The organism is Pseudomonas sp. P7548, assembly GCF_013386585.1.
In the GTDB taxonomy this organism is placed as follows: domain Bacteria; phylum Pseudomonadota; class Gammaproteobacteria; order Pseudomonadales; family Pseudomonadaceae; genus Aquipseudomonas.
In genome coordinates, this window is record NZ_JACARO010000011.1 from 173,015 (window position 1) to 230,685 (window position 57,671).

At 58.1% G+C, this 57,671-nt stretch carries 48 protein-coding genes, 2 tRNA genes and 1 other RNA gene (2 of these 51 running past the window's edge); 32 read left to right on the forward strand and 19 right to left on the reverse strand.

Features of this window, described 5'->3' with window-relative positions:
* From hsdR to HX803_RS05550, 4 genes are all read right to left on the reverse strand, one after another.
* A protein-coding gene (gene hsdR / locus HX803_RS05535) for an EcoAI/FtnUII family type I restriction enzme subunit R (RefSeq protein WP_178919530.1) crosses the window boundary here: on the reverse strand, positions 1–819 show its beginning. 1,548 nt of this gene lie to the left of the window's left edge; only the first 819 of its 2,367 coding nucleotides appear in the window; the start codon lies at positions 817–819; its stop codon lies off the left edge, out of view.
* 489 nt (positions 820–1,308) lie between these two features.
* Positions 1,309–2,247, reverse strand: coding sequence for a hypothetical protein (locus HX803_RS05540; protein WP_256732819.1), 939 nt, complete (start codon positions 2,245–2,247; stop codon positions 1,309–1,311).
* A gap of 317 nt (positions 2,248–2,564) precedes the next feature.
* Entirely contained in the window at positions 2,565–3,398 is an 834-nt protein-coding gene (locus tag HX803_RS05545) for an ATP F0F1 synthase synthase (RefSeq protein ID WP_178919531.1), read from the reverse strand.
* A 4-nt stretch (positions 3,399–3,402) separates the two neighbouring features.
* Positions 3,403–3,996, reverse strand: a complete 594-nt coding sequence (locus HX803_RS05550) for a hypothetical protein (RefSeq protein ID WP_256732820.1) — start codon at positions 3,994–3,996, stop codon at positions 3,403–3,405.
* Positions 3,997–5,223: 1,227 nt separating this feature from the next.
* Here HX803_RS05550 and HX803_RS05555 point away from each other — a divergent pair.
* Genes HX803_RS05555 through HX803_RS05570 form a run of 4 tightly spaced genes read left to right on the forward strand, consistent with a single transcriptional unit; the run spans position 5,224 to position 8,200 of the window.
* Positions 5,224–6,630 carry a YfjI family protein gene (locus HX803_RS05555; protein ID WP_178919532.1) on the forward strand — a complete coding sequence of 469 codons (1,407 nt, stop codon included), beginning with the start codon at positions 5,224–5,226 and terminating at the stop codon, positions 6,628–6,630.
* On the forward strand, positions 6,617–6,970 hold the full coding sequence (locus HX803_RS05560) for a hypothetical protein (RefSeq protein ID WP_178919533.1): 354 nt from the start codon (positions 6,617–6,619) through the stop codon (positions 6,968–6,970). Before HX803_RS05555 ends, HX803_RS05560 begins: the two co-directional genes overlap by 14 nt.
* The gene (locus tag HX803_RS05565) at positions 6,954–7,931 is read left to right on the forward strand and encodes an integrase domain-containing protein (RefSeq protein WP_178919581.1); all 978 of its coding nucleotides are present in this window, start codon (positions 6,954–6,956) and stop codon (positions 7,929–7,931) included. The genes HX803_RS05560 and HX803_RS05565 overlap by 17 nt, the downstream gene beginning before the upstream one ends.
* A complete protein-coding gene (locus HX803_RS05570; RefSeq protein WP_178919534.1) occupies positions 7,931–8,200 on the forward strand; it encodes a hypothetical protein in 270 nt (89 codons plus the stop codon). The genes HX803_RS05565 and HX803_RS05570 overlap by 1 nt, the downstream gene beginning before the upstream one ends.
* A gap of 161 nt (positions 8,201–8,361) precedes the next feature.
* Here HX803_RS05570 and HX803_RS05575 read toward each other — a convergent pair whose 3' ends face one another.
* The 5 genes from HX803_RS05575 to HX803_RS05595 form a co-directional block, all read right to left on the reverse strand.
* On the reverse strand, positions 8,362–9,618 hold the full coding sequence (locus HX803_RS05575) for an integrase domain-containing protein (RefSeq protein ID WP_086945978.1): 1,257 nt from the start codon (positions 9,616–9,618) through the stop codon (positions 8,362–8,364).
* Between the two features lie 187 nt (positions 9,619–9,805).
* Positions 9,806–10,202, reverse strand: a transfer-messenger RNA (tmRNA) gene (gene ssrA / locus HX803_RS05580).
* Positions 10,203–10,303: 101 nt separating this feature from the next.
* A complete protein-coding gene (locus HX803_RS05585) occupies positions 10,304–10,585 on the reverse strand; it encodes a hypothetical protein (protein ID WP_178919535.1) in 282 nt (93 codons plus the stop codon).
* A gap of 136 nt (positions 10,586–10,721) precedes the next feature.
* The gene (locus tag HX803_RS05590; RefSeq protein WP_178919536.1) at positions 10,722–13,532 is read right to left on the reverse strand and encodes an FAD-binding and (Fe-S)-binding domain-containing protein; all 2,811 of its coding nucleotides are present in this window, start codon (positions 13,530–13,532) and stop codon (positions 10,722–10,724) included.
* Between the two features lie 70 nt (positions 13,533–13,602).
* Entirely contained in the window at positions 13,603–15,297 is a 1,695-nt protein-coding gene (locus HX803_RS05595) for a lactate permease LctP family transporter (RefSeq protein ID WP_178919537.1), read from the reverse strand.
* Between the two features lie 250 nt (positions 15,298–15,547).
* On the opposite strand from HX803_RS05595, the gene HX803_RS05600 reads away from it, so the two are divergent.
* Positions 15,548–16,315: a GntR family transcriptional regulator gene (locus HX803_RS05600; protein WP_176998436.1), complete on the forward strand. Its 768-nt coding sequence runs from the start codon at positions 15,548–15,550 to the stop codon at positions 16,313–16,315.
* A 36-nt stretch (positions 16,316–16,351) separates the two neighbouring features.
* On the opposite strand, the gene smpB is transcribed toward HX803_RS05600, so the two are convergent.
* Positions 16,352–16,834, reverse strand: a complete 483-nt coding sequence (gene smpB, locus HX803_RS05605) for an SsrA-binding protein SmpB (RefSeq protein WP_176998554.1) — start codon at positions 16,832–16,834, stop codon at positions 16,352–16,354.
* 166 nt (positions 16,835–17,000) lie between these two features.
* On the opposite strand from smpB, the gene HX803_RS05610 reads away from it, so the two are divergent.
* Positions 17,001–17,435 carry a type II toxin-antitoxin system RatA family toxin gene (locus HX803_RS05610; protein WP_016973780.1) on the forward strand — a complete coding sequence of 145 codons (435 nt, stop codon included), beginning with the start codon at positions 17,001–17,003 and terminating at the stop codon, positions 17,433–17,435.
* Complete coding sequence (locus HX803_RS05615) at positions 17,428–17,730, forward strand: RnfH family protein (protein ID WP_178919538.1); 303 nt, start codon at positions 17,428–17,430, stop codon at positions 17,728–17,730. The genes HX803_RS05610 and HX803_RS05615 overlap by 8 nt, the downstream gene beginning before the upstream one ends.
* A gap of 63 nt (positions 17,731–17,793) precedes the next feature.
* On the opposite strand, the gene HX803_RS05620 is transcribed toward HX803_RS05615, so the two are convergent.
* Positions 17,794–18,321, reverse strand: coding sequence for an outer membrane protein assembly factor BamE (locus HX803_RS05620; RefSeq protein WP_178919539.1), 528 nt, complete (start codon positions 18,319–18,321; stop codon positions 17,794–17,796).
* Positions 18,322–18,419: 98 nt separating this feature from the next.
* Here HX803_RS05620 and fur point away from each other — a divergent pair, with 98 nt between their 5' ends.
* The gene (gene fur / locus HX803_RS05625) at positions 18,420–18,824 is read left to right on the forward strand and encodes a ferric iron uptake transcriptional regulator (protein WP_083360362.1); all 405 of its coding nucleotides are present in this window, start codon (positions 18,420–18,422) and stop codon (positions 18,822–18,824) included.
* 84 nt (positions 18,825–18,908) lie between these two features.
* Here fur and recN read toward each other — a convergent pair whose 3' ends face one another.
* Complete coding sequence (recN, locus tag HX803_RS05630) at positions 18,909–20,582, reverse strand: DNA repair protein RecN (protein WP_178919540.1); 1,674 nt, start codon at positions 20,580–20,582, stop codon at positions 18,909–18,911.
* A 254-nt stretch (positions 20,583–20,836) separates the two neighbouring features.
* Here recN and grpE point away from each other — a divergent pair, with 254 nt between their 5' ends.
* The 8 genes from grpE (at position 20,837) to HX803_RS05670 (ending at position 31,305) form a co-directional block, all read left to right on the forward strand.
* The gene (gene grpE, locus HX803_RS05635; RefSeq protein ID WP_016976812.1) at positions 20,837–21,397 is read left to right on the forward strand and encodes a nucleotide exchange factor GrpE; all 561 of its coding nucleotides are present in this window, start codon (positions 20,837–20,839) and stop codon (positions 21,395–21,397) included.
* A 102-nt stretch (positions 21,398–21,499) separates the two neighbouring features.
* On the forward strand, positions 21,500–23,416 hold the full coding sequence (gene dnaK, locus HX803_RS05640) for a molecular chaperone DnaK (protein ID WP_178919541.1): 1,917 nt from the start codon (positions 21,500–21,502) through the stop codon (positions 23,414–23,416).
* Positions 23,417–23,734: 318 nt separating this feature from the next.
* Positions 23,735–24,859, forward strand: a complete 1,125-nt coding sequence (gene dnaJ, locus HX803_RS05645) for a molecular chaperone DnaJ (RefSeq protein WP_178919542.1) — start codon at positions 23,735–23,737, stop codon at positions 24,857–24,859.
* Between the two features lie 10 nt (positions 24,860–24,869).
* Positions 24,870–25,676, forward strand: a complete 807-nt coding sequence (dapB, locus tag HX803_RS05650) for a 4-hydroxy-tetrahydrodipicolinate reductase (protein ID WP_122486192.1) — start codon at positions 24,870–24,872, stop codon at positions 25,674–25,676.
* A gap of 259 nt (positions 25,677–25,935) precedes the next feature.
* Positions 25,936–27,072 (forward strand): glutamine-hydrolyzing carbamoyl-phosphate synthase small subunit, encoded by a 1,137-nt coding sequence (gene carA, locus HX803_RS05655; protein ID WP_038843802.1) that lies wholly within the window; start codon positions 25,936–25,938, stop codon positions 27,070–27,072.
* Positions 27,073–27,177: 105 nt separating this feature from the next.
* Positions 27,178–30,399, forward strand: coding sequence for a carbamoyl-phosphate synthase large subunit (carB, locus tag HX803_RS05660; protein ID WP_176998429.1), 3,222 nt, complete (start codon positions 27,178–27,180; stop codon positions 30,397–30,399).
* On the forward strand, positions 30,396–30,872 hold the full coding sequence (gene greA, locus HX803_RS05665; protein WP_017139258.1) for a transcription elongation factor GreA: 477 nt from the start codon (positions 30,396–30,398) through the stop codon (positions 30,870–30,872). Before carB ends, greA begins: the two co-directional genes overlap by 4 nt.
* Before the next feature lie 28 nt (positions 30,873–30,900).
* Positions 30,901–31,305, forward strand: a complete 405-nt coding sequence (locus HX803_RS05670; protein ID WP_178919543.1) for an MFS transporter — start codon at positions 30,901–30,903, stop codon at positions 31,303–31,305.
* A 9-nt stretch (positions 31,306–31,314) separates the two neighbouring features.
* Here HX803_RS05670 and HX803_RS05675 read toward each other — a convergent pair whose 3' ends face one another.
* Positions 31,315–31,623: a YhbY family RNA-binding protein gene (locus tag HX803_RS05675; RefSeq protein WP_178919544.1), complete on the reverse strand. Its 309-nt coding sequence runs from the start codon at positions 31,621–31,623 to the stop codon at positions 31,315–31,317.
* 105 nt (positions 31,624–31,728) lie between these two features.
* On the opposite strand from HX803_RS05675, the gene rlmE reads away from it, so the two are divergent.
* The 16 genes from rlmE to HX803_RS05755 all read left to right on the forward strand — a co-directional run bounded on the left by rlmE (position 31,729) and on the right by HX803_RS05755 (position 47,955).
* Entirely contained in the window at positions 31,729–32,379 is a 651-nt protein-coding gene (gene rlmE / locus HX803_RS05680; RefSeq protein ID WP_010206606.1) for a 23S rRNA (uridine(2552)-2'-O)-methyltransferase RlmE, read from the forward strand.
* A gap of 200 nt (positions 32,380–32,579) precedes the next feature.
* The gene (gene ftsH, locus HX803_RS05685; RefSeq protein ID WP_178919545.1) at positions 32,580–34,490 is read left to right on the forward strand and encodes an ATP-dependent zinc metalloprotease FtsH; all 1,911 of its coding nucleotides are present in this window, start codon (positions 32,580–32,582) and stop codon (positions 34,488–34,490) included.
* An 8-nt stretch (positions 34,491–34,498) separates the two neighbouring features.
* Positions 34,499–35,350, forward strand: a complete 852-nt coding sequence (gene folP, locus HX803_RS05690; protein WP_178919546.1) for a dihydropteroate synthase — start codon at positions 34,499–34,501, stop codon at positions 35,348–35,350.
* 16 nt (positions 35,351–35,366) lie between these two features.
* Positions 35,367–36,704 (forward strand): phosphoglucosamine mutase, encoded by a 1,338-nt coding sequence (gene glmM / locus HX803_RS05695; protein WP_178919547.1) that lies wholly within the window; start codon positions 35,367–35,369, stop codon positions 36,702–36,704.
* Positions 36,705–36,770: 66 nt separating this feature from the next.
* Entirely contained in the window at positions 36,771–37,526 is a 756-nt protein-coding gene (gene tpiA, locus HX803_RS05700; protein ID WP_016973764.1) for a triose-phosphate isomerase, read from the forward strand.
* Positions 37,527–37,530: 4 nt separating this feature from the next.
* Positions 37,531–37,914, forward strand: a complete 384-nt coding sequence (gene secG, locus HX803_RS05705) for a preprotein translocase subunit SecG (RefSeq protein WP_010206600.1) — start codon at positions 37,531–37,533, stop codon at positions 37,912–37,914.
* A gap of 22 nt (positions 37,915–37,936) precedes the next feature.
* Positions 37,937–38,022, forward strand: a tRNA-Leu gene (locus HX803_RS05710).
* A 96-nt stretch (positions 38,023–38,118) separates the two neighbouring features.
* Positions 38,119–38,195, forward strand: a tRNA-Met gene (locus HX803_RS05715).
* Between the two features lie 140 nt (positions 38,196–38,335).
* Positions 38,336–38,794 carry a ribosome maturation factor RimP gene (gene rimP, locus HX803_RS05720; protein ID WP_176998424.1) on the forward strand — a complete coding sequence of 153 codons (459 nt, stop codon included), beginning with the start codon at positions 38,336–38,338 and terminating at the stop codon, positions 38,792–38,794.
* Positions 38,795–38,841: 47 nt separating this feature from the next.
* Positions 38,842–40,323 (forward strand): transcription termination factor NusA, encoded by a 1,482-nt coding sequence (gene nusA, locus HX803_RS05725; RefSeq protein ID WP_178919548.1) that lies wholly within the window; start codon positions 38,842–38,844, stop codon positions 40,321–40,323.
* Between the two features lie 27 nt (positions 40,324–40,350).
* On the forward strand, positions 40,351–42,876 hold the full coding sequence (gene infB / locus HX803_RS05730; RefSeq protein ID WP_178919549.1) for a translation initiation factor IF-2: 2,526 nt from the start codon (positions 40,351–40,353) through the stop codon (positions 42,874–42,876).
* Positions 42,877–43,035: 159 nt separating this feature from the next.
* On the forward strand, positions 43,036–43,431 hold the full coding sequence (gene rbfA / locus HX803_RS05735) for a 30S ribosome-binding factor RbfA (protein ID WP_016973761.1): 396 nt from the start codon (positions 43,036–43,038) through the stop codon (positions 43,429–43,431).
* A 3-nt stretch (positions 43,432–43,434) separates the two neighbouring features.
* Positions 43,435–44,352, forward strand: a complete 918-nt coding sequence (gene truB / locus HX803_RS05740) for a tRNA pseudouridine(55) synthase TruB (RefSeq protein WP_176998421.1) — start codon at positions 43,435–43,437, stop codon at positions 44,350–44,352.
* Positions 44,353–44,467: 115 nt separating this feature from the next.
* Positions 44,468–44,737, forward strand: a complete 270-nt coding sequence (gene rpsO / locus HX803_RS05745; RefSeq protein WP_003177875.1) for a 30S ribosomal protein S15 — start codon at positions 44,468–44,470, stop codon at positions 44,735–44,737.
* Between the two features lie 196 nt (positions 44,738–44,933).
* Positions 44,934–47,039, forward strand: a complete 2,106-nt coding sequence (gene pnp / locus HX803_RS05750; RefSeq protein ID WP_178919550.1) for a polyribonucleotide nucleotidyltransferase — start codon at positions 44,934–44,936, stop codon at positions 47,037–47,039.
* 295 nt (positions 47,040–47,334) lie between these two features.
* Positions 47,335–47,955 carry a BON domain-containing protein gene (locus HX803_RS05755; protein WP_178919551.1) on the forward strand — a complete coding sequence of 207 codons (621 nt, stop codon included), beginning with the start codon at positions 47,335–47,337 and terminating at the stop codon, positions 47,953–47,955.
* Between the two features lie 295 nt (positions 47,956–48,250).
* Here HX803_RS05755 and HX803_RS05760 read toward each other — a convergent pair whose 3' ends face one another.
* From HX803_RS05760 to panC, 6 genes are all read right to left on the reverse strand, one after another.
* Positions 48,251–51,166 carry a DUF748 domain-containing protein gene (locus HX803_RS05760; protein ID WP_178919552.1) on the reverse strand — a complete coding sequence of 972 codons (2,916 nt, stop codon included), beginning with the start codon at positions 51,164–51,166 and terminating at the stop codon, positions 48,251–48,253.
* Positions 51,167–51,253: 87 nt separating this feature from the next.
* The gene (locus HX803_RS05765) at positions 51,254–52,270 is read right to left on the reverse strand and encodes a class I SAM-dependent rRNA methyltransferase (RefSeq protein ID WP_178919553.1); all 1,017 of its coding nucleotides are present in this window, start codon (positions 52,268–52,270) and stop codon (positions 51,254–51,256) included.
* 56 nt (positions 52,271–52,326) lie between these two features.
* Positions 52,327–53,196, reverse strand: coding sequence for an oxygenase MpaB family protein (locus tag HX803_RS05770; RefSeq protein WP_178919554.1), 870 nt, complete (start codon positions 53,194–53,196; stop codon positions 52,327–52,329).
* 16 nt (positions 53,197–53,212) lie between these two features.
* Positions 53,213–55,150 carry an acetate--CoA ligase gene (gene acs / locus HX803_RS05775; protein WP_178919555.1) on the reverse strand — a complete coding sequence of 646 codons (1,938 nt, stop codon included), beginning with the start codon at positions 55,148–55,150 and terminating at the stop codon, positions 53,213–53,215.
* Positions 55,151–55,273: 123 nt separating this feature from the next.
* Entirely contained in the window at positions 55,274–56,938 is a 1,665-nt protein-coding gene (pgi, locus tag HX803_RS05780; RefSeq protein WP_176998415.1) for a glucose-6-phosphate isomerase, read from the reverse strand.
* 241 nt (positions 56,939–57,179) lie between these two features.
* Positions 57,180–57,671: the 3' portion of a pantoate--beta-alanine ligase gene (panC, locus tag HX803_RS05785; protein WP_178919556.1), read on the reverse strand. 360 nt of this gene lie beyond the right edge of the window; the window shows 492 of its 852 coding nt (coding positions 361–852); its start codon lies beyond the right edge, outside the window; the stop codon is at positions 57,180–57,182.

A 57,671-nucleotide genomic window follows, 5' to 3' on the forward strand; every position in this document is an offset into this window, starting at 1 on the left:
GTTCATCTCTTCATCAGTGCCGGTGACGGCCTGATAGAGCGACAGGTAGATCTCGTAGGAGGTATCGATCTGGCGTTTGGCGATTTTGGTCATCGCCTGGCCGAAGGGCTTGAAGTCGTTGTTCTTGGTCTGGTCAACCAGGATGTTGCGGTCGGCCAGAAACAGGATGCGTTTCTTCTGTTTCGATTTCCACAGCCGCCAGATGATTTGGAAAGCTGTGTAGGTCTTGCCGGTGCCCGTGGCCATAACCAGTAGGATACGGTCCTGGTCACGCGCTACCGCCTCAACAGTGCGGTTGATGGCATTCATCTGGTAATAGCGTGGCATGCGCCCGGAGCCGTCGTCGTAGTAGGGCGCTTCGATCTTGTGCTGGGCTGTAGTATCCAGCCCCTTCCACTGGCAGTAGCGGTGCCAGAGTTCGGCAGGGCTAGGGAATTGATCAAGGGTGAGTTCGGTTTCTACCTGGCTGCCTGTGCCACTGCGGTCGTGAAACAAGAAGCCATCTCCATTGCTGGAGAACACGAACGGTACGTCCAGCGCCTCTGCATAACCTAGGGCTTGTTGCATGCCGGAGCCAACGGAGTGCTTGTTGTCCTTTGCCTCGATCACAGCGATAGGCAGGTTGGCCTGGTGGTAGAGGATGAAGTCTGCGCGGCGTGCTTCGCCACGGCTGTGAAGTTTGCCTCGGACGATAATGCGGCCTTTGGTAAAGCTGACTTCCTCGCGCACCTGCTTGTGCATGTCCCATCCAGCTTGCTGAACGGCTGGGGCGATGTACTTGCTGCAGATGTCGCGCTCGGAAAGTGATTTCTTGTCCATGGCTGGCTATGTCCCTATGGCGTGCCGTGGACTTTACCAGATCGGGCTGGAGGCATGCTGCCAGTATTGGCACGCTGGGCTGACACGCAGCGTAGTACGCCCGGAAAGAGTACGCTTCTAATCCCTAGGTGCGTCGGTTTGCTCCATCCGCGTAATTGCCGCGCGCAGAAACGGTGCCTGTCAGGTATATGGGAATTGACGTAGACGATGCCCTTGAGATGGCAGAGCAGACCGATATCTGGCTTGGATAAGCGACGGTTGAGGCTAGGTCGTCGCTATCCGCCCCATACCGGCGTCTATTTAACAGGCGGTGAAAGCAGGCACTCAGGAGTCGGCCACAAGTCTGGCTCAGCGTGTGGCCTGTCTTATGAGCTAGCACCGGTATGCCACCCATCACTAAACATGGGGGTATGAACGAATGCGCTGGGAGCTAGTGTTTCAGCCAGAAGCGAACATCTTCAATAGGGCTATTGTTAAGGAAAAGAGGGACTACCTCGAATTTTTTGCGCTTAGCATATGCACATATTGGAAACCCGCTTGCTCCCAATCTCGCCAGTCTGGTGTCGTGTTAGGGCGCCAGGGAACATCGATAATTTCAACTAGCTTTTTTGTATCTTGTTCGTAAAACCCTGCCTGAACGCCTTCAGGAAGTTCTACAGCTAGCGGATAGGTATTTTTGTAGGCGCTATGATCAAGCTTCCATCCGGGTTCTATCTGTTCCAAAATTTCGGTCAGCCGATTTTTCTGAACTTCGGCAATTTTCTCGATGAGTTCATCAAATGTGCAGATAAGAGGTTCGCCCTCTGAAAAGTCGGAGAATCGTGCACTAGGCCGGTCCCCCACACTCTTGTCCAGCTCGCGGCCAGTCCGGATATAGAAGTTTAGTGCTCCCAAATCGAGCACATCACCTCTCAGTTCTGCTTCACTCTCAAGCACTGCCAAAATATAAATCTGTGCCGGAAAGCCATAAGTCCAGCAGTTTGCATCTTTCAGAGGGTTCCAATAAGTTGTCTTACTTATGCTCCATGTTTTGGGCGCTCTAGTGGTTTTAAATTCACACGTTGTGCCCCAAGTTAGCTGAAGGTCAAACACATCACCGTGAGGTTGGCTCTCATAGTGCTCGCGAATGCTTTGTTCGAGATCACCTTTGCGCGGATGCCAGGTGGTTAAGGTTCGCACCGTTTCGCCAACGATTTGATCAATGTTTTCAATGAAGTGTTGAACTAGGATGTACTCGATCAATACTCCACGCAGCATAGGCACAGACATGTTCGAAAAAGCCCAACCCCAAAAGCCGGAAGCTTTGTAGGGGGTTGAGAGATCACCGAGTGAAAACTTAGTTGCCTCACTGATTAGAGGGTTTTTCAAAATAGTTCCTTGAATATGGTTTGTTGTGTAGGTAAAAGATTGTTGTAGGAACAATTCCATGCGGCGCCATGTGAGAACTCTGTAGTAATTTTTGCGCTAAGTTTTCTGAAAGTTCACAAACTGCATATGTCGAGGCCAGAAGCAGTCTCATTATTAACTTGTCGTGGAAGATTTTTTACTACTGCTGGCCTATACTTGGAGTGCGAACTGACTACCGAGGGAGTCAGTGAGGCACTCCCCAGAAGCAGAAAGGCAGTGAATCACCAACGCCGTGCGCAGGCCTAGACTCTGAAACTAACGCGATCAACTTACTCAAGCAACCAGAGCTCAAATGGATATGTCAAACTGCACGCGCCATTCGAGATTCCGGTAAGGTACTATCCCAATGCTTGGACAGAGTTTGCCAAACGTTTTTCCTGTCCAAATTGGGTGGTGTAGAACCGCTGCTCTATCCCATAGATGAGCATTTTTAGATCGTTGTCCGTAGAAATGTCAAACATTCCCGAGTCTTTGTTAAATTTCAAGTTCTCGCCGCAATAGCCATCAATATAGGAGAGCATACCTTCTTTGTCCTGCTCGGGTAACGCTGCCAACGTAGCCATAGCCAGTGCAATTCGTTTTCGGTTTGGCTTTGATACTTTGTCGGCATCAAATTCATTGCGGAGGGTAATAAATGGCTCGTCGAGGAATTGTTTAACCTCTTCTTGGGTTGCCTCTTTGTAAAGCTCATCGATGCCCGGGAAAATACTGGAAATTGTCGCCAGATTTTTGAAAATTAGCACGTCAAGTGCGGAAAAATATACCGCATCCGGTTGAGCATTGATTACCAACCTCAGTCGATCATCTTCAACCTCTGCCACCTCACCAAAGACAAAGGTCTTTCGGCGCAGAAACAGAGAAGGCGTGACTTTCTGAAAGTAGAAATCATCGCCCTGAAGCGCACAGATGTGGGAAATATCCGGAAATTTATCCTTAGGTAGGTCGTCGTAGTCTTTTGCATCGAAGTCCGATGTGAGAATTTCAGAGCAGTAGGCTTGCTCTGAAAACTGTTCGACCTTAAACCAGCACTCCTCGTCCAAATTATGATCGGGGTTGTAAGGAATGCACGCGGCGAGATCAATCTCCAATTTTGGGAATAGTGTGTAATCGGAAATTAACTTGAAGATTGGCTTTTTGCGCAGTTTTTTTACTTTTACTAGTACATGGTCCATATGTTCACTCTCGCTCAATAAATGTGTAGTTATTTATTCTGAAGGCTTTGGCAATGGCGATATCACTGGGAACCTTGTATCTCTCGCGGCTAATGAGGAATATGGAGGCCTTGGATGTCGTGGTTATATTGTAGAACTCATATCCATACAGCAAAAATAAGGGATTGAAATATAATGCCTGTGACCTGAACGTAAAAATGAACAGGACCCCATATACAAAGAATAGTGTTTCCCAGTTGCTCACGCTGAGCGCCACGAAGAAATACCCCAGGTAGCTGGGTAAAAAGCTATTGTTCGCGTGCTCGATACTATCCACCTGCCCTTGCTTGAACTCGTCCTTTCCTAACAAAGAACTGAGGCGAAGACTCACTCCAGTGAGAAGGATCGGAACCAAAAGGTATAAAGCATAGGACACAGCATTCGGTGTTTTGTCTAACCAGGGAAGGCCAGGAAAGAAATGTGCCAGAGTAAGACCTTTTTGAACGAGATAAATGATGACCAGAAGCGACGTAGCATTGAAGGTCAGCAATATCCTGAATATAAAGTTAAGATCAAATCGTAACCTGTCCATAGGTTCCTTAGCGTAAAGATTAGGCATCGAAATTTCAGCACCTTAGACCGGGACGATATCAAATTGCCATATTTTCGTCTAGCGTATGCTGGTTTCGTCAGGTTGATCTGATATACGCGCTGGGCGAGATAGGCTTGCTGGGATTCGTGAAGCCGCCGCATCCCGACCAACAAGTTTCGATGCTTGTGGCTGCAATTGACGTTTGAAACTTTGCCTTTCCCGCTAAACCCTCCGATCCAGCGATCTTTGATCGCGCCGATCGGAGGGTTCACTTTTTTTCTCGAAGCTACCGCGCTCCACTTTCTCCTTTCAGATTTGATTAGCGCGGCGCCTTCCTTTGCCCCTTAGAAATTGCCCGCGATCTCTATCGAGCGTTGCGCCGTTTCAGTGTCAGAGCGGATCTTTCGTGGGGGTATAAATATAGGTGTGGCGACACCGGCGACAGCGGCGACAGCCCATGCGGAATGTGGCCTGGAGCGTGGCGACAAAAGTGGCGACAGTCGCCAATTTTGTTGCACTTTGGCCGTGACGCTTGACCGTCTTTTCGAGCGGGTATAAAAATTGGCGCACGGATCGCTGTCGTTGACAGCACCTGCCCAGATAGCCAGAACCTTCAAGGCTACGCCACTTGCGTGGTGGTTCTCCCGAAGTGCGATTAGCGTCCGGAGGCTCGCACGGTCACTCCCCAAGGGTGATGGATGCCTACTCGACTTATCTGCCCACTGCTGCAGACGATGGACCTTCCTCGCTGCGCTGCAGCAACCTCACCTTTCGGCACACTTCGCTGCGCCAGACTGCGCCCGTCTCTTTCTCCCGGAAAGAGACGGGCGCTCCTACCACTGCTGCAATCCAAATCGTACGAGGCATTGCCGCAACTCTCCTCGTGACAATCGGCCTGACAAATCCGATTCGTCGCCATCCGCAATGACGCTAGCACCGGTGCCGCAGCCCATGTAAGTGCTGCACCTGACTGACAGTCAGGCATGCCTCAGGTGTCTAGGTCTTTGCCTTCTCCCACCCAGGATATCTAGGTGCCGAACTCGTCAGTCGGCGCAGCCTCCACCCGCCCGCATCTTCGGATGCGTCTAAGGAGGCCAGATTCATGGGTTCATGCCCTTGCTCCCGGTCGTAAGGAGCCGTTCGTTCCGCGTCAGTGAACACCTCACAGGCCGCAGGGGCCTTGATCCCTGATAACACTCAACAGCCGTGGCGGGACTACGTGAGGACAACTAGCAATGAACGAGGAGAGGGCCCATGCAGCAGTTAGATCCGAAGCTTGAACTACCACGGTCCCCTCGACCGCTGATTGAGTCGAATCCCGTGGCCCAGCCTTATCCGGTGCAGGCACTGGGTGGGATTCTTTGGCCTGCGGTGGAGCGCATGGCCGAGGTCATCGGCGTGCCCCAGGCGCTGGCAGCGCAATCGGTGTTGGCGGCCTCAGCGCTGGCCACCCAAGGCCATGCGGGCTTACATCTCGACGGACGCAGTTATCCGCTGTCGCTGTACCTGATCACCGTCGCCGCGTCAGGGGATCGCAAGACGGCGACAGATCGATTTGCCTTGCTGCCAGCACGGCAATGGGAGCGTGAGCAGTGGCAGCGTTACCGCGAACAGCTTGTACGGCACCGTGCCGCACAGCGGCAGGCGCAGCGTATCAAGCCTGGCGATCCTGAGTCCGCGAACGGAATGTCGCTCGAAGCGGAGCCTTCAGCCCCGAGGCTGATCACCACGGACCCGACTATCGAGGCCCTGGTCAAGGGGCTCTGTCATGACCTACCTAGCATGGGTTTGTTCTGTGATGAGGGTGGACAATTCCTCGGCAGCAGCACCATGAGTCGGGATAACCGTTTGAAAGCGGTTACGACCTTGTCGTCACTCTGGGATGGCAGCCCGATAGATCGCGCGCGCTCCATGGTTGGTGAAAGCTTGCGAGCTTATGACCGACGCTTGAGCCTGCACCTGATGCTGCAACCGTATTTAGCCATGCAGTTACTCGGTGATCCGTTGCTGCAGGGGCAAGGCATTCTCGGTCGCTGTCTGATGACCTGGCCCTCCAGTCTGGCCGGACAGCGCAGTTATCAGGCTGTCGACTTGTCGAAAGATGGCGCCCTAAAGCGCTATCACCATCGCCTCTCTGCCCTGTTTCATCAGCCTTGGTCACTGTCTCCTGATGGTGCTTTGCAGTTATCACCGCTAACCCTCTGTCCGTTAGCCCGCCGTCGCTGGATTGATTTGCATGATGCCATCGAAGCTCAGCTGGGTGAGTTTGGTGAGCTGGCCAGCGTACGGCCCAGCGGATCGAAGGCCGCCGATAACCTGCTGCGCGTCGCCGGCATTCTGGCCGTCGTGGAGGAGAGCAGCGTCGTGGAGGTCGACCATATCCAACGGGCCTCGGCCTTAGTTGGCTACTACCTCACCGAGATCCAGCCACTGACTGAGCAGGAACCAGTGTGTCGAATTAAGGAGGAGGCGGACCGGCTGCTGCGCTGGCTCCAGGTCAAAGATTGGAAGCGCTTCAGTATTCGAGACCTGAACCGCAACGGTCCCCGGTTTGCCCGTAAGAGCAGTCGTCATGCCGCCAAGCTGTTGGTCGAGTTGATTGATCATCAGTGGCTGATCACCGACGGCCACACCTTCGAGGTGCGCCATGTTCAATCTTGACGAAGCGTTGCGTAACCATCTGGCTCTGCGCCAAAAGGAGCCAAAAGCGCGATTTGTCGCCGCGTCTGTCGCCACTTTGTCGCCACGCTCAAAGCCAGGCAGGACAAGGGGTGTCGCCGCTGTCGCCGGTGTCGCCACCACCCGTAAAACTATCACCTCGACGACAGCCATTATTCAGTGGTTGAAAGAGGAGGGCGCGCATCTCTACGTCACTGACAACACGCTGTGTTTTCGCCCGACTGATTGGGCTCAGTTCGCCATCGTGAGTGCGAACTGGCGAGCCCTTTTGCATGATCTCGCTGCAGTCGATCAGGAACAGAAAAATGGCTCGGGTCGGTAAGCGAGCGGGGCGTAATTTTGGCTTCGGTCGCCAGCTCAGCTATGCCGGACCGCAAGCCCTGAAAGATCTGTTTGGCGACGGCCATTTTGCTACCGTCAAAGCCCATAGCGATCGCTGGCAGGCCTTCGTGCGTTGGTGTCGATCTGAGGAAGGGCCGAGGCTGAATGACGCGCGACAGATCGACCGTGACACCCTCATGCGGTACGCCATTTATGTGAGGGAGCAAGTTAATCAGGGCAACGTCGGCATTGCCACCGCGCAGAATCGACTGTCCAGCGTGAACCGAACCATGGCCGCGCTGCGCGGTGATCAGTACGTCAAAATCCCCAGTCCGAGTAAGGCGCTAGGCCTGCAGCGCTCAAGCGTGCGTAGTGAGGCACCGCAAGGCCAAGACCGCCCGCAGGTCGAGCTGATCGCACGGGCGCTGTCAGAGCGAGGTCAGCAACGAGTCAGCGCAATTGTGCAACTGGCCCGAGAGACGGGCATGCGCCTGCGTGAAGCGATCTTGGCGGACCTTCCACGGTTGCAACGGGAGGCTCAACGCCTGGGGAAGATCAACATCCAGGACGGTACCAAAGGCGGTCGGTCAGGCGCATCTGCACCGCGTTGGATTACGGTCACGGATCAAGTCCGTGGCGCCCTAGATAGAGCCAGTGAGTTATCACCCACGGGCAGCAGGAACCTGTTAGCACCCGACGAAAGCTACAGAGACTTCATACAGACAGTCGTGCGACCGGCACGGGACCTCCTGCATGAGCATGGATTGAAAGGCTTTCATGAGCTGCGAGCGGCTTACGCCTGTGAGCGCTATGAGCAACTGACCGGCTTCTCTGCACCCGTCAATGGCGGTCGTGGCCATCGAGAAGATCGAGAGCTTGATCAGCGTGCACGACAGCAGATCAGCCATGAGTTGGGACATAACCGCATCGATGTGGTGAGTGCCTACATCGGAGGTCGGTGATGAAGTTTGAATTCGACATGGCGCTGTTTCTGAGTCCCGTGCTCAAAGGTGCGCATGCCACGCGGCAGCGGCACATTAGACAAGCAGAAAGGATGCACGAGGTGATTCGTGAGCGCTGGGGTTGCGCGACTCCCTGGTCCTGGAGAGAAAAGCACGTGAGATGGTTTCTGGAGCACTACCTGCGATGCTCAGCTCCAGCTACCGTCTACTACTACGAATTAACAGCAGGGGTGATCCGCCGGAGAAAAGCGAAATTCGGGGTTGTCTGATAGATCTTTTAAGCGTGAGCCCCTGAGTATGGGAATGCGGAGCCTTCCCATACTCAGGGGCTTGGCTGAAGATGCGCAGCCATGCGAGAGATTTATCGACCGTCGTCATTTCTGTCGCCATGCTCCTCGACACGGATGACATGGATTGTTGCCGGTTAAGCTCAGCGTATCGGCACCACGTTACGGTCCCTGGTTTGATTGATCGCAGATGCCGATAGGCTACCGGTGGCCGCCTTCTGAATATGATCACTCCACCAGGCCATCATCGGACGCCGGCGTTCGATGTAATCCGTCCGGTTGTAGGCGCTACGAACTTCGTCCTTGTCGACATGCGCCAGCGCGACCTCGATCAGCTCCGGATCCCAGCCATGCTCATTCAGGATGGTGCTCGCCATCGAGCGCAAGCCGTGGCTGACTAGGCGGTCCTGAAAGCCCATGCGCTTCAACGCCATGTTGGCGGTCTGGCTATTGGCATGGGTGCGGGGGTTTCTATCTGAAGGGAACACGTACTCTCTGTTACCGCTGAGTTGCTTGAGCGTCTCCAGTAACGAAAGTGCCTGATCGGTAAGAGGGATTGTGTGCGGCCGACGCTTTTTCATGCGCTCTGGCGGAATGGTCCAAATGCGCTTGTCGAAGTCGATATCTGCCCATCGTGTGGTAGCTGCTTCGGCAGGGCGGGTCATTGTGTGCAACTGCCATTCGATCAGGCAGCGGGTCGTGCGCTTGATGCTGGCGTTCGCGATTTCCATCATGAGCTCGGGAAGCTCCTCAGGTGGTAGCGCAGCCATGTTCTCTTTCTTGGGTTTCTTGAACACCGCCCGAATTCCATTGAGGGGGTTCGCAAATATCAGTCCCGAGTTGACCCCGTAGGTCATGATCTCGTTGAGTCGTTGGCTCAATCTTTTCACGGTTTCGAGGCTCCCTTTGGCCTCGATTGGGCGAAGGATTTTGATAACCATCGGAGCAGTGATTTGAGAGAGCGGCGTTGTTTTCATGCTAGGGAAAACATGAAGCGTCAGCGATCTCCAAATGTCTTCGGCGTAGGCTTTGGTTACGGAGTCTTTCTTCAGCTCGAACCAGGCAGTGGCCACCTTCTCGAAAGTGTGTTCAGTCTCAGCAAGTTTGGCTTGCCTTACCTCATCACGCTGGGTTTTGGGATCAGTGCCTAAAGCGAGCAACTCACGCGCCTCTGCGGCTTTCTTCCGGGCGTTGGCTAGCGAGAGGTCGGGGTATGGACCAAGCGCCATGTTGATACGGCTTCTGGTCAACGGCTCGCGGTAATTAAAATTCCACATCATCGAGCCGCTCGCGCGTACTCGAAGCTGCAAGCCATCGCCGTCGCTGAGGACGAAGTCTTTACCAGTTGCCTTGACTGCCTTGAGCTGGCGATCGGAGAGGCGGGTTGCGTTAGTAGGCATGGGGGCTACCTCCAGCACCGTTTTGGTATCCTGAAAATAGCATTTGGTAGTCCGGGATACCACCTGGGATACCAATGCGCCTGGAACTCAGAAATCCTCCAAAGCCCCAAAAAGAGCTGAAACCCCCTGTATTTACTGGATTTCAGGCACAAAAAAAGACGTCCGTGGACGTCTTTAGATGTTGAAGTGGTGGAGCCGGGGGGATTTGAACCCCCGTCCGCCAGTACTCCGCTGTCGGTACTACATGCGTAGCCGTTTCTATTAAGTTAACCCTCAGCGACCCGAAGGGCAGGGTGCTTTGGGCGAGTTGTGTAAGTTTTAGCCGCTTCGTCCACAACGTACTGCACGGCGATTCTGTTCTATATGACAATCACTTTGGGTTTACAGACATCCCCTGGTGATTGCTGGACCCGAAGGTACCAGAAGCTCAGGGCTAAGGCTGCTTACGCAGCGAGAGCGAATTCCTGGCCGTAGTTATCGTCATTGGCAACTATAAGAAGTTGCAACAGTGGATTTACGAGTTCTGTTACCAACTCGGCATGCACCTAAAGTTTCGCAACCGGCGTCGAATCCTAAACGGCCCCGTGCTTGTAACTCGTTGTTTCTTAGTGAGTGACAAGCTCATGCAGTGTACGCCAAACGGTCACAGAAGGCCAACCCGAAGGTTAGCCTTGAGCATCCGTGATTACTGATTGCCGCCTTTGTCGCCGTTCTGCAGGTCTTGCAGGGCTTTGGAGGTGATCTCGATGCACTTCTTGTCATCGCCGGCCGCATGGGCTGCCTTGGCCTGGGAGACGGCGGTGTCGATTTCTCCCTTTTTGCCACTGGTGTCGGTGGCGAGCAGAGCTTGGCCGTTATTGATTTTGTCCAGGTTGATTTTGCACAGGTCGGTTTCACCGGCCGCGAAAACAGGGGAGGCCAGCATCGCAGCGGTAATGAACAAGCCAGCAAGAGCGGAACGCTTCATAGGGTATCTCCTTGCGCAAAAGGGCTCGACGCTGCTGGCGTTCAACGGCTGCCAGCGACATCACGGATGGGCCTCGTTCGTCGAGGCCTATGCAGATGACTGCGCCGGCGCGCAAGGGTTCTGTTTTTTTGCAGGATCAGTGGGCGCGGGCCTGGGTGACCCGGTCCACGAGGTACACCAGCCCGTGGTAATCGATGCCGCCGTGCTGGCTCAGGCCGATCTCGCAGGTGCGGCTGGTGGAGATGCCTTCAGTGCAATATTGCACGGCGTCCTTGAGCGATCGCAGTGAGTGGGCGTTGAGTTCCGGTGTGGTAAAGCCTTTGTCGCCGGCAAAGCCGCAGCAATGAATGCCTTCCGGGACCACCACGGTTTTGGCGCAGTGCCGCGCCAGGTCAATCAAGGCCTGGCTTTCGCCCAGGTGCTGGGTGCTGCAGGTGACGTGTACGGCGATGGGGGCTTCCTGTGGGGTGAAGTCCAGGCGATCCATCAAATGGGTGCGGATAAAACGCACCGGGTCGTACAGGTCCAGCCGCGTTTCGCCGAGGTCCTGCACCAGTCGCAGGGTGCAGGGGCTAGTGTCGCAGTAGATCGGGTCGAGGCCGCCACGGCTGGCATGGAGCAGGGCGCCGATCAGTTCCTGGCGTTTGTGCTCGGCCTGTTCGGCGTAGCCTTTGGACGCGAAGGGCTGGCCGCAGCAGAGGCTGTCCTGGTTATCCGGCAACACCACTTGGTAACCGGCTTTTTCCAGCAGGCCACGGGTTTTGTCGTACAGCGACATCTGTTCCTTGTCGTCGGCGGAAGGGCCCATCGCCCGTGAGACGCAGGCCGCCAGGTACACCACGCGCGGTCGTTCGTCGGCGACGGCGGGGCTGAAGCGAATGGCTTTTTCCGGTTGCGGCATGGCGTTGGTCCACTGCGGGATCTGCCCTTTGGACAACTGGGTGATTTTCGCTGACAGCTTCGCCAGGCGCGGCGCCCCCAGCAGCATGCGGGCGCCATTGGCGACGTGCAGGGTAAAGCGCGCGCCTTGCAGGGCGGTCGAGAAATGGCTGGCGAGCCATTCGGCGGTTTTCGGACGATCCGCCTCCTGGGCGCGCAGCTTTTTCACCAGGTCGCCGGTGTTGATGCCCACAGGGCAGCGCTGGGCGCACAGGCCGGTGGCGGCGCAAGTGTCGATGCCTTGATAGTGGTAGGCCGCTTCCAGCTCGGTGGTGTCGATGCCTGCACGTTTTTTAGCCTGAATATCGCGCCAGATCACGATGCGCTGGCGTGGGCTCAAGGTCAGGCCTTTGGAGGGGCACACTGGCTCGCAGAAGCCGCACTCGATGCACTTGTCCACAAGCTCGTCGGCGGCCGGCAAGGGCTTGAGGTGCTTGAGGTGGATCTGCGGGTCTTCGCTGAGCACCACGTCGGGGTTGAGAATGCCGTTGGGGTCGAGCAGGCGTTTGAGTTGCCACATCAGTTGATAGGCTTCGCTGCCCCATTCCAGCTCGACAAAAGGCGCCATGTTGCGGCCGGTGCCGTGCTCGGCTTTCAGCGAGCCGCCAAACTCCACGGCCACCAACTGTGCAACGTCGTCCATGAACGCTTGGTAGCGTGTGACTTCTTCGCTGCTGTTGAAGCCTTGGGTGAACACAAAGTGCAGATTGCCTTCCAGGGCGTGTCCGAAAAGGATGGCTTCGTCGTAGTGATGTTTGTCGAACAACTCGATCAAGCGGTTCACGCCAATGGCCAGTTGCTCGACCGGAAAGGTCACGTCTTCGATGATCACCGTTGTGCCGGTTTTGCGCACGGCGCCGACGGCGGGAAAGGTGTCTTTGCGGATGGCCCACAGGCGGGCGTTTTCCACGGGGTCTTCGGTGAAGTCGACCTGTTTTTCCACAGGGAAAGCGACCAGGGACGCCATGATCAGGGCCAGTTGTTCCTGCAGCAATGAGGGCGACGCGGCGCGGGATTCGATCAACAGCGCGCAGGCATTTTCCGACAGGTGCTGTACGAAGGCGGGCATGCCTGGTTTGTTCTGCACCGAGCGCAGGCTGCGTCGGTCCAGCAGTTCGACAGCCGAGACCGGTTGGGTCTTCAGCACGGTCACTGCGTTGCAGCACGTCTCGACATCCGGGAACACAATCAGCGCCGACGCTTTGTTCGGGTGGTCGATCACGGTGTTGTAGGTCACCGCGCTGATGAACCCCAGCGTGCCCTCGGAACCCACTAGCAGGTGGCTCAGGATGTCCAGCGGCTCATCGAAATCCACCAAGGCGTTGAGTGACAGGCCGGTGGTGTTTTTCAAGCGATATTTGTGGCGGATTCTTGCAGCCAGTTCAGTGTTGGCCCGCGTCTCGCGCCCGAGTGCGGCGAGGCGTTCCAGCAAGGGGCCGTGCTGCTTTCTAAACGCGATAACGCTGGCCGCATCTTCGGTATCCAGGCGGCTGCCATCGGCCAATACCAGGCGGATGCCCGCCAGGGTGTGGTAGGTATTCTGCCCGGTGCCGCAGCACATGCCGCTGGCGTTGTTGGCCACGATGCCGCCGATCTTGCAGGCGTTGATCGAGGCCGGGTCGGGCCCGATCTTGCGGCCGAACGGCGCCAGCCACGCGTTGGCCTGGGCGCCGATCACACCGGGTTGCAGGCGGATCTGGGTGCCTTGCCCGCGAATCTCGCGACCGTTCCAGTTGTCGCCGAGTACCAGCAGGACCGAATCGCTGATGGCTTGGCCGGACAAGCTGGTGCCAGCCGCGCGGAAGGTTACCGGCACGCGATCGCGCTGGGCCAGTTGCAACAGCGCTACCACTTCGTCTTCCGACTCCACGCGGATAACCAGCTGTGGGATCAGTCGGTAAAAGCTCGCGTCGGTGCCGAAGGCGAGGGTGGAAAGGGGATCGTCGAAGCGTCGATCTTTCGGGATCAGTTGTGCGACGTCGCTCAGAAAAGCAGCAGGCAGGCTCATCGGTCCTCCAGAAATAGCAGACGCCGGACGCAGTGTCCGGCGTCGATTCTTACCTTGTGACGTGCAGGTCTCAGTGCACCAGCATACCGGTGAACCAGTAGGCCTGGGCCAGGGTGATCAGCCCGACGATGGTGGCGAAAAACAGGCTGTGCTTGAGGGTGAAGCGGAACAGGTCGGATTCCTTGCCCACCAGCCCGGTTGCTGCACACGCCACGGCGATCGATTGCGGCGAGATCATCTTGCCGGTCACGCCACCGCTGGTGTTCGCCGCGACCAGCAGGGTGTCGTTGACACCGATCTGGTGTGCGGTGGTGGCTTGCAACGAACTGAACAGGGCGTTGGATGACGTATCGGAACCTGTCAGGAAAACCCCCAACCAGCCGAGGAATGGCGAGAAGAACGGGAAGGCTGCACCCGTCGCCGCCAAGACCAGTGCCATGGTTGATGACATGCCGGAGTAGTTGGTGACGAACGCGAACGCCAGCACCATGCCAATGGACAGGATTGGCCAGCGCAGTTCGTAGAAAGTCTCTTTTAAAGTGGTAAGACCAGTTTTGACGTCGATCTTGAGCACCAGCATCGAGACCAGTGCGGAGAAGAAAATCGCAGTGCCAGTCGCAGAGATCGGGTCCAGCTTGAACACCGCAGGAATAGCGGTCGGGTTGGTCACGATTGGGGCAACTTTGATCACCAACTGATCAAGGTGCGGGATTGCGAAGTTGAACACCCAGCCGTACATCGAGCCGCCAGCGGCGAACATCGCCTTGAAGGGCTTGAGGGTCCAGATAGTGACCAGCACCGTGAGGATCAGGAACGGCGACCAGGCTTTGAAAATCTGCCCCAGGCTGTAGGGCGATGCAGTTGTGCTGCGCGGCTGGCCGAAGCCTCCAACGCTGGCGGTAATCGCGGCGCTGGAGGTGGCGCCTGCGATTTGCGCACCGGCCGTGCGCTTGGGTTGCCAGACTTTCAGGAACAGGGTCAGGGCAATCAGGCTGGCCAGGGCGGATGTGATGTCCGGCAGTTCCGGGCCGATGAAATTGGACGTGAAGTATTGAGTGACGGCAAAGCTCAAACCCGCGACCAATGCGGCCGGCCAGGTTTCGCGAACACCGCGCAGGCCGTCCATCATGAACACCAGCCAGAACGGCACGAACAGCGACAGCAGGGGCAGTTGGCGGCCGGTCATGGCGCCGATCTTGAACGCGTCAATGCCAGTGACTTGGCCAGCAACGATGATCGGGATTCCCAGGGCGCCGAAGGCTACCGGCGCGGTGTTGGCGATCAGGCACAGGCCTGCAGCGTACAACGGGTTGAAACCCAGGCCGACCAGCAGCGCGGCAGTGATCGCCACCGGCGCGCCGAAACCGGCAGCCCCTTCCAGGAACGCGCCGAAGCAGAAACCGATCAGCAATACCTGCAGGCGTTGGTCGTCAGTGATCGACAGGACTGAGCTGCGGATGATTTCGAATTGGCCGCTCTTGACGGTGAGTTTGTACAAGAAGACTGCTGCGACGATGATCCACGCAATCGGCCAAAGGCCGTAGGCAAAGCCGTAGCCCGCGGCGGCCAGCGCCATGTCCACCGGCATCTGGAAGGCGAAGATCGCCACCAGGATCGACAGCGCCAATGTGATGCTGCCGGCCACATGGCCTTTGAGGCGGAACACGGCCAGCGCCAGGAAGAAGAACACGATCGGAATAACGGCGGCCAATGCGGACAGGCCGAGGCTGCCGAGTGGGCTGTAGAGCTGTTGCCAGGTTTGCATAGGGGATGGCCCTGATTGTTGTTGTTTGGTCAGCTTGGATAATTGGTAATACCAATTTACAGTTGCTGTCGGCTAGAGTAAAAGCCTTGCCAGGGGTGTGTCAATTTGCCGCCCGCGAAACTTTGGTCGTAGGTGCGTGGGGGTGGGGTTCTGATCGGGTCAATCGAAGGCGTTCTGATAGGTGCTGCGAGCGCGGCGATAGGCCAGAATAGAGGCCCTGGCGAGTGGTCGGGGTTGTGGAGAATGAGTGATGGGGTTTGATCAGGTGCGTTCGCGCCGTTTGTCTGACGATATTGTCGAGCAGCTTGAGGGCATGATCCTTGAGGGCACGCTGAAGTCGGGCGAGCGCTTGCCCGCTGAGCGCGCATTGGCGGAGCAGTTTGGCGTGTCTCGCCCGTCGTTGCGGGAGGCGATTCAGAAACTGGCGGCCAAGGGGTTGCTGGTCAGTCGGCAGGGCGGCGGTAACTATGTGGCCGAGTCCCTGGGCTCAACCTTCAGTGACCCGCTGCTGCACCTGCTGGAAAACAACCCCGAGGCGCAGCGTGACCTGCTGGAATTTCGCCAGACGCTTGAGGCGTCTTGTGCCTATTACGCGGCGTTGCGTGCTACCGAAGTTGATCGTGAGCGACTGACCACTGCATTCGAAGCCTTGCAGGATTGTTACACGCGCGCCGATGAGGTGAGCCGGGCGGAGGAAGGGGCGGCCGACGCAAGGTTTCACCTGGCGATTGCCGAGGCCAGCCACAACGCGGTGTTGCTGCACACCATTCGCGGCTTGTTCGATCTGCTCAAGCGAAACGTGGTGACCAACATCGGTGGCATGTACCAGCAGCGTACGGAAACCCGCGACATGCTGATCAATCAGCATCGGGATTTGTACCTGGCGATTATCGAAGGGCGGGCGGAGCAGGCGCGGGAAGTCTCAACACGTCACCTGCTGTACGTGCAGGAAGTGTTGGAAGAAGTGCGTCAGGAAGTGCAGCGCGTAGCGCGAGCGGAGCGTCGCAAGGGCCTGTAGCCTGGGATGTGTCCCAAGGCTACGGCGTTGCAGGAATTACTCTTCCTTGCCCTTGTTGCGCACAGCGCGATGCAATTCACGGTTGGAATCGCGCTCGCGCTCGGTGTCGCGCTTGTCGTACTCCTTCTTGCCCTTGCCCAGAGCGATCTCGCATTTGACGAGATGCTTGCTCCAGTACCAGGACAGGCAGACGCACGCGTAGCCTTTTTGCTGCACGGACGCGGCGAGCTTTTCCAGTTCGCGGGCATTGAGCAGCAGCTTGCGCGTACGCACCGGGTCGGCAATCACGTGGGTGCTCGCGGTGGTCAGCGGGGTGATATGACTGCCGAGCAGCCACGCCTCGCCATCCTTGAGCAGCACATAGCTGTCGACCAGCTGCAGCTTGTTGGCACGCAGACTCTTTACTTCCCAGCCGGCCAGGACCAGACCAGCCTCGAAACGATGTTCGATGAAGTAATCGTGTCGCGCTTTTTTATTTTGCGCGATGGTCCCTGTGGGGTGTTTCTTTTGTTTAGCCATAGGGGCGGCATTATAGGGAGTTGCGAGCGTGTCGGCTACGGTCAACCTGCGTGCTTGAGCGTGTTGGACGAATCCCGGACAATGCGGGCAATTCTTTGGTTTTTTTCTCTCGCGGATCGGGCTGTTTTTTCGCGATGTTTGCCTCAGCAGTGGAAATAACGCTCACATGACGACGCACATTCAACGCTCGGCCTTGCTGCCTTATCCGGCGCAGGCGCTCTATGACCTGGTCAACGACGTGGCGCGTTACCCGGAATTCTTGCCGTGGTGCTCTGCCGCCGAGGTGCTGGAAAGCAGCGATGAGCATATGGTTGCCAGTGTCGGGGTGGCGAAGGGCGGTCTTAGCCAGCATTTTGTTACGCGCAATGTGCTGGTGCCGGGCAAGTCCATCGAAATGAACCTGCAGGAAGGGCCGTTCACCCAGTTGCATGGGGTGTGGGTGTTCAAGGCACTGACGGACAAAGCCTGCAAGATCAGCCTGGACCTGTCCTTTGATTACGCAGGCCCTATCGTGCGGGCGACGTTGGGGCCTTTGTTCAATCAAGCGGCCAATACGTTGGTGGATGCGTTCTGTCAGCGGGCCAAGCAACTGCATGGTTGAGATTGAGGTGGTGTATGCCGCCGAAGACCGTCAGGTGCTGGTCGCGGTTGCGGTTGCGTCGGGTACCAGCTTGAGGGCAGCAGTGTTGGCGTCGGATATTGCTCGGGCGTTTCCTGGCCTGGAACTCGCGGATTGTCCGCTGGGGATTTTCGGTAAGGTGGTAGTCGACCCGGATACGCAAGCAGTGAAGGCCGGCGATCGCATCGAGATTTACCGGCCGCTACTGGCTGATCCTAAAGAAGTGCGGCGGCTGCGCGCGGTCAAGGCGGCATTGGCCAAGCAGCAGAATACTTAGGCGAGCCAAACGACAGGCAACAAAAAGCCCGGCATGCCGGGCTTTTTGTTGAGCGCCGCGTTATTACTGCGGGCTGGCGTCCAGAGGTTCTGGCGTCGGGACTGGAACGGTTTTCACGCCGTCGACGTCCTTCTGGATCTGGTCGAGCAAGGAGCCTGGCTTGGCCGGTACTTCGGATTTCGGCTTTTCCGCGTCCTGCGCAGGGGCCGTCACATTGGTACCGTTGTCCTTGCCAAGCAGGGCTTCATCACGGCTTACGCCGGGCATGAAGTCACCGGACAGGCTGACAAGCTGGTCATTGCCATTAAAGATGACGCTGACACGCTCTTGTTGGCGTTCACCGCCACCCGGTTGAATGCTGTAGAGATAATCCCAGCGATCGGCATGGAAAGTGTCGGTCAGCAGGGGGTTACCCATGATAAACCGTACTTGCCGTCGGGTCATTCCCGGGCGCAACTGGTCTATCATATCCTGCGTGACGACATTGCCCTGCTGGATGTCGATTTTGTAAACCCCGGGGAATGAACAACCGGCGAGTGCGAGCAGTCCCACAAAGGTGAAACTGGTTAGCAAGAGCTTGGTGTTTTGCATCGGTGGGCGACTTCCACTATCTTGGCTGGGACAACGTAAACGCCGATCATACCCGTATTAAGAGAAGCTGCGAAGCAGCATCCGCGAGAAAGCTAACCATGGTTGAAAATAGCGAACTACGCAAAGCCGGTCTCAAAGTGACTCTGCCGCGAGTCAAGATTCTACAAATGCTCGATTCTGCTGAGCAGCGTCATATGAGTGCCGAGGATGTTTACAAGGCGCTGATGGAGTCTAACGAGGACGTTGGCCTGGCCACGGTCTACCGTGTGCTGACCCAGTTTGAAGCCGCAGGACTGGTGGTTCGTCATAATTTCGACGGCGGTCATGCAGTGTTCGAACTGGCTGACGGTGGTCATCACGACCACATGGTTGACCTGGATACCAATGAGGTTATCGAGTTCACCAGCCCGGAAATCGAGAAGCTCCAGCACCAAATTGCTGAGGAGCATGGATTCGATTTGGTGGACCACAACCTAGTGCTGTACATCCGTAAGAAAAAGTAAAAAAGCTGCAGATTTGCTCTGCGCAATGATCGAAGGCGACCCAGAGGTCGCCTTCGTGCTTTCTATAGAGAGGAAAATGCCAGTTTAAGCCTTGGCGGCCACGACCATTTTCTTCGCGTGGGCCAGGGACTCCTTGGTCAGGTCGATACCCCCAAGCATTCGTGCCACTTCTTCCACGCGTTCCGACTTGTTCAGCTTCGACACGGCGGTGTGCGTCGCGTCGCTTCCCCGCACTTTATGCACAAACAAATGTTGATGCCCTTGGGCGGCCACTTGCGGCAAGTGCGTTACCGTGAGCACCTGCCCGCGATCGCCCAGGCGACGTAACAACTGGCCAACAATCTCCGCCGTCGGGCCGCCAATACCCACGTCCACTTCGTCGAACACAAGGGTGGGTACGCGTGAGGTCTGGGCGGTGATCACCTGAATCGCCAAGCTGATTCGCGACAGCTCGCCACCAGAGGCGACTTTTGCCAATGCCTTGAGCGGTTGCCCGGGGTTGGCGCTGACCAGTAGCTCGACTTGCTCCAGGCCATGAGGTTGCAATTCGTTGCTGGCGTTGGCGCGCAGTTCAATGGTGAATCGACCGCCAGGCATGCCCAGTCGCTGAATTTCCTGCTCCACCGCGCTGGCCAGGCTGGTGGCTGCCTGCTGGCGCAGGTCGCTCAGTTCACGCGCTTTCTCCTGATAGTGACGTGCAAATGAGGCGAGTTCCTCGCCCAATCGCTCGATGGATTCGTCGTTGGCATTCAGGGTTTCGATCTCATCCAGCAGTTTCTGCTGCAGGGTTGCAACTTCAGTAGGCTGGATTCGGTGTTTGCGCGCCAGTGTGTAGATGGTATCCAGGCGCTCTTCTATTTCTTGCAGGCGTGCCGGGTCGGCATCGAAGTGATCCAGGAAACGGTTGAGTTCACCCACCGCTTCTTCGACCTGAATCTGCGCGCTGGTCAGTAAGGTGGTGGCTTCGCCCAAGGCGCCAGACCCGCTGTTCACGCTGGACAGGCGATTGAGGCTCGCGGTCAGCGCATTGAGCACGTTGCCGGAATCACTCTCGCTGCATTGCTCCACGACCTGGCGGCAAATACCCAGCAGGGTTTCTGCATTGGTCAGGTTTTTGTGTTCCTGCTCCAACTGCTCCAGTTCGGTCTCGCCAAGCCCCAGGCTTTCGAGCTCTTCAAGCTGATAGCTCAGTAGTTGGTGGCGGGCGCGTTGTTCGTCGCCGGAATTGGAGAGGCGCTCCAGTTCCTGGCGAGTCTGGCGCCAGCGTTGGGCAGCAAGTTGTACTTGTCGGGCAAGGTCCGTTGCGCCTGCGTATTCGTCGAGCAGGCGGCGGTGGGTGTCGGTTTTCAGCAGGGACTGGTGTTCATGCTGGCTGTGGATATCAATCAGCAGTTCGCCCAGTGCTTTCAAGTCTCCCAGGGGGCAGGGCGTGCCATTGATGTAGCCGCGGGAGCGCCCTTCGGCGGTGATGACCCGGCGCAGGATGCAGGGGCCTTCAATATTCAGGTCGCGTTCTGCCAGCCAGGCTTCTGCCTCGGGAATGTCCGCCAGGTCAAACGTGGCCAGGATATCGGCTTTGTCGGCGCCAGGGCGCACAACGCCGCTGTCGGCGCGGTCGCCAAGGGTAAGGCCCAGGGCGTCGAGCATGATCGACTTGCCGGCGCCGGTCTCGCCTGTGATTACGCTCATCCCGCGATCCAGTTCGAGATCCAGATGTTCAACGATGGCGTAGTTATGTACGGACAGGTGCACGAGCATGAAGACCGCTCCCAGGTGTTAGGTCTGGTTATTTATACAGTGTTTTGTTCAGGGCTGACAATCCTGATGCTTAGCTCGATTTGCTTGAATGGCCTGCTTTTTAAGTGCGACGAGGAATGACAGTGCGGGAATTGATCCTGAGCACCTGAAAGACTTTTGGTAACGCCTGCACCCTTGAACCTGGAAATTGTGGCCCCATATACCGGAACAGAAGCGCGAGTCGAGTTCGCGCATGATTTTGAAAGGAGAAAACTATGGCTGACGAACAGACGCAGGATACGCAAACTCCAGACGCCAATTCGGCTGTCGGCGATGAGCTGGCAACCCGCGTGCAAGTGCTTGAAGAGCAATTGGCCGCTGCGCAGGATCAGTCTTTGCGTGTTGCCGCTGATCTGCAGAACGTCCGCCGCCGTGCCGAGCAGGATGTAGAAAAGGCTCACAAGTTCGCGCTGGAAAAATTCGCCAATGACTTGCTGCCGATCATCGACAGCCTGGAGCGTGGCCTTGAATTGTCCAACCCGGACGACGAAAACATCCGCCCGATGCGCGAAGGGATCGAACTGACCCTGAAAATGTTCCAGGACACCCTGAAGCGTTATCAGCTGGAAGCGATCGATCCACAAGGCGGCGAGCCGTTCAACGCTGAGCATCACCAGGCCATGGCCATGCAGGAAAGCCATGACCTGGAGCCGAACAGCGTGCTCAAAACATTCCAGAAGGGTTACCTGCTCAATGGTCGCTTGCTGCGCCCGGCGATGGTTGTGGTGAGCAAGGCGCCTGCACCGGTTTCGCCTTCTATTGATGAGCAGGCTTGAAATACGCCGCAAGGCCCCCATCTATAAGTCAAGCGTTTAAGTGCTACCGCAGTTAGCCACCACTGCTGCGGCAACCAAATTCAAGTTTCGGGAGAGTAAATCATGGGCAAAATTATCGGTATCGACCTGGGGACCACCAACTCCTGCGTCTCCGTCATGGAAAACGGCAAAGCCAAAGTTATCGAAAACGCCGAAGGCGCGCGTACCACGCCGTCGATCATTGCTTACGCAAATGACGGCGAGATCCTGGTTGGTCAGTCGGCCAAACGCCAGGCTGTGACCAACCCGCACAACACCCTGTACGCGGTAAAACGTCTGATCGGCCGTAAGTTCGACGAAGAAGTCGTACAGAAAGACATCAAGATGGTGCCTTACAAAATCGCCAAGGCTGACAACGGTGACGCCTGGGTTGAAGTCAATGGCAACAAGATGTCTGCTCCGCAGATCTCGGCTGAAGTCTTGAAAAAGATGAAGAAGACGGCTGAAGACTACCTCGGTGAAACAGTGACCGAAGCGGTGATCACCGTTCCGGCCTACTTCAACGACAGCCAGCGTCAGGCGACCAAAGACGCCGGCCGCATCGCGGGCCTGGACGTAAAACGTATCATCAACGAACCCACCGCAGCTGCTCTGGCTTACGGTATGGACAAGGCCAAGGGCGACCACACTGTGATCGTTTATGACCTGGGTGGCGGTACGTTCGACGTGTCGGTCATCGAGATCGCTGAAGTTGACGGCGAGCACCAGTTCGAAGTGTTGGCCACCAACGGCGACACCTTCCTGGGTGGTGAAGACTTTGACATCCGTCTGATCGACTACCTCGTTGACGAGTTCAAGAAGGAAAGCGGCATCAACCTCAAAGGTGATCCGCTGGCGATGCAGCGTCTGAAAGAAGCTGCTGAAAAAGCCAAGATCGAATTGTCTTCGAGCAATTCGACCGACGTGAACCTGCCGTACATCACTGCAGACGCCACCGGTCCTAAGCACTTGAACGTGAAGATCTCTCGCGCCAAGTTGGAAGCACTTGTCGAAGACCTGGTTCAACGCACCATCGAGCCTTGCCGCATCGCTCTGAAAGACGCCGGTATCGACGTTGGTTCCATCAACGACGTGATCCTGGTGGGCGGTCAGACCCGTATGCCACTGGTACAGCAGAAAGTGACTGAGTTCTTCGGCAAGGAAGCACGTAAAGACGTGAACCCGGACGAAGCGGTTGCCATGGGTGCTGCTATCCAGGGCGCGGTATTGGCCGGTGACGTGAAAGACGTACTGCTGCTGGACGTGAGCCCACTGACCCTGGGTATCGAAACCATGGGTGGCGTGATGACTGCGCTGATCGAGAAAAACACCACGATTCCTACCAAGAAATCGCAAGTGTTCTCGACTGCCGACGACAACCAGGGCGCTGTGACCATTCACGTGCTGCAAGGTGAGCGTAAGCAGGCTGCTCAGAACAAGTCCCTGGGCAAGTTCGACCTGGCCGAGATTCCACCTGCTCCACGTGGCGTGCCACAAATCGAAGTAACCTTCGACATCGACGCCAACGGCATCCTGCACGTAGGTGCCAAGGACAAGGCCACTGGCAAAGAGCAGAAGATCACCATCAAGGCCAACTCCGGCCTGTCTGATGAAGAAATTCAACAGATGATCCGTGATGCTGAAGCCAACGCCGATGCAGACGCCAAGTTTGCTGAATTGGCCGGTGCACGTAACCAAGGTGATGCCCTGGTTCACTCGACGCGCAAAATGGTTGCTGATGCTGGCGACAAAGTGACTGCCGAAGAGAAGACCGCGATCGAAGCTGCCGTGGTTGCCCTGGAAGCCGCTATCAAAGGCGACGACAAGGCTGCCATCGAAGCCAAGGTTGAGGAACTGTCGAAAGTCTCCGCGCCAGTCGCCCAGAAAATGTACGCCGAGCAAGGCCAGCCGGCAGAAGGCGCTGCACAGCACGCAGAGCCTGAAGCCAAGCACGACGACGTTGTCGATGCCGAGTTCGAAGAAGTCAAAGACCAGAAGTAAGTTGGTCGCCCGGTTAACCGCTATCAAGCGGTGACTGGTAGGATGTCGCCGCGCGGGAGCTTGCTCCCGCGTTGGCGTGTCTGGGGTATGCGAATTTTTACAGCATGCGACAACGTGCGGATGCTGGCGGTGTGATCGGGAATGCTCCTGCTTTCCGAGCAGTAAATACCGCACTTTTGGCCGGGTACCTGGCTAAAAAGTAGTAATGACCAGGATCGTTGAATTGACGTGAGTTGGGTCCGGGCCTGTATTGGGGCTCAACGAGTTTGGCAAGGCTCAGGAGGGTCTGGCTGAACGTCCTTAAGAGTGCAAAGACTTATGGCAAAGCGTGACTATTACGAAGTGTTGGGTGTGGAGCGCGGCTCCAGCGAGGCGGACCTGAAGAAGGCTTACCGTCGCCTGGCGATGAAGCACCACCCGGACCGTAATCCGGATAGCAAAGAATCCGAAGAAATGTTCAAAGAGGCCAATGAGGCCTACGAATGCCTGTCTGATCCCAATAAGCGTGCGGCCTACGACCAGTATGGCCACGCCGGCGTCGACCCGAGCATGGGTGGCGGCGGTGCCGGTTTTGGTGGTCAGAACTTCTCCGATATTTTCGGCGACGTATTCAGCGACTTTTTCGGTGGTGGCCGGGGTGGTCAGCGTGGCGGTGCCCAGCGTGGCAGCGACTTGCGCTACACCTTGGAACTCAATCTTGAAGAAGCCGTGCGCGGCACCAGCGTCAATATCCGTGTGCCGACGCTGGTCAACTGCAAACCGTGTGACGGTTCGGGTGCCAAGAAGGGCTCCTCGCCGATCACCTGCCCTACGTGTGGCGGTATCGGCCAGGTGCGCATGCAGCAGGGCTTCTTCTCGGTGCAGCAGACCTGCCCGCGCTGCCATGGCCAGGGCAAGATCATTTCCGACCCGTGCGATTCCTGCCACGGCGAAGGCCGCGTAGAAGAGTACAAGACGCTGTCGGTGAAAGTGCCTGCGGGCGTGGACACCGGTGACCGCATTCGCCTGTCGGGTGAAGGCGAGGCGGGGACTCAGGGTGGCCCGACGGGCGACCTGTATGTGGTGATCAATGTGCGCGAGCACTCGATCTTCCAGCGTGACGGCAAGCACCTGTTCTGCGAAGTGCCGATCAGCTTTGTCGATGCGGCCCTGGGTGGCGAGCTGGAGATTCCGACCCTGGATGGTCGGGTCAAGCTCAAGATCCCGGAAGGCACCCAGACCGGCAAGCAGTTCCGCATTCGTGGTAAAGGCGTTGCGCCAGTGCGTGGCGGCGGTGCTGGCGACCTGATGTGTCGCGTGGCGGTAGAAACGCCGGTCAACCTGAACCGTCGTCAGCGCGAACTGCTTGAAGAGTTCCGTGGTTCGATGGAGGGGGATGACTCCCACTCGCCGAAAACCGCGGGCTTTTTCGATGGTGTGAAGCGCTTCTTCGGCGACCTGTAAGGAATTGAGTATGCGACGTATAGCCGTGATGGGCGCTGCAGGGCGCATGGGCAAGACGCTGGTCGAAGCGGTGCAGCAGCGCTCGCCGGCCTCCGGGCTGACAGCGGCGATCGTTCGCCCTGGCAGTACGTTGATCGGCGCGGACGCGGGTGAATTGGCCTCGCTGGGTCGCATCGGTGTTTCGCTGTCGGGCAACCTGGAGCAGGTGGCCGATGAGTTTGACGTGCTGATCGACTTTACTCTGCCGGAGGTGATGCTGAAAAACCTGGCGTTTTGCCGCAAGGCGGGCAAGGCCATGGTGATCGGCACAACCGGTTTGACGGCTGAGCAGAAGCAATTGCTGGTGGAGGCGGGCAAGGATATTCCTGTCGTCTTCGCGGCCAACTTCAGTGTGGGTGTGAACCTGTCGCTCAAGTTGCTGGATCTGGCAGCTCGCGTGCTGGGTGATGAGGCGGATATCGAAATCATCGAGACCCATCACCGTCACAAGATCGATGCGCCGTCGGGCACTGCGCTGCGCATGGGTGAGGCGATTGCCGATGCGTTGGGGCGTGATCTGTCTAAAGTGGCTGTGTATGGCCGTGAAGGTCATACCGGCGCGCGTGCGCGTGACACCATTGGTTTTGCAACCGTGCGCGGTGGCGATGTGGTGGGTGATCACACTGTGTTGTTCGCCACCGAAGGCGAGCGCCTGGAGATCACGCACAAGGCTTCCAGTCGCATGACCTTTGCCAAGGGGGCGGTCCGCGCTGCGCTTTGGCTGGAGGGTCGCGAGCCTGGCCTGTACGACATGCGCGACGTGCTGGATCTGCACTAATCAGTAGCTAAAACGGGGCCTCAAGCTTATGCTTAGGCCCCGTTTTTACCCGCTAAGCGACGTCCTGTCGCATTCCCCTGCCTTTAAGGCTCATTAGCGGTGGACCAAAAAAGCCTTTTTCTGTAAGCTACAGCTTTAGTGTGTCCACTAAAAGCGCGCAGAATAATTCAGTGAACAAGCGGGGTGACGTGTCCATACGTCACTCCGCTTTTTTACAACCTGCGATCGCCCTTTCAGGCTTTATTTACGGGAGGTCTTCTTGACTAAGCCAGCCATACTCGCCCTTGCTGATGGCAGCATTTTTCGCGGCGAAGCCATTGGAGCCGACGGTCAAACCGTTGGAGAGGTAGTGTTTAACACTGCCATGACCGGCTATCAGGAAATCCTTACCGATCCTTCCTACGCCCAACAGATCGTTACCCTGACCTATCCGCACATCGGCAACACCGGTACTACACCGGAAGACGTCGAGTCTGATCGTGTCTGGTCGGCCGGTCTGGTGATTCGTGACCTGCCACTGGTCGCGAGCAACTGGCGTAACACGATGTCGCTGTCCGATTACCTGAAAGCCAACAATGTTGTGGCGATCGCCGGTATCGATACGCGCCGCCTCACGCGTATCCTGCGTGAAAAAGGTTCGCAGAACGGCTGCATCATGGTCGGTGACAATATCTCCGAAGAGGCGGCGATCGCCGCAGCGCAAGGTTTCCCTGGCCTGAAAGGCATGGACCTGGCGAAAGTTGTCAGCGTTAAAGAGAAGTACGAGTGGCGCTCCACTGTCTGGGACTTGAAAACCGACAGTCACGCGACCATCGAAGCCGCTGACCTGCCTTACCACGTGGTGGCCTACGACTACGGCGTCAAATACAACATCCTGCGCATGCTGGTCGAGCGCGGTTGCCGCGTGACCGTAGTGCCGGCGCAGACCCCGGCCAGCGACGTGCTCGCCCTGCAGCCAGACGGTGTGTTCCTGTCCAACGGCCCGGGCGATCCTGAGCCATGCGACTACGCCATCCAGGCTATCAAGGACGTACTGGAAACCGAGATTCCGGTATTCGGCATCTGTCTCGGTCACCAACTGCTGGCCCTGGCTTCCGGCGCCAAGACCCTGAAAATGGGCCACGGCCACCACGGTGCCAACCACCCTGTGCAGGACCTGGATACCGGCGTTGTGATGATCACCAGCCAGAACCACGGTTTTGCGGTAGATGAAGCCACCTTGCCGAGCAACGTCCGTGCGATTCACAAGTCGCTGTTCGACGGCTCCCTGCAAGGTATCGAGCGCACCGACAAGAGCGCGTTCAGCTTCCAGGGCCACCCTGAAGCGAGCCCGGGCCCGAATGACGTAGCGCCGCTGTTCGACCGTTTCATCAATGAGATGGCCAAGCGACGCTGAGTGAGTGGTCTGCGGGTGGCCCCGAGCACCGGTGGCCCCCGCAGGCTCTTCAAAGATTGTTCAAGACGGCTTGCCGACTGACCTGCGGATTTGAGTGACAAACCCATGCCAAAACGTACAGACATAAAAAGCATCCTGATTCTCGGCGCTGGCCCGATCGTGATCGGCCAGGCCTGCGAATTCGACTACTCCGGCGCCCAGGCCTGTAAAGCCCTGCGCGAAGAGGGCTATCGCGTCATCCTGGTGAACTCCAACCCGGCCACCATCATGACCGACCCGGCCATGGCCGACGCCACCTACATCGAGCCGATCAAGTGGCAGACCGTTGCCAAGATCATCGAAAAAGAGCGTCCGGACGCACTGCTGCCAACCATGGGTGGCCAGACTGCACTGAACTGCGCCCTGGACCTGGAGCGCGAAGGCGTCCTGGAAAAATTCGGCGTAGAGATGATCGGTGCCAACGCCGACACCATCGACAAGGCTGAAGACCGTTCGCGTTTCGACAAGGCCATGAAATCCATCGGCCTGGCGTGCCCGCGTTCCGGTATCGCCCACAGCATGGAAGAAGCCAATGCGGTCCTCGAGACCCTGGGCTTCCCGTGCATTATCCGTCCGTCCTTCACCATGGGCGGCACCGGTGGCGGTATCGCTTACAACCGTGAAGAGTTCGAAGAAATCTGCGCCCGTGGCCTGGACCTGTCGCCGACCAAAGAGCTGCTGATCGACGAATCCCTGATCGGCTGGAAAGAATATGAGATGGAGGTTGTCCGCGATAAGAAGGACAACTGCATCATCGTCTGCTCCATCGAAAACTTTGACCCGATGGGCGTGCACACCGGTGACTCCATCACCGTGGCTCCAGCGCAGACCCTGACTGACAAGGAATACCAGATCCTGCGTAACGCCTCCCTGGCGGTACTGCGCGAGATCGGCGTGGAAACCGGCGGTTCCAACGTTCAGTTCGGCATCTGCCCGAACACCGGCCGCATGGTCGTGATCGAGATGAACCCACGGGTTTCCCGTTCGTCGGCCCTGGCTTCGAAAGCCACCGGCTTCCCGATCGCCAAGGTCGCGGCCAAGCTGGCGGTGGGTTACACCCTGGATGAGCTGTCGAACGACATCACCGGTGGCAAGACCCCGGCGTCCTTCGAACCGTCCATCGACTACGTCGTCACCAAGCTGCCACGTTTTGCCTTCGAGAAATTCGCCAAGGCCGACGCCCGCCTGACCACCCAAATGAAGTCGGTGGGTGAAGTCATGGCCATCGGCCGTACCTTCCAGGAATCCCTGCAGAAAGCCCTGCGTGGCCTGGAAGTGGGCGTTTGCGGCCTGGACGAGAAGCTCGACCTGGCCAACCCGGAAAGCATGAGTGTGCTCAAGCGTGAGCTGACCGTGCCGGGCGCCGAGCGTATCTGGTACGTCGCAGATGCCTTCCGTGCGGGCATGACCGTCGAAGATATCTTTGGCATGAACATGATTGACCCGTGGTTCCTGGTGCAGATCGAAGATCTGATCAAGGAAGAAGAGAAGGTCAAGACCCTGGGGCTGGCCAGCATCGACCGCGACATGATGTTCCGTCTCAAGCGCAAGGGCTTCTCCGACCAGCGTCTGGCCAAGCTGCTGGGTGTGACCGAGAAGAACCTGCGTACCCATCGCCACAAGCTGGAGATCTTCCCGGTCTACAAGCGCGTTGACACCTGCGCCGCCGAGTTCTCCACCGACACCGCCTACCTGTACTCCACCTACGAGGAAGAGTGCGAAGCAGCGCCGTCGGGTCGCGACAAGATCATGATCCTGGGCGGCGGTCCTAACCGTATCGGCCAGGGTATCGAGTTTGACTACTGCTGCGTACACGCCGCCCTCGCCCTGCGCGAAGACGGGTACGAGACCATCATGGTCAACTGCAACCCGGAAACCGTTTCCACCGACTACGACACTTCCGATCGCCTTTACTTCGAGCCAGTGACCCTGGAAGACGTACTGGAAATCGTGCGCGTCGAGAAGCCAAAGGGTGTGATCGTCCAGTACGGCGGCCAAACCCCGCTGAAATTGGCTCGCGCCCTGGAAGCGGCCGGCGTGCCGATCATCGGCACCAGCCCTGACGCCATCGACCGTGCCGAAGACCGTGAGCGCTTCCAGCAGATGGTTGAGCGCCTGAACCTGCGTCAGCCGCCAAACGCCACCGTGCGCAGCGAAGACGAAGCCATCCGTGCAGCCAGCAAGATCGGCTATCCGCTGGTGGTGCGTCCGTCCTACGTACTGGGCGGCCGTGCGATGGAAATCGTCTACGAAGAAGAAGAGCTCAAGCGCTACCTGCGTGACGCGGTGAAAGTCTCCAACGACAGCCCAGTGCTGCTGGACCACTTCCTCAACTGCGCCATCGAGATGGACGTGGACGCTGTTTGCGACGGCACCGACGTGGTGATCGGCGCGATCATGCAGCACATCGAACAGGCGGGCGTTCACTCCGGTGACTCGGCTTGCTCGCTGCCACCGTACTCGCTGCCGGCGCACATCCAGGACGTGATGCGCGACCAGGTCAAGAAAATGGCCTTGGAATTGGGCGTGGTCGGCCTGATGAACGTACAGTTGGCGCTGCAAGGCGAAGACATCTACGTCATCGAAGTCAACCCGCGTGCTTCCCGTACCGTGCCGTTTGTTTCCAAGTGCATCGGTGTGTCCCTGGCCATGATCGCTGCGCGCGTGATGGCTGGTAAGACCCTGAAGGAAATCGGCTTCACCAAGGAAATCATTCCTAACTTCTACAGCGTGAAAGAGGCGGTGTTCCCATTCGCCAAATTCCCGGGTGTGGACCCGATCCTGGGCCCAGAGATGAAGTCCACCGGTGAAGTGATGGGTGTGGGTGACACCTTCGGTGAAGCGTTCGCCAAGGCCCAGATGGGCGCCAGCGAAGTGCTGCCGACCGGCGGTACAGCCTTCATCAGCGTGCGTGACGACGACAAGCCTCTGGTTGCGGGTGTGGCCCGTGATCTGATCAACTTGGGCTTCGAAGTCGTGGCCACCGCCGGGACCGCCAAGCTGATCGAAGCGGCCGGCCTGAAAGTGCGTCGCGTGAACAAGGTGACGGAAGGCCGTCCGCACGTGGTCGACATGATCAAGAATGACGAAGTCACCTTGATCATCAACACCACTGAAGGTCGCCAGTCGATCGCGGACTCTTACTCCATCCGTCGTAACGCCTTGCAGCACAAGATCTACTGCACCACTACCATTGCTGCTGGCGAAGCCATCTGCGAAGCGCTCAAGTTCGGTCCGGAAAAAACCGTGCGTCGCTTGCAGGATCTACACGCAGGATTGAAGGCATGACCAAATACCCAATGACCGTCCAGGGCTTCAAGGCCCTGGAAGAGGAGCACGCCCATCTGACCAAGGTCGTACGTCCAAAACTGAGCCAGGACATCGGTACGGCCCGCGAGCTGGGTGACCTCAAGGAAAACGCCGAATACCACGCTGCTCGCGAGCAGCAGGGTATGGTCGAGGCGCGTATCCGTGACATCGAAGGCCGCCTGCAGAACTCGGTGGTCATCGATGTGACGACTATTCCGAAGACCGGCAAGGTGATTTTCGGTACGACCGTGGAAATCGCCAACGTTGAAACTGACGAAAGCGTGGTTTACCACATCGTGGGCGAAGACGAGGCTGACTTTAAACTCGGCAAAATCTCCGTTGGCTCGCCACTGGCCCGCGCCTTGATTGCCAAGGAAGAGGGTGATGTGGTGACCGTCAAGACGCCTGGCGGCGTGACCGAGTACGAGATTGTTGAAGTTCGTCACGTCTGAAAGACGGCGCCCGCTTCGTGCGGGCGCTATGCTGTGGCAGCTCGCCCAGATGCTTTGGGTGGGCGGCCTATGGCTGTTGCATATTGGTGTTTTGCCGGCGTTGGGCCTGATTGGCCTGGCGCCGTTGCTGATCGATGAGATCGACGGATTACTGAGTGCGCTGCTGGTGGGTTTTGCGGCGGCGTGCGTAATTCTCCAGGCGCTGGTGCTGATCAAGGCTGAAGGTCTGGGGAGTTTGTGGCGGGATATTCGCGGCCAACTGCTGTTGATGGCGCTGTATGCGTGCGCAATGTTTTGCGCGGTGCATGTCTGGCTGCCGGAAGCGTTGCGCTGGCAGCTATTCAGCTATCTTGTGCTAGGGTTTTCCGGCCTGGTGCTGGTTATACAGCCGGCGCCCGGGTGGAGTGGCGGGGCGCGCGAAGCACGCCCGTGACCCTTTGAATCATTTGAAGCGATGAACGTTCGACAGTTGCTTGTTGACGCTGAAGTTCTTGCGATGCAGCAGCGCCATCTTGCCGATGACCTGGACCAGGTCCGCTTTGCCAACCTTGCACAGTTCTGCAATGGCAGCCAGGCGCGCCTCGCGGTCGAGGATGTTGACCTTGATCTTGATCAATTCGTGATCGTTCAGCGCGCGCTCGAATTCGGCTAACACACCTTCAGTCAAACCGTTGTCTGCCACAATCAGAACTGGTTTCAGATGGTGGCCAATGGATTTGTACTGTTTCTTCTGCTCTTGAGTGAGCGGCATAATCTGACCCCTGCGTCTGATCTTGTAAAAAGCGGCGGCCAGTTTACCCGAGGGAGTCCGGGACCGCCCAGTTAATCACGACCCGTTTTATTTTCGAGGTGGCCCGTGGCCCGTTCCAAAACTAGCCTTAAGTGGCTGCAAGAGCATTTCAACGATCCTTACGTCAAAAAGGCGCAGAAGGACGGTTACCGTTCCCGGGCCAGCTACAAGCTGCTGGAGCTCCAGGACAAGGACAAATTGTTTCGCCCCGGCATGAGCGTCATCGACCTGGGTGCCGCCCCGGGTGGCTGGTCCCAGGTGGCCAGTCGTCTGATTGGTGGGCAAGGCCGGTTGATCGCATCCGACATCCTTGAGATGGACAGCATCCCGGACGTGACCTTCGTTCATGGCGACTTCACCCAGGACGCCGTACTCGCCGAGATTCTGGAGGCCGTGGGAAATTCGCAGGTAGACCTTGTGATTTCCGACATGGCCCCCAATATGAGTGGATTACCGGCTGTTGATATGCCGCGAGCCATGTTCCTGTGCGAGTTGGCGCTGGATCTGGCGGGGCGGGTATTGCGTCCGGGTGGTGATTTTCTGGTCAAGGTCTTCCAGGGTGAAGGCTTCGACGAGTACCACAAGAACATCCGCAAGCTGTTCGACAAGGTGCAAATGCGCAAACCGGACTCTTCCCGGGACCGGTCTCGCGAGCAATACCTGTTGGCGCGGGGGTTCCGTGGCATCGAAGGCGCCGCCAGCGATGAGCGTCTTTAAAGGTTTGAAGGGAGTCGATAGGTTTTTTTATATCGCTTTCGTCACGAAGCTTTACGAATATTGTGTAGTCAAAGTTTCACAAAGGGTTACAGACGGCGCCTGCCAGAGTTGTAGGTAATGTAGTAAGTTAGGCCGGTGAATATCATGCGAAGCGCGCGCCAGTAGCGGAGCTTGCTTCAGAGGGTAGTTAATTGAACGATATGGCAAAGAATCTGATCCTGTGGTTGATCATCGCGGCTGTCCTGGTGACGGTGATGAACAACTTCTCCAGCCCTAACGAGCCGCAGACCCTCAACTATTCCGACTTCATCCAGCAAGTTAAGGATGGCAAGGTCGAGCGCGTAGCGGTTGATGGCTACGTGATCACCGGCAAACGCAACGATGGCGATAGCTTCAAGACCATTCGTCCGGCCATTCAGGACAACGGTCTGATCGGTGACTTGGTGGATAATCACGTGGTTGTCGAAGGCAAGCAGCCTGAGCAGCAAAGCATCTGGACCCAATTGCTGGTCGCCAGCTTCCCGATCCTGGTGATCATCGCCGTGTTCATGTTCTTCATGCGCCAGATGCAAGGTGGTGCGGGGGGCAAGGGCGGACCGATGAGTTTCGGTAAGAGCAAGGCGCGCCTGCTGTCCGAAGATCAGGTGAAGACCACCCTGGCTGACGTCGCAGGTTGCGATGAAGCCAAGGAAGAAGTGGGCGAGCTGGTGGAATTCCTCCGGGATCCGGGCAAGTTCCAGCGTCTGGGCGGTCGCATTCCTCGCGGCGTGCTGATGGTGGGGCCTCCGGGTACCGGTAAAACCCTGCTGGCCAAGGCTATTGCGGGCGAAGCCAAGGTGCCTTTCTTCACCATTTCCGGTTCTGACTTCGTCGAGATGTTCGTGGGTGTCGGTGCCAGCCGTGTTCGCGACATGTTCGAGCAGGCGAAGAAGCACGCACCGTGCATCATCTTCATCGATGAAATCGACGCCGTTGGTCGCCATCGTGGCGCCGGCATGGGCGGCGGTCATGACGAGCGTGAGCAGACCCTCAACCAGTTGCTGGTTGAGATGGACGGCTTTGAAATGAATGACGGCATCATCGTCATCGCTGCAACCAACCGTCCGGATGTATTGGACCCTGCGTTGCTGCGTCCAGGCCGCTTCGACCGCCAGGTTGTGGTGGGCTTGCCGGATATCCGTGGCCGCGAACAGATCCTGAAAGTACACATGCGCAAAGTGCCAATGGGCGACGACGTGGCTCCGGCCGTGATCGCTCGGGGTACTCCGGGCTTCTCCGGCGCCGACCTGGCCAACCTGGTCAACGAGGCCTCGCTGTTTGCTGCTCGTACCGGCAAGCGCATCGTTGAAATGAAAGAATTCGAGTTGGCAAAAGACAAGATCATGATGGGCGCCGAGCGCAAGTCCATGGTCATGTCCGAGAAAGAAAAACAGAACACGGCTTATCACGAAGCCGGTCACGCCATTGTCGGTCGCGTCGTGCCTGAGCATGACCCGGTCTACAAAGTGTCGATCATTCCTCGTGGTCGGGCACTGGGTGTCACCATGTTCCTGCCGGAAGAGGATCGCTACAGCCTCTCCAAGCGTGCGCTGATCAGCCAGATATGCTCGCTGTACGGTGGTCGTATTGCCGAAGAGATGACTTTGGGCTTCGACGGTGTCACTACCGGCGCTTCCAACGACATCATGCGTGCGAGCCAGATTGCCAGGAATATGGTCACCAAGTGGGGCTTGTCGGAGAAGCTCGGTCCGTTGATGTACGCCGAAGAAGAGGGCGAAGTGTTCCTGGGTCGTGGTGGTGGCGGTCAAAATGCCAGTTTCTCCGGTGAGACAGCCAAGCTGATCGACTCCGAAGTGCGCAGCATCATTGACCAGTGCTACGGCACGGCCAAGCAGATCCTGACCGACAACCGCGACAAGCTGGATGCCATGGCTGACGCGCTGATGAAGTATGAGACCATTGATGCCGATCAGATCGACGACATCATGGCGGGGCGCGCACCTCGTGAGCCTCGCGATTGGGAGGGCGGTTCGGGCACCTCTGGCACCCCGCCAGTGGTTCAGAATGAACGCCCTGAAGCCCCGATCGGCGGGCCGGCAGCTGACCACTAAGGCTTGAAATGACTTCTGTGTTGTCCTCCACCCGGTTGCCTTGCGGCAATCGGGTTCTTGATTTGGCCCATACGCACGTCATGGGCATTCTCAATGTAACCCCCGATTCCTTTTCCGATGGCGGCCGTTTCAGCCAGCTTGATGCAGCTTTGCGTCATGCCGAGGCGATGGTGACGGCTGGCGCGACCTTGATCGATGTCGGTGGTGAGTCGACTCGTCCCGGCGCCCGCGTGGTCTCTCCTTTGGAGGAGTTGGAGCGGGTGGCGCCTATCGTCGAGCGGATTGCTCGAGAGTTGGACGTGATCATTTCAGTTGATACCTCAACGCCAGCTGTAATGCGTGAAACTGCGCGCCTGGGTGCTGGGTTGATCAACGATGTGCGCTCCCTCCAGCGCGAGGGTGCCTTGGATGCTGCTGCAGCGACCGGGTTGCCGGTATGCCTGATGCACATGCTGGGCGAGCCCGGAAATATGCAAGACAGCCCGCACTATGACGATCTTGTGGGTGAGGTCAGTGGCTTCCTGGCTGAGCGGGTCGTGCAGTGCGCTGCGGTCGGGATTCCTGCGGAAAAGATCATCCTTGATCCGGGATTTGGTTTCGCCAAGACCCTGCAACACAATTTAAGCCTGTTCAAGCACATGGAGTCCTTGCATGCCCTTGGTCGGCCCTTGTTGGTCGGCGTTTCGCGCAAGAGCATGATAGGGCTGGCTTTGAACCGTCCGGTGGGTGAGCGACTGTATGGCGGCCTTGCGCTGGCGGCGCTGGCGGTAACCAAGGGCGCGCGTATCTTGCGTGTGCATGATGTCGCCGAGACTGTGGACGTGGTGCGTATGATTGCCGCTGTAGAATCAGCCGAATAAGAATGATGGAGCACTTATGACTAAAAAATACTTTGGCACCGACGGTATCCGTGGTCGGGTCGGCGAGTTTCCTATTACTCCTGATTTCATGCTCAAGCTCGGTTGGGCGGCAGGTATGGCGTTCCGCAGCATGGGCGCATGCCGCATCCTGGTGGGCAAGGACACCCGTATTTCGGGTTACATGTTTGAATCTGCACTGGAGGCCGGTTTGTCCGCTGCCGGTGCTGACGTAATGCTGCTGGGCCCTATGCCGACGCCGGCGATCGCTTACCTGACGCGTACCTTTCACGCTGAAGCCGGTATCGTGATCAGTGCCTCGCACAACCCTCATGATGACAATGGCATCAAGTTCTTCTCGGGCCAAGGCACCAAGCTGCCAGACGAGATCGAGTTGATGATTGAAGAGCTGCTGGATGCGCCGATGACGGTGGTGGATTCCAGCAAGCTGGGCAAGGTGTCGCGCATCAATGACGCTTCCGGCCGCTATATCGAGTTCTGCAAGAGCAGCGTGCCGACCAGCACCAATTTTGCCGGTCTGAAAATTGTTGTCGACTGTGCTCACGGCGCTACCTACAAGGTCGCGCCGAGTGTGTTCAAGGAGCTGGGCGCCGATGTGACGGTGCTGTCGGCTCAGCCAAATGGTTTGAACATCAACGAAAACTGTGGCTCCACCCATACAGAGCAACTGCAGGCGGCCGTACTGGCTGAGCATGCGGATCTCGGTATCGCCTTCGATGGTGATGGCGATCGCGTGCTGATGGTTGATCACACCGGCGCTGTGGTGGACGGTGATGAGTTATTGTTCATCATTGCTCGCGACCTGCATGAGCGGGGCAAGCTGCAAGGCGGCGTCGTGGGTACGCTGATGAGCAACCTTGGGCTGGAACTGGCCCTGGCAGATTTAGGTATTCCTTTCGTTCGTGCGAATGTGGGCGACCGTTATGTGATCGCAGAACTGTTGGAGCGCAACTGGCAGGTGGGGGGTGAAAACTCCGGGCACGTTGTGTGCTTCCATCACACCACGACGGGCGATGCCATTATTGCCGCGCTGCAGGTTTTGCTGTCCTTGCGTCGTCGTGAAGAAAGCCTTGCCCAGGCCCGCCAGGCGCTGCGCAAGTGCCCTCAAGTGTTGCTCAATGTGCGCTTCTCGGGCGGTGAAAACCCGATCGAGCATCCGGCTGTCAAAGAGGCCTGCGAGCGTGTGACCCTGGCAATGGCGGGGCGTGGGCGGGTGCTGCTGCGCAAGTCCGGCACAGAGCCTTTGGTGCGTGTCATGGTCGAAGGCGACGACGAAACACAGGTTCGCGGCCATGCCGAAGACCTGGCAAAACTGGTAACTGAAGTTTGCGCCTGAATTCGGCTTGCCAGTGGTGATGTGGTTGGGTAACATCTGCGCCCACTTTGACCGACGAGGTACAGCATGCGTCGCACTATGGTAGCTGGTAACTGGAAGATGCACGGTACCCGCGCCAGTGTCGCCGAGCTGATCAACGGCCTTCGTCACTTGGCCTTGCCAAGCGGTGTCGATGTCGCGGTTTTCCCACCTTGCTTGCATATCAACCAAGTGGTTGATGGCTTGAAAGGCAAGTCGATCCAGGTCGGCGCGCAGAACTCTGCGGTGGAGCCGATGCAAGGTGCGTTGACCGGTGAGATTTCGCCGAGTCAGCTGGTTGATGCGGGTTGTTCCTATGTGCTCGTCGGGCACTCCGAGCGCCGTCAGATGATGGGCGAGCGTGATGGGACACTCAATCGCAAGTTCGCAGCGGCACAGGCTTGTGGCTTGATTCCAGTGTTGTGCGTAGGGGAGACCCTTGCAGAGCGCGAATCGGGCAAGACTCTTGAAGTTGTCTCGCGTCAGCTGGGCAGCATCATCGAGGAGCTGGGTGTTGGTGCGTTTGCAAAGGCAGTAATTGCTTACGAGCCGGTCTGGGCCATTGGTACCGGGCTGACTGCTACACCGCAACAGGCGCAGGATGTGCACGCAGCCATCCGCGCACAGTTGGCGGCAGAGAATTCTGAGGTCGCGCAAGGTGTGCGGCTTCTATACGGCGGCAGCGTGAAGGCGGCCAATGCGGTCGAACTGTTCGGCATGCCGGATATCGATGGGGGGCTCATTGGTGGAGCTTCCCTGAATGCAGATGAGTTCGGTGCGATCTGTCGCGCCGCGGGAAACTGAAAAAATGCTGGAAACAGTCGTAGTCGTTTTTCATCTGTTGGCTGCCCTGGGCGTAGTTGCCCTGGTTTTGTTGCAACAGGGTAAAGGTGCGGATGCTGGTGCGTCTTTCGGTGCAGGTGCTTCAAATACTGTGTTCGGAAGCCAAGGTTCCTCTACCTTTCTTAGTAAGTTTACTGCTATACTTGCCGCAGGTTTCTTCATAACCAGCTTAGGGTTAGGTTACTTTGCTAAAGAGAAAGCTCATGTGCTGACTCAAGTAGGTTTGCCAAACCCAGCGGTGTTGGAAGTACCAAAAGCAAAACCGGCTTCTGATGATGTCCCGGTGCTTCAAGAGCAAAAGTCGGCTACTCCAGCGACTGACGTACCTCCAGCTCAAGAGCAAAAGTAAGAAGGGTTGTAAGCGCTGTATTGCCGAGGTGGTGGAATTGGTAGACACGCAACCTTGAGGTGGTTGTGCCCATAGGGTGTAGGGGTTCGAGTCCCCTTCTCGGTACCAATTATCAGGAGAGCCCGCTGTTGCGGGCTTTCTTGTAGGTGGAAGGTTACATTGACCCTGTAAGGGATCGGTCGTATACTTCCGCCCCAGCTTTGTCGCGGGGTGGAGCAGTCTGGTAGCTCGTCGGGCTCATAACCCGAAGGTCGTCGGTTCAAATCCGGCCCCCGCAACCAGTTTTAGCGGAGCCCCTTTTAAGGGGCTTTTTGTTAGCTGGACACTTTCAACGCCGCTGTTCGACGGCGTTTCAAGGATGGGCGTTTCGCCCATTTTTTTATTTTGCACAGCATGCACATACATGCACGAGGGGGTTCAGGTGTCGAGCAAGCTAGAAGAGTTGCAGGCCTTGTTGGCCCCGGTGGTCGTGGCCCTAGGCTATGAATGCTGGGGTATTGAGTTTTCGGCTCAAGGTCGCCACTCAATGTTGCGCGTTTATATCGATAAAGAGGGCGGCGTGCTGGTGGACGATTGTGCCATTGTCAGCCGTCAGATCAGCGGTGTCCTGGATGTTGAAGATCCAATTTCCGTTGAATATACCCTCGAAGTTTCCTCGCCAGGCATGGAACGCCCACTGTTCACTATTGATCAGTTTGCAAAATTTGCCGGTGAACAAGTGAAGATCAGGCTGCGATCTCCCTTTGAAGGGCGACGCAACTTTCAGGGCCTTCTGCGCGGTGTAGAAGAACAGGATGTCGTGGTGCAGGTAGACGACCATGAGTTCCTGTTGCCGATCGATATGATCGACAAGGCCAACATTATTCCCAGTTTTGACTGAGACGCGGATCCCGCGGATCCAATGGCTTGCGAAAGGCGAGGCGTACGATGAGCAAAGAAGTACTGCTGGTTGTTGAGTCGGTATCCAATGAAAAGGGCGTACCGGCAAACGTGATTTTTGAAGCGCTGGAGCTGGCTCTGGCCACTGCTACCAAAAAGCGTTTTGAAGACGAAGTTGATCTGCGTGTGGAAATCAACCGCCACACCGGTGCCTATGAGACTTTCCGTCGCTGGACGGTCGTCGAAGAGGCCGATCTTGATGATCCGGCCATCGAAACCTGGCCGAGCAAGGTTGCGCAAACGCATCCTGGCGCCAAGGTCGGTGATGTCGTCGAAGAAAAGATCGAATCGATCGAATTCGGCCGTATTGCTGCACAGACCGCCAAGCAGGTCATCGTGCAGAAGGTTCGCGAAGCCGAGCGCGCTCAAGTCGTTGACGCCTATCGCGAGCGCCTGGGTGAAATCATCTCCGGCACCGTGAAAAAAGTGACCCGCGACAACGTGATCGTCGACTTGGGCAACAACGCCGAAGCGTTGCTGGCCCGCGAAGACATCATCTCCCGCGAAACCTTCCGTGTTGGCGTGCGTCTGCGTGCGCTGCTCAAGGAAATCCGTACCGAAAACCGCGGCCCTCAGTTGATCCTGTCGCGTACCGCGCCGGAAATGCTGATCGAGCTGTTCCGTATCGAAGTACCGGAAATCGCCGAAGGCCTGATCGAAGTCATGGCTGCATCCCGCGACCCGGGTTCGCGCGCCAAGATCGCGGTCCGCTCCAAGGACAAACGCATTGACCCGCAAGGCGCCTGCATCGGTATGCGCGGTTCGCGCGTGCAAGCAGTGTCGGGCGAGCTCGGTGGTGAGCGTGTGGACATCGTCCTGTGGGACGACAACCCGGCGCAGTTCGTGATCAACGCCATGTCGCCGGCTGAAGTGGCGGCAATTATCGTTGACGAAGATGCCCATGCGATGGACATCGCCGTTGGCGCAGACAATCTGGCTCAGGCCATTGGTCGTGGTGGTCAGAACGTGCGTCTGGCCAGCCAACTGACCGGCTGGACCCTGAACGTGATGACCGAATCGGACATCCAGGCTAAGCAGCAAGCTGAAACCGGTGACATCCTGCGCAACTTCATTGACGAGCTGGAAGTCGACGAAGAGCTGGCACAGGTGCTGGTAGATGAAGGCTTCACCAGCCTGGAAGAGATTGCCTACGTACCGTTGGAAGAAATGCTCAACATCGACGGCTTTGACGAGGAAATCGTCAACGAGCTTCGCGCTCGGGCCAAGGATCGTTTGTTGACTAAAGCCATCGCTACTGAGGAAAAGCTGGCAGACGCCCATCCGGCCGAAGACCTGCTCTCGCTTGAGGGTATGGACAAGGATTTGGCGATGGAACTGGCGGTGCGCGGCGTAATTACCCGCGAAGACCTGGCCGAGCAGTCTATTGACGATCTGCTCGACATCGACGGCATTGACGATGATCGTGCCGGCAAGTTGATCATGGCCGCCCGAGCCCATTGGTTCGAGTAACTAGGCGCGGCCTGAGGAGAGAAGTGCATGACGCAAGTCACGGTGAAACAACTGGCCGATGAGGTCAAAACACCGGTAGAGCGCCTGTTGCAGCAGATGCGTGAGGCAGGTCTGCCGCACACCGCCGCCGATGAAGGTGTGAGCGACAGTGAGAAGCAGTCTTTGCTGACTCACTTGAAGAGCAGCCACAAGGCGAAAGTGGAAGAACCGCGCAAGATTACATTGCAGCGCAAAACCACCAGCACCCTGCGTGTTGCGGGTAGCAAGAGCATCAGCGTTGAAGTACGCAAGAAGAAAGTCTTCGTACAGCGCAGCCCGGAAGAAATCGAAGCCGAGCGCAAACGCGAACTGGAAGAACGTCGCGCAGTAGAAAATGCTGCTCGTCAGAAGGCTGAAGAAGAAGCCAAGCGTCGCGCCGAAGAAGAAGCGCGTCGCCAGCCTGCTGCTGCGCAACCTGCTGTTACTGAAGCGGTCGCTGCGCCTAGCGCGCCAGTAGAAGCTGTACGTGAGGCCGCTCCGGTTGCCCCTGCGCCAGCACCTGCTGCAGACACTCGCAAGCGTGACGAACCGCGTCGTCCGGACAAACCACGTGCTGACGATAACAATCGTCGCGGTGGTGGTGGCGATGGCGAGCGCAAAAACGCTCCGCATCGTGCTTCGGTCAAAGAGAAAGCGCCTGCTCCACGCGTTGCCCCACGTACCACCGACGAAGAAAGCGATGGCTTCCGTCGTGGTGGTCGCGGCAAGGCCAAGCTGAAAAAGCGCAACGCCCACGGTTTCCAGAGCCCAACCGGCCCTGTCGTGCGTGAAGTGAAAATCGGCGAGACCATCACTGTTGGCGACCTCGCCCAGCAGATGTCGGTCAAGGCTGCTGAAATCATCAAGTTCATGTTCAAGCTGGGCACTCCGGCCACTATCAACCAGGTACTGGATCAGGAAACTGCCCAACTGGTTGCTGAAGAGCTGGGCCACAAAGTGACCCTGGTCAGCGACACCGCCCTGGAAGATTCCCTGGCCGAGTCCCTGAAGTTTGAAGGTGAAGCGGTTTCCCGTGCACCAGTCGTGACCGTAATGGGCCACGTTGACCACGGTAAGACCTCCCTGCTCGACTACATCCGTCGTGCCAAGGTTGCTGCTGGCGAAGCCGGTGGTATCACCCAGCACATCGGTGCATACCACGTTGAAACCGACCGTGGCATGGTGACGTTCCTCGATACCCCGGGTCACGCCGCGTTTACCGCAATGCGTGCCCGTGGTGCCAAGGCGACCGACATCGTGATCCTGGTGGTTGCGGCGGACGACGGCGTGATGCCACAAACCATCGAGGCTGTTCAGCACGCTCAGGCGGCTGGCGTTCCTCTGGTGGTTGCAGTGAACAAAATCGACAAGCCGGGCGCCGATCTCGATCGCATCCGTAGCGAACTGTCGGTTCACGGCGTGACCTCCGAAGAGTGGGGTGGCGACACTCCATTCGTACCGGTCTCCGCGAAAATGGGTACCGGTGTTGACGAACTGCTCGAAGCCGTTCTGTTGCAAGCCGAAGTGCTGGAACTGACTGCTACGCCATCGGCCCCTGGTCGTGGTGTCGTGGTTGAATCCCGCCTCGACAAGGGCCGTGGCCCGGTTGCGACCGTCCTGGTTCAAGACGGTACCCTGCGCCAAGGCGACATGGTCCTGGTCGGTTCGAACTACGGCCGTGTACGTGCCATGCTCGACGAGAACGGCAAGCCAATCAAGGAAGCAGGTCCTGCTATCCCGGTCGAGATCCTCGGCCTGGACGGTACTCCGGACGCTGGTGACGAGATGAGCGTGGTTGCCGACGAGAAGAAAGCCCGCGAAGTGGCTCTGTTCCGTCAAGGCAAGTTCCGCGAAGTCAAACTGGCCCGTGCTCACGCCGGCAAGCTGGAAAACATCTTCGAGAACATGGGCCAGGAAGAGAAGAAGACGCTCAACATCGTCCTCAAATCTGACGTACGTGGTTCCCTCGAAGCGTTGAACGGCGCCTTGAACGGCCTGGGTAACGACGAAGTGCAAGTGCGCGTTGTCGGTGGCGGTGTCGGTGGTATCACCGAGTCCGACGCCAACCTGGCACTGGCTTCCAACGCTGTACTGTTCGGCTTCAACGTGCGTGCCGATGCCGGCGCTCGCAAGATCGTCGAGCAGGAAGGCCTGGACATGCGTTACTACAACGTCATCTACGACATCATCGAAGACGTCAAGAAAGCCCTCACCGGCATGCTTGGCAGCGACGTCCGGGAGAACATCCTGGGTATCGCCGAAGTGCGTGACGTGTTCCGCTCGCCGAAATTCGGCGCGATCGCCGGCTGCATGGTGGTTGAAGGCACCGTGTACCGTAACCGCCCAATCCGTGTACTGCGTGAAGACATCGTTATCTTCGAAGGCGAGCTGGAATCCCTGCGCCGCTTCAAGGATGACGCTTCCGAAGTACGTGCCGGCATGGAATGCGGTATCGGCGTCAAGAGCTACAACGACGTCAAGGTTGGCGACAAGATCGAAGTCTTCGAGAAGGTCCAGGTTGCTCGCAGCCTCTAACTCGCGCACTTCCGGAGCCACGCGGCGTGTGGGCATGCAAATGCCCCGCGCAGCGTACGGACTCTAAACGCAACGCCCGGTCTGGCTTTTGTCAGGCCGGGCGTTTGCCGCTTTCAGACCCCACGGGTTTCACCGTGTGGCAGTAACAGGTAACAAGACATGGCAAAAGAATACAGCCGTACCCAGCGTATCGGCGATCAGATGCAGCGTGAGCTGGCCCAACTGATCCGTCGCGAAGTCAAAGATCCCCGTGTTGGCCTGGTCACCATCACCGCCGTAGAAGTGAGCCGTGACGTGGGTCACGCCAAGATCTTCATCACCGTGATGGGCCAGGACAGCAGCGAAGAAATCGCGCAAAGCATCAAGGTGCTCAACTCTGCCGCAGGTTTCCTGCGCATGCAGTTGGCCCGCGAAATGAAGCTGCGCAGTGTTCCCCAGTTGCACTTCCACTACGACGAAAGCGTCGTGCGTGGTGCGCACCTGTCGGCACTGATCGAGCGCGCCGTGGCTGAAGACAGCCAGCACCCGTCCACACCTGAAGACGCCAAGGAGTAAGCGGTGGCTCAGGTCAAACGTATCCGTCGCAACGTCAGCGGCATCATTCTGCTCGACAAGCCCATTGGCTTCACCTCCAATGCCGCGTTGCAGAAGGTTCGCTGGCTGCTCAATGCCGAAAAGGCCGGGCACACCGGCAGCCTCGACCCACTGGCCACCGGCGTATTGCCGTTGTGCTTTGGCGAGGCCACCAAGTTCTCGCAATACCTGCTCGATTCCGACAAGGGTTACGAAACCCTGATGCAACTGGGCAAGACCACCACCACGGCTGATGCCGAGGGTGATGTCCTGCAGGTTCGCGACGTGACCGTTGGTCGCTCTGATATCGAGGCTGCGTTACCCGGTTTTCGTGGGCAAATCAGTCAGATACCGCCGATGTACTCGGCTCTCAAGCGTGATGGGCAACCCCTTTACAAGCTGGCACGTGCGGGCGAAGTAGTGGAGCGCGAAGCGCGTTCTGTTACTATTGCGCGCTTGGAATTGCTCGCCTGTGAAGGCGACACCGCGCGTCTGGCCGTGGACTGCAGCAAAGGCACCTATATCCGTACCCTGGTGGAAGATATTGGTGAACATCTTGGTTGCGGTGCGTACGTTGCAGAGTTGCGACGCACACAGGCCGGCCCTTTCACCCTGGCCCAGACGGTCACGCTGGAAGAGTTGGAAGCGGTACACGCCGAAGGCGGCAATGAAGCGGTTGATCGCTTCCTGATGCCATCGGACAGCGGTTTGCTGGATTGGCCATTACTGCACTTCTCGGAGCACAGCGCGTTCTACTGGCTCAACGGCCAGCCGGTACGTGCCCCGGATGCCCCGAAGTTCGGCATGGTGCGGGTACAGGATCATAATGGTCGCTTCATCGGGATCGGTGAAGTGAGCGAAGACGGGCGCATCGCGCCACGTCGACTGATTCGGTCAGAATGACCGAACGAGTGTGGCTGTTAATAGGCACGGTCAACACTCATTTTTAGATACAGGGATTTGTCCCTGGCCTGTTGAAACTGCCCTTTGGGTGGTTTCCTGAAAAAAGGATTGCCTCATGGCTCTCGACGTTCAAGAAAAAGCACAAATCGTTGCTGACTATCAGCAAGCTGTTGGTGACACTGGTTCGCCAGAAGTGCAAGTTGCACTGCTGACCCACAACATCAACAAGCTTCAAGGTCACTTCAAGGCCAACGGTAAAGATCACCACTCCCGTCGTGGTCTGATCCGCATGGTAAACCAGCGCCGTAAGCTGCTGGACTACCTGAAAGGCAAGGATCTGGGTCGTTATCAGACTCTGATCGGTCGCCTGGGTCTGCGTCGCTAATAAGCGATTGCGCTAGAGGTTGGTTGTCTGCCGTGTGTCAGTGGGATTCCCGCTGGCTCATGGTAGGCTCCCAGCCTCAAGTTTTATCTGGATACACGTTTTACCCCTGGACCTGGTTCGGGCCGATTCCCGACATTGCCCAAGAATTTCGCAAGAAGACACGTTCCCCCAAGAGCCACAAAGAAGGTAGGACACCGTGAACCCGGTTATCAAAAAATTCCAGTTCGGTCAGTCGACCGTTACCCTCGAGACAGGCCGTATCGCCCGTCAAGCCTCCGGCGCAGTGCTGGTTACCGTTGACGACGACGTTACCGTTCTGGTGACCGTGGTTGGCGCCAAGACCGCTGACCCGAGCAAAGGCTTCTTCCCTCTGTCCGTTCACTACCAGGAAAAGACTTACGCTGCCGGTAAGATCCCTGGCGGTTTCTTCAAGCGCGAAGGCCGTCCTTCCGAGAAAGAAACCCTGACTTCCCGACTGATCGACCGTCCGATCCGTCCGCTGTTCCCAGAAGGCTTCATGAACGAAGTGCAGGTTGTCTGCACCGTCGTTTCCACCAGCAAGAAGACCGATCCGGACATCGCTGCGATGATCGGTACCTCGGCTGCCCTGGCCATCTCCGGCATTCCTTTCGATGGCCCGATCGGCGCTGCCCGCGTTGCGTTCCACGAAAGCACCGGCTACCTGCTGAACCCGACTTACGAGCAACTGAAAGCATCGAGCCTGGACATGGTCGTTGCCGGTACGTCGGAAGCCGTGTTGATGGTTGAATCGGAAGCCAAAGAGCTGACCGAAGACCAGATGCTGGGCGCCGTGCTGTTCGCCCACGACGAGTTCCAGGCTGTCATCAAGGCTGTCACCGAGCTGGCTGCCGAAGCGGCCAAGCCAACCTGGACCTGGGCGCCACAAGCTGAAGCCACCGAACTGCTGGGCGCTATCCGCTCCGAGTTCGGCGCTGCCATTTCCGACGCCTACACCATCACCGTCAAGGCCGACCGTTACGCTCGCCTGGGCGAGCTGAAAGACCAGGTTGTGGCCAAGCTGTCCGGTGAAGAAGGCCAGCCTTCTGCCAGCGACGTCAAAGCGGCTTTCGGCGAGATCGAATACCGCACCGTTCGCGAAAACATCGTAAACGGCAAGCCACGCATCGACGGCCGCGACACCCGCACCGTACGTCCGCTGAACATCGAAGTTGGTGTTCTGCCGAAGACTCACGGTTCGGCGCTGTTCACCCGTGGTGAAACCCAGGCCCTGGTGGTCGCGACCCTGGGTACTGCCCGTGACGCGCAGCTGCTGGACACCCTGGAAGGCGAGAAAAAAGACCCGTTCATGCTGCACTACAACTTCCCTCCGTTCTCGGTGGGCGAGTGTGGTCGCATGGGTGGCGCTGGTCGTCGCGAAATCGGCCACGGCCGTCTGGCGCGCCGTTCGGTACAGGCCATGCTGCCTGCTGCTGACGTGTTCCCTTACACCATTCGTGTTGTGTCGGAAATCACCGAATCCAACGGTTCCAGCTCCATGGCGTCCGTTTGCGGTGCTTCCCTGGCGCTGATGGACGCCGGTGTGCCGATGAAGGCGCCGGTTGCCGGTATCGCCATGGGCCTGGTTAAAGAAGGCGAGAAGTTCGCCATCCTGACCGACATCCTGGGTGACGAAGACCACCTGGGCGACATGGACTTCAAAGTAGCCGGTACCGCCAAAGGTGTGACCGCGCTGCAGATGGACATCAAGATCAAGGGCATCACCGAAGAGATCATGGAAATCGCCCTGGGCCAAGCCCTGGAAGCGCGCCTGAACATCCTCGGCCAGATGAACCAGATCATTGGTCAGTCCCGTACCGAGCTGTCGGAAAATGCTCCGACCATGATCGCGATGAAAATCGACACCGACAAAATCCGTGATGTCATCGGTAAAGGCGGCGCGACCATCCGTGCGATCTGCGAAGAAACCAAGGCTTCGATCGATATCGAAGACGACGGCTCCATCAAGATCTTCGGCGAAACCAAGGAAGCGGCTGAAGCTGCACGTCAGCGCGTACTGGGCATCACCGCTGAGGCCGAGATCGGCAAGATCTACGTCGGTAAGGTTGAGCGCATCGTCGACTTCGGCGCATTCGTGAACATCCTGCCGGGCAAAGACGGTCTGGTTCACATCTCCATGCTGAGCGACGCTCGCGTTGAGAAAGTGACCGACATCCTGAAAGAAGGCCAGGAAGTCGAAGTACTGGTATTGGACGTGGACAACCGCGGCCGTATCAAGCTGTCCATCAAGGACGTCGCAGCAGCCAAGGCTTCGGGCGTTTAACCAACCCCAGGCTTCACGCTGAAAAAAGGACCCCTCGGGGTCCTTTTTTTATGGGAGCGGGAAAGTGAAGGGAAATCAGCCATTTACCCGGAGTCAAAAGCCGCAACTTGCATGCAGGCACGATAGGCTTCATGCAAGTTGCACGATTTCGAAAATTGCGTGTTTTTATAAGTTATTGATTTATATGGATTTTAATGTCTGTCGCGACTTGGCACACTGCCTGCAATATCCCTGTTAACGCTGCAGCATCAAGGTTCATGTGCTGCGGACTTTTAATAAAACAGGAGTTACTCGTATGAAGAAGTTCGCTCTCGCTACTGCTACCGCTCTGACTCTGGCCATGGGTGCTAACGTAGCCTTTGCTCAGACTTCCCAAGCCCCTATGACTTTGGCGGCTGGTGAAGCGACCAAGGCTAAAGAAAGCGTTTCGGATACTTGGATCACCACCAAAGTTAAATCCGATCTGCTGACCGAGAAAGGCATTCCAGGCTCGGACATCAAGGTCGAAACCAACAAAGGCGTGGTTTCCCTGTCGTCCACAGTCGCTATCTCTGATTCGCAGAAAGCCACTGCCGTAGCGATCACCAAGAAAATCAAAGGTGTAACCGCCGTATCCGCTGATGGCCTGATGGCTGGCGGTGCTACCAAGGCTGACGGCATCGACAAGACCAAGGGCGCCGCTGCCAGCGCTAAAGAGTCGACCTCTGATACCTGGATCACCACCAAAGTGAAAGCTGATCTGGTAACCGAGAAAGGCATTCCTGGCACCGACATCAAAGTCGAAACCAACAAAGGTGTAGTTTCCCTGTCTTCGGCTGTAGCAGTCACTGAAGCCCAGAAAACCACCGCGGTGAACATCACCAAGAAAATCAAAGGCGTTAAAGCTGTATCGGCCGATGGCCTGAAGGCAGAGTAATGCTTAAGGATTCGTCTTGAACTAGACGGCGGCGGCTTAAGGTGAGTTAGATATCCACCCAATGCACCTCTGGAGTTCATGCGACCGACCACACGGATGTGGTCATTACAGGCCCCGGCACTCGTGTCGGGGCCTGTTCTATTTGAGGTTGGATAAAAAAACTTCATCACAACAGATATCCCATGTGGGAGCGGGCTTGCCCGCGAAAGCGTCGTGTCAGCTAACCGATGGGTCGACTGATTCACCGCATTCGCGGGCAAGCCCGCTCCCACAGTTGGATGAGGTGCTGAGGAGGTTACTCAGCATCCAGATGCATCGGGGTCACCACCCGGCCATCTTTCTCCGCCTGTCCCAGGTTCGCATCAATGAAGTACACCCGTTCGTCTTCAAGCTGCCCCTTGTCCACCAAGTAGTCCTTGATCGTGCTGGCGCGGTCCTGACCCAGTTGACGCAGCAAGACGTCACTGGTGCTCCAGAACTTGATCACGCCCTCACGCAGCTTCGCAGAGCGGTCGTCGTTGCTCAGGTCTTTCCACTCTGCTGGCGGTTGTTGCTTCAGGCGGGTGCGATAAATGCCTTCCAGCAACGGCGCTTTCTCTTTCTCCGGTACGACCAACAGCGAGGCCTGGGCCGGGACTTTATCGCCGCGACGCTGCAGGATCTTGTAGTAGTTGTATTGGTATTCACGCTCCAGGCGTTGTGCCGCCAGGAAAGGACCGTCGCTGCTGGCGGCTGCGGTCCCTTCGATTTCCAGGCGCAAGGCTGGGCGTTCTTTCAAGGCTTTGGCCAGGCTGTTCAAGGCGCCTTCGGCATCCTTGGTCAAATCGCTGGAGCCTGCAGCGAAGGACACATTGCCCAAATCCTCAGCACCGCCGCCGGAAATCAGCCCACCAATGAATTTGAAGGGGGCCGTAGCGGCACGTACCACCAGGTTGCGCAGGGTCTGCCACACAATCGGCATCACGCTGAATTGCGGGTTGTTCAAGTCGCCGGTCACCGGCAGCTCGATGGAGATCTTGCCATCGCTGTCCTTGAGCAAGGCAATGGCCAGGCGAATCGGCAGGTCCACGGCGTCCGCGCTGTCGACTTTTTCACCCAGTTGCAGTTGCTCGACTACCACTTTGTTTTCGGCTTTGAGCTGGCCCTTGGTGATCACATAGTGCAGGTCGAGGTTCAGCCGGCCTTTGCGAATACGGAAGCCGGCAAACTTGCCGGAGTAGGGGGTCAGGGTGGTCAGTTCGACACGCTTGAAGCTGGTGGCGATATCCAGCGCGGCCATCGGGTCGAACGGGTTCACGCTGCCCTTGATGGTCACAGGTGCATAGCGGTCCACCTTGCCGTTGATATTGACGCTGGCGGGCTTGGCCTGGCGACTGTCAATGGTGCCGATCTGGCCGTTGAGCTGTTGGATCGCCGTGGCGAAGTTGGGTGTCAGGCTGAAGTCGGCAAAGTTGGCCGACCCGTCATTGATCGCAATTTGCCCGATACGAATGCCCAACGGCTTTTCCTTGCTGGCGGGCTTGGATGTTTTGTCGGCGGGTTGCGGGATCAACAGGTCATCGACGTTGGTGGTGCGGTCGTCGTTGATCATGAAGCGCGCATACGGTTGCAGCAGGTTGACCTTGTCGATCGACAGGCTGTCGCCATGCTGGTAGTTCACGCCCTCCAGCACCAGACGCTGCCATTTGACGAAGTCGCGGGTCTTGAGGGTGTCCAGGGTATGCAATTGATCGACTTGCGCACGGCCGGTGACCTGCAGTTTCAGCGGGTCCGCGCTTTTGAGGTTCACATCCAGGTTGCTGCCCAACATGCCGCTGCGCAGTTCCAGGCGAATGAACGGGCTGATATAGGACTGGGCAACCCGCAGGTCGATGTCCTGGGTGTTCACTTTCAGCTTGGCGCTGATCGGGTTGAGGTTCACTTCGCCGGTCGCGAGGATCTTGCCTTGCTTGCCCAGGCCGGTGTCGACCTTCAAGGTGAAGGGGCTCTGGTTGAGGCTGTCGAAGTTCTGTACATCGACATTCAGCGGGCCCAGTTCCAGCGCGACGGCAGGTTTGACCTGGCGGTCGGCCAGGTGCACCTGATAATTGCGCAGCTGTACGTCTTTGAGCAGCACCTGCCAGGGTTTGCTCGGCGCGGCAGGTTCAGGTTTGGGCGAGTCAGCGGTGGCCGGTGCGGTGGCGGGTTCCGCCTTGGCCGGTTTACTCGGTTGACTGGCAAACAGCTTCTGCCAGTCCAGTTGCCCATCGGCTTCGCGGGCGGCCCAGGTTTCGAGCTTGTTGCTGCGGATCTTGCCGACCACCACCTGCTGCTTGGCCAGGTCAACCGTGGTTTCGCTGACGTCCAGGCGCTCCAGACGCGCCAACGGCCGCCCGTCCGGGGCCTTGATTGCAAACGGCGCGATGCTCGCTGCGGTGTTGGTCAGGTTGAGTTCGGTCTCTTTGGCCAGGCTGAATTTATAGTCGGTGCTGAAATTCAATACACCGTCTTCAAGCACCAGCGGCAAGGCATCACGTACATACGGCCACCAGGCTTTCATCTTGCCATCGGTGACTTTCAGGGTGCCCTCGGACGTGATCGGCACCAGGCTGAAATTGCCTTTCCAGTCGATTTGCCCGCCTTCAGGGCCTGCGGCCACCAACGTCATGTCGGCGTTGTCTTCGGGCAGGGTGCTGAGGTTTTTCAGCTCGAAGTCGAGTTTGTCGTAGAGGAATTCGATCGGCTCGCTGGGACGCAGATCCTGGAAATGCACATAGCCGCTCGCCAGCTTGATGCGCTCGATGCGCAGCGGGAATGGTTTGGCGTTGGGATCGGCCGGGGTCGGCTCGCTCGGCGGCAGCTTGAACAGTTGCGCCAGGTTCAGTTGGCCCGACTTGTCGAACAGCAGCTCGGTCTTGGGTTTGTCCAACTCGACGTCTGCCAGGTGCAGGGCGCGGGTCCAGAGGCTGTCGATCTGCAGGTTGGCGTAAAGGCGCTCGAAGCCGACTTGTTCCTTGCCGGGTTCACCGATTTGCAGGCCCCATACGGTCAGCTCCAGGCTGAACGGGTTGAGCTCGATGCGCTCGATGCGCGCTGGCACCGTGGCGTAATGGGCCAACTGTTGGTTGGCGATGCGAAGGGCAATGCCGGGCAAAATCAAAAAGCCCAGCAAGCTGTACAGAGCCAGAGCAGTCAACAAGGCGCCGACGGCGCGAATCAATCCTTTGGGCATGGGTGACGCCATCTGTGTCGAACGAGAGTGCCTTGGAGTATGGCACGGGTTTTCGGTTCCGAAGAACAGGCTCCGTTGGGATAACTCCTACAGTTGCAGGATCAGGGTTTTCAACGGCGGCTGCTGGTCACGGGACGGGAAGTCGGCGCCCGGGGTCATGACGGTCCACTCGCGGACCGGTCGACCGGCTTTTTCGGCGCAGCGCAGTACCTGTTCACGCCAGTCATCCATGCTGACCTTCGCCAGGTTGTTGCAGCAGATCAGCACGCCGTCGTCGGCGGTGGCCAGCAATGCCGGCTTGAGCAGGCTCTGGTAGTCGCGCAACAGGTCAACGGTGCCGAAGGCGCTCTTGGCCCAGGCCGGAGGGTCGAGCAGTACCAGGTCGTATTGACGCTGCTCCAGGCGCGGGTAGCTCGGCAACTTCTGGCCGCGCCGCTGAGTGATCGGCAGCCCCGCCAATTGGCGAATCGCCGGGAAGTAGTCGGACTGCACAAATTCCATGGTGGGCAATTGCGGGTTCAACAGGCCGTTTTCGCGCCCGACCGCCAGGTTGCCCTCGGCAAAGTCCAGGTTGCACACCTCGCGGGCACTCCCAGCTGCCGCGCTCAAGCCCACGCCGCAGGTGTAGGCAAACAAGTTCAGCACGCTCTTGCCGGCGCTGTGGGCCTTGACCCAGCCGCGCGTGTTGCGCAAGTCGAGGAACAGCAGCGGGTCTTGCCCGGCATGCCGACCGCGCACACGGTAGTTGAGGCCCCACTCCTGGCCGACCAGGTCCTCCAATGCCGCGGGTTCGGCGCGGTACACCGTGTCTTCACGGTCGATCCGCGAATTGCCACGGGAGCGGTCGTTGTAGACCAGCAACAATTCCAGGCCCATGTACTGATTGATCAGTTGATGCAGGTCCAGCAGGTCGGCGGTTTCCAGCGACTGGTGGAAGCTTTGCACCAGCAGTTGTGGGCCATAGCGGTCGATGGTCAGGCCTCCAGCGCCCTCCTGGCTGCCGTGGAACAACCGGTAGCAGTCGGTGCCTTGGGCGTGCAGCTCGTTGATCAGGTCTTGGCGATAGTCGAGGGCGGCGCGCAGCGCCTGATTCAGAGGAGACATGGAGCGCGCCTTGCTGGGAAAAGAGGGCGCGAAGTTTAACAGTTATGCGGCGTTGCCTACATCAACCCCATCCGCCGATGGGCGCGCTGCACTGAACCATTGCGCATGGCCCAGCGCAGCAACGGCGCACTGCGTTTTACCCCGGCGCGGATCATCTGGCGCTGCAACGGGCTTTGGTGCTGTTCGAGCAGGGTGCTCGCCCATTCCGGCAGCAGATCGATCCCGGCCTGCATCATCAAGCTGCCAAAGGGCTTGGCCAGGGTGCTAGGGGCGGGCGCATTGACCAGCAGGCGCAACACTTCGCGACTGCGCTCATCGCACAGCAGTTGAGGGCGGATACGCTCCAGATAATCCGAAACGTCCTGCCGTGAACGGGGAACATGCCGCGCGCCCAGGCGTTCAGCCACCAAGGCGATTTCGCTGTAGTAGCGGTCCTGATCCCGCCCCGAGAGATGAGGGTTGCGATAGCGCAGGTGCGCCGCCAGAAAATTGCTGACTTCCGCCACGTGCACCCAGGTCAGCAACTCTGGGTCGCTGGCCGCGTAAGGTCGCCCATCCGGTGCGTGGCCGACCACTTGCAAGTGAATGGTGCGCACTTTTTCGATCAGCCATTCGGCGTCTTTGCGTGAGCCGAAGGTGGTGCCGGAGATGAATTGCGAAGTGCGCCGCAAACGCCCGAGCATGTCCTGGCGGAAATTCGAATGGTCCCACACACCCGCCAGGGCCAGTGGGTGCAAGGCTTGCAACATCAAGGCGCTGATGCCGCCGATCAACATGCTGCTGAAGTCGCCATGCACTTGCCAGCTCACCGAGTCGGGCCCGAACAGGCCAGGATCGCCCTTGGGGTTTTCCAGGTCCAGTTGGCCCAGTGACAAGCCGGTGAGGCTCATCAACTGGGTTTCGATACGGCTGCGGATAAATTCCATGGCGACTCAAGGGTTCCTATCGGTTCAGGCGTTTGTCGATCAGGCCGTCCACCACGCTCGGGTCGGCCAGGGTCGAGGTGTCGCCCAGGCTGTCGAGTTCGTTGCAGGCGATCTTGCGCAAGATACGCCGCATGATCTTGCCGGAGCGGGTTTTTGGCAGGGCTGGCGCCCATTGGATCTGTTCCGGCTTGGCAAAGCTGCCGATTTCCTTGCTGACCAGTTCCAGCAGGTGTTTTTTCAGTGTGTCGCTGGGTTCTACGCCATTCATGGGGGTGACGAAGGCATAGATGCCCTGGCCCTTGACGTCATGGGGGTAACCCACCACTGCGGCCTCAGCGACCTGGTCGTGCAGCACCAGTGCGCTTTCCACTTCGGCGGTGCCGATACGGTGGCCAGACACGTTGATCACATCATCGATGCGCCCGGTGATCCAGTAGTCGCCGTCCTCATCGCGGCGAGCGCCATCGCCGGTGAAGTAGTAGCCGGGGTAGGGCTTGAAGTAGGTATCGATCATGCGCTGCGGGTCGCCGTAGACACTGCGGATCTGCCCGGGCCAACTGGCCTTGATCGCCAATACGCCGCTGCCAGCCCCGTGCAGCACCTTGCCGTGCTCATCCAACAGCACCGGCTGCACGCCGAACATCGGTTGGGTGGCGCAACCGGGCTTGATGTGCTGTGCGCTGACCAAGGGGCTGAGCATGATGCCGCCCGTCTCGGTCTGCCACCAGGTGTCGACGATGGGGCAGCGCTGCTCGCCCACGGCATTGAAATACCAGTCCCAGGCTTCCGGGTTGATCGGTTCGCCGACGCTGCCCAACAGCCGCAGGCTTGCACGGGAAGTGTTTTCCAGCGGGCCGTGGCCCTCACGCATCAAGGCGCGCAAGGCGGTGGGCGCGGTGTAGAAGATGTTCACCTGGTGTTTGTCGATCACTTGCCAGAAGCGCGAGCTGTCCGGGTAGCTGGGCACGCCTTCGAACATCAGCGAGGTGGCGCCATTGGCCAGCGGGCCGTACACGATATAGCTGTGGCCGGTGACCCAGCCCACGTCGGCGGTGCACCAGAACACTTCGCCGTCGCGGTAGTCGAGCACGTACTTGAAGGTCATCGCCGCCTGCAGAAGATAGCCACCGGTGGTGTGCAGCACGCCCTTGGGTTTGCCGGTGCTGCCGGAGGTGTAGAGGATGAACAGCGGGTCTTCGGCGTCCATTGGCTCGGGCGGGCAGTCGTCGCTCGCTGCCTCCACGGCGGGCTGATACTTGAGGTCGCGGCCTTCGCTCCAGCCGACGGCCGCCCCGGTGCGCTCCACCACCAGTACGGTGCTCACATTCGGGCAACTGGTCAGTGCCTTGTCGACGTTCTGTTTCAGCGCCACCGGCTTGCCGCCGCGCACGCCTTCATCGGCGGTGATCACGGTGCGGCAGTCGGCGTCGAGAATGCGGTCGCGCAAGGCGTCGGGCGAGAACCCGCCAAACACCACGGAATGCACCGCACCAATACGCGTACAGGCCAGCATCGCGTAGGCTGCTTCCGGAATCATTGGCATATAGATGCACACGCGGTCGCCTTTCTTCACGCCACGGCTTTTCAGCACATTGGCGAGGCGGCATACGTTTTGGTGCAGTTGGCGGTAGGTGATTTTGGATGATGTTGTCGGGTCATCGCCTTCCCAGATGAAGGCCGGTTGATCGGCACGTTGTGCCAGGTGACGGTCGATGCAGTTGTAACTGACGTTCAACTGGCCACCGGCAAACCATTGCGCTGCGCCGGTCTTGATGTCCGAACGTTGAACGGTGTGCCAGGGTTTGATCCAGTCGAGGAAGCCCTTGGCCTGTTCGGCCCAGAAGGTGTCGGGCTGTTCGATGGATTGGCGATAGAGGCGCTTGTAGTCCTCTTGGCTGAGCTGCGCAGCTCGGCGGACGGCATCGGCGGTGGGAAATGAGCTGATATCGAACATGAGCGGTCCTTATTCTTGTTTTAGGGACAAGAGGGGAGCGCCCTGTGTAGGAGCCGGCAAGCCGGCTCCTACACAGGGAGGTGTGCTCCCGCCGTTTCAGACCATCAGTGTAGTGCCGATCCCTTAGCCGCGGTGACGACCACGGAAGTAGTTGATCAGGCCCTGGGTCGAAGCGTCCTCGGCCGAGGTCTCTTCGGCGCCGGTCAGGCGGTTGTACACGCCTTTGCCCAGCTCTTTACCCAGCTCCACACCCCATTGGTCGAAGGCGTTGATACCCCAGATCACGCTCTGCACAAACACTTTGTGTTCATACATGGCGACCAGTGCGCCCAAGCGACGCGGGCTGATGCGCTCAACCACCAGAGTGTTGCTCGGACGGTTGCCCGGGATCACCTTGTGCGGGGCCAGCTTCTGCACTTCGGCTTCCGGGATGCCCTTGTCGCGCAACTCGGCTTCGGCTTCGGCGCGGGTCTTGCCGAGCATCAGCGCCTGGCTCTGGGACAGGCAGTTGGCGTACAGCCACTGGTGGTGGTCAGAGACCGGGTTGAAGCTGACGATCGGCACGATGAAGTCGGCCGGGATCAGTTGGGTCCCTTGGTGCAGCAACTGGTGGTACGCGTGCTGGCCGTTGCAGCCGACGCCGCCCCAGATCACCGGGCCGGTATCGGTGGACACGGGCGTGCCGTCCTGGCGCACGCTCTTGCCGTTGGATTCCATGTCCAGTTGTTGCAGGTGCTTGGTGATGTTACGCAGGTAGTGGTCGTACGGCAGGATCGCGTGGCTCTGCGCGCCCCAGAAGTTGCCGTACCACACGCCCAGCAGGCCCAGCAGCACGGGCATGTTCTGTTCGAACGGCGCGTTCTGGAAATGCTGGTCCATGGTGTAGGCACCGGACAGCAGCTCCTTGAAGTTGGACATGCCGATGGCCAGCGCGATGGGCAAGCCGATGGCCGACCACAACGAGTAACGGCCGCCAACCCAGTCCCACATCGGGAAGATGTTCTCTTCGCGGATACCGAACGCCACGGCCGCGGCGTTGTTGCTCGATACCGCGATGAAGTGGCGGTACAGCTCGGCTTCCGAGCCACCCTGGGCCAGGTACCAGGCACGGGCGGCCTGGGCGTTCTTCAGGGTTTCCAGGGTGTTGAAGGATTTCGACGAGACGATGAACAGCGTGGTCTCGGCGCGCAGCTTCATGGTCAGCTCGTGGAACTCACTGCCGTCGATGTTCGCCAGGTAGTGGCAGCGCACGCCTTTATGGGCGTAAGACAACAGCGCTTCGGACACCAGCTCCGGGCCGAGGAACGAACCACCGATACCGATGTTCACCACGTCGGTGATCGGCTTCTCGGTGTAGCCACGCCACAGGCCGTCGTGGATACGGCCGACCAAGTCAGTGATCTGGTTCAGCACCTTGTGCACGTCCGGCATGATGTTCACGCCGTTGACCGACAGCTTGTCGCCCACTGGGCGGCGCAAGGCGGTGTGCAGGGCAGGGCGGCCCTCGGAAGAGTTGACCGGCTCGCCTGCATACAGCGAGTTAATCGCATCTTTAAGACCGACTTCCTTGGCCAAACCCACCAGCAAGTCGCGGGTTTCGCTGGTGATCAGGTTTTTCGAGTAATCGAGGAAAAGTCCGCAGCTGCTCAAGGTGAACTGGGAGAAACGCTGAGGATCGGCATTGAACGCTTCGCGCATGCTGAAATCCTGCATGGCTTGGCGATGTTGATTGAGCGCTTGCCAGGCGGGCAGAGCGGTAACGTCATGAGGAGTGCGGTAGTACGCCATCGCTGCGGGTTTCCTTTTATTACGGGGACTGCCTTTAGGACACTTCAAAGTCCGGAACGTCCTGCTTTGTTCAAGCGGCCGACCCCGGACAGCGCTAACCAAGAGCGCAGGGCGATTACATTAAACCTAGCGTGTGAATATGTCTTGGCTTTGTCTGCGCTGTAGCCGGTACTTTTTTATACCGGCACAGCGGGCAGGGCAACAGGCGTGCTGTTTTTGAGGTGGGAAAAGGCGGGGAGTGTCAGGCCAAGTTCAGGTGCAGGTTGTCGATCAGCCGCGTGGCGCCCAAGTAGGCGGCCACCAGAATCACGATGTCGCGGTCCTCGGCCGTGGCGGGGCGCAGGTGCACGCCTTGGCGAACTTCCAGGTAGTCGATGCGCAAGCCGGCGGCTTCGATCTGCTGGACCTGCTCGGCGCGCAGCTTGGCGAAATCATGCTCACCGGCTTTGATCGCCTCGGCAATCTGGCTGAGGCTGCGGTACAGCACTGGGGCAATGGCGCGCTGCTCTTCGGTGAGGTAACCATTGCGCGACGACAGCGCAAGGCCGTCGTCGGCGCGCACGGTGGGCTCGCCGATGATCTGGATCGGCATGTTCAGGTCGTGGACCATGGCGCGGATCACCGCCAGTTGCTGGTAGTCCTTCTGGCCAAACACGGCCATGTCGGGCTGGACCATGTTGAACAGCTTGCTCACCACTGTGGCCACGCCCTCGAAATGCCCAGGGCGGCTGGC

Bases quoted from the DNA above. Each gene is read 5' to 3' on its own strand.
- HX803_RS05570 (WP_178919534.1), top strand. From the start codon at position 7,931: ATGAAGTTTGAATTCGACATGGCGCTGTTTCTGAGTCCCGTGCTCAAA.
- HX803_RS05560 (WP_178919533.1), top strand. From the start codon at position 6,617: ATGTTCAATCTTGACGAAGCGTTGCGTAACCATCTGGCTCTGCGCCAA.
- HX803_RS05760 (WP_178919552.1), bottom strand. From the start codon at position 51,166: ATGCCCAAAGGATTGATTCGCGCCGTCGGCGCCTTGTTGACTGCTCTG.
- HX803_RS05600 (WP_176998436.1), top strand. From the start codon at position 15,548: ATGGGGTTTGATCAGGTGCGTTCGCGCCGTTTGTCTGACGATATTGTC.
- dnaK (WP_178919541.1), top strand. From the start codon at position 21,500: ATGGGCAAAATTATCGGTATCGACCTGGGGACCACCAACTCCTGCGTC.
- HX803_RS05770 (WP_178919554.1), bottom strand. From the start codon at position 53,196: ATGGAATTTATCCGCAGCCGTATCGAAACCCAGTTGATGAGCCTCACC.
- recN (WP_178919540.1), bottom strand. From the start codon at position 20,582: ATGCTCGTGCACCTGTCCGTACATAACTACGCCATCGTTGAACATCTG.
- HX803_RS05595 (WP_178919537.1), bottom strand. From the start codon at position 15,297: ATGCAAACCTGGCAACAGCTCTACAGCCCACTCGGCAGCCTCGGCCTG.
- HX803_RS05755 (WP_178919551.1), top strand. From the start codon at position 47,335: ATGAAGAAGTTCGCTCTCGCTACTGCTACCGCTCTGACTCTGGCCATG.
- greA (WP_017139258.1), top strand. From the start codon at position 30,396: ATGACCAAATACCCAATGACCGTCCAGGGCTTCAAGGCCCTGGAAGAG.
- dapB (WP_122486192.1), top strand. From the start codon at position 24,870: ATGCGACGTATAGCCGTGATGGGCGCTGCAGGGCGCATGGGCAAGACG.
- HX803_RS05550 (WP_256732820.1), bottom strand. From the start codon at position 3,996: ATGCCTAATCTTTACGCTAAGGAACCTATGGACAGGTTACGATTTGAT.
- rpsO (WP_003177875.1), top strand. From the start codon at position 44,468: ATGGCTCTCGACGTTCAAGAAAAAGCACAAATCGTTGCTGACTATCAG.
- HX803_RS05610 (WP_016973780.1), top strand. From the start codon at position 17,001: ATGACGACGCACATTCAACGCTCGGCCTTGCTGCCTTATCCGGCGCAG.
- dnaJ (WP_178919542.1), top strand. From the start codon at position 23,735: ATGGCAAAGCGTGACTATTACGAAGTGTTGGGTGTGGAGCGCGGCTCC.
- HX803_RS05765 (WP_178919553.1), bottom strand. From the start codon at position 52,270: ATGTCTCCTCTGAATCAGGCGCTGCGCGCCGCCCTCGACTATCGCCAA.
- HX803_RS05565 (WP_178919581.1), top strand. From the start codon at position 6,954: ATGGCTCGGGTCGGTAAGCGAGCGGGGCGTAATTTTGGCTTCGGTCGC.
- ftsH (WP_178919545.1), top strand. From the start codon at position 32,580: ATGGCAAAGAATCTGATCCTGTGGTTGATCATCGCGGCTGTCCTGGTG.
- infB (WP_178919549.1), top strand. From the start codon at position 40,351: ATGACGCAAGTCACGGTGAAACAACTGGCCGATGAGGTCAAAACACCG.
- smpB (WP_176998554.1), bottom strand. From the start codon at position 16,834: ATGGCTAAACAAAAGAAACACCCCACAGGGACCATCGCGCAAAATAAA.
- tpiA (WP_016973764.1), top strand. From the start codon at position 36,771: ATGCGTCGCACTATGGTAGCTGGTAACTGGAAGATGCACGGTACCCGC.
- rbfA (WP_016973761.1), top strand. From the start codon at position 43,036: ATGGCAAAAGAATACAGCCGTACCCAGCGTATCGGCGATCAGATGCAG.
- HX803_RS05620 (WP_178919539.1), bottom strand. From the start codon at position 18,321: ATGCAAAACACCAAGCTCTTGCTAACCAGTTTCACCTTTGTGGGACTG.
- nusA (WP_178919548.1), top strand. From the start codon at position 38,842: ATGAGCAAAGAAGTACTGCTGGTTGTTGAGTCGGTATCCAATGAAAAG.
- fur (WP_083360362.1), top strand. From the start codon at position 18,420: ATGGTTGAAAATAGCGAACTACGCAAAGCCGGTCTCAAAGTGACTCTG.
- HX803_RS05540 (WP_256732819.1), bottom strand. From the start codon at position 2,247: ATGGAATTGTTCCTACAACAATCTTTTACCTACACAACAAACCATATT.
- HX803_RS05675 (WP_178919544.1), bottom strand. From the start codon at position 31,623: ATGCCGCTCACTCAAGAGCAGAAGAAACAGTACAAATCCATTGGCCAC.
- HX803_RS05555 (WP_178919532.1), top strand. From the start codon at position 5,224: ATGCAGCAGTTAGATCCGAAGCTTGAACTACCACGGTCCCCTCGACCG.
- pgi (WP_176998415.1), bottom strand. From the start codon at position 56,938: ATGGCGTACTACCGCACTCCTCATGACGTTACCGCTCTGCCCGCCTGG.
- HX803_RS05590 (WP_178919536.1), bottom strand. From the start codon at position 13,532: ATGAGCCTGCCTGCTGCTTTTCTGAGCGACGTCGCACAACTGATCCCG.
- HX803_RS05585 (WP_178919535.1), bottom strand. From the start codon at position 10,585: ATGAAGCGTTCCGCTCTTGCTGGCTTGTTCATTACCGCTGCGATGCTG.
- HX803_RS05670 (WP_178919543.1), top strand. From the start codon at position 30,901: ATGCTGTGGCAGCTCGCCCAGATGCTTTGGGTGGGCGGCCTATGGCTG.
- HX803_RS05545 (WP_178919531.1), bottom strand. From the start codon at position 3,398: ATGGACCATGTACTAGTAAAAGTAAAAAAACTGCGCAAAAAGCCAATC.
- grpE (WP_016976812.1), top strand. From the start codon at position 20,837: ATGGCTGACGAACAGACGCAGGATACGCAAACTCCAGACGCCAATTCG.
- HX803_RS05615 (WP_178919538.1), top strand. From the start codon at position 17,428: ATGGTTGAGATTGAGGTGGTGTATGCCGCCGAAGACCGTCAGGTGCTG.
- acs (WP_178919555.1), bottom strand. From the start codon at position 55,150: ATGTTCGATATCAGCTCATTTCCCACCGCCGATGCCGTCCGCCGAGCT.
- carB (WP_176998429.1), top strand. From the start codon at position 27,178: ATGCCAAAACGTACAGACATAAAAAGCATCCTGATTCTCGGCGCTGGC.
- folP (WP_178919546.1), top strand. From the start codon at position 34,499: ATGACTTCTGTGTTGTCCTCCACCCGGTTGCCTTGCGGCAATCGGGTT.
- glmM (WP_178919547.1), top strand. From the start codon at position 35,367: ATGACTAAAAAATACTTTGGCACCGACGGTATCCGTGGTCGGGTCGGC.
- HX803_RS05575 (WP_086945978.1), bottom strand. From the start codon at position 9,618: ATGCCTACTAACGCAACCCGCCTCTCCGATCGCCAGCTCAAGGCAGTC.
- secG (WP_010206600.1), top strand. From the start codon at position 37,531: ATGCTGGAAACAGTCGTAGTCGTTTTTCATCTGTTGGCTGCCCTGGGC.